This is a genomic window from Legionella brunensis (assembly GCF_001467025.1).
GTDB lineage: Bacteria > Pseudomonadota > Gammaproteobacteria > Legionellales > Legionellaceae > Tatlockia > Tatlockia brunensis.
This window is the reverse complement of the sequence record NZ_LNXV01000004.1, coordinates 324,607-382,277: the sequence shown is the minus strand read 5'-3', so window position 1 is coordinate 382,277 and position 57,671 is coordinate 324,607. Positions and strand designations below refer to the sequence as shown.

Below are 57,671 nucleotides of genomic sequence, written 5' to 3'. Positions count from 1 at the left end.
AACATCTAAAAATTCCATTTTGCCGCTTTATTTGTTATTTAAAGTCCTTATTGTCTACTGTAATGATAAAAAGGTAAATAATTCACTTTTCTACTATCCTAAGCTATAATAGTGCGGCGTTAGATAGGCTATCACAGGTGACCACAATAATTAAATTAATCAAAAAGCTGTTACGTAAATCCAGGACTAGTCATCCACCAGTGGATGTCAGCTACATTGTCCCCCGCACTCAGCATAACGTTTCAAAAACAGACATTAGTGTTAATGCGCTTAAAGTTTTAAACCGCCTAAATAGTGCCGGATTTCAAGCTTACTTAGTTGGTGGTAGCGTTCGAGATCTCTTATTGGGTAAAGCACCTAAAGACTTCGACATTGCAACCAATGCTACTCCAAATCAAATAAAAAAATTATTCCGTAACGCCCGTATTATAGGTCGGCGTTTCAAATTGGTTCATATTATTTTTCATCGTGACATTATTGAGGTAGCAACCTTTCGTGGAAACAGCGAAGCCGAGAACGAAACATTTGAAACTCAGTTGACAACTAATGAGCGAGGAATGCTTGTTCGAGACAATGTTTACGGGACACTTGATGAAGATGCCTGGCGTCGTGATTTTACAGTCAACTCGCTTTACTACAATATTGATGATGCTTCAATTGTAGATTTTACAGGGGGAGTTGAAGACGTCCACAATCGTCTATTGCGTATTATTGGCGATCCAGTCACCCGGTATCAAGAAGATCCCGTCCGAATGCTGCGTGCTATTCGCTTCAGTGCTAAATTACATTTTAAACTTGCTACTGAAACTGCTGCGCCTCTGCCTCAGTTGAGTCATTTAATTAGGCACGTATCAGGTTCGCGCCTGTTTGATGAAATGACGAAATTATATCAATGTGGGGAAGCTGAAACAGTGCAACGCTTACTTGTAGAGCATGGCTTGTTCCCTCATCTTTTTGAACAAACAGCAAATTTATTATCTGGCGACTATCCAGTAAATGCCTTACTCGGCATAGCATTGGAAAATACCGATACGCGTATTCGGGATAGTAAGCCAGTTACTCCAGCCTTTCTTTTTGCTGTTCTACTTTGGTTTCCCTTAAAAGCTCGCGCTGTTTTTCTCCAGGAAAAAGAGGGCATGGATCCCTTGCCCGCCTTGGAGAAAGCAATGTCTGAAGTTATCGTTGAGCAAAATAGAGTTATTACAATTCCCAAACGCTTTAGCCAAGTAATGCGAGAAATATGGTTATTACAATTCCGCTTCCCCAAGCGTTATGGTGGTCGAGCATTTAATTTATTACAACATCCAAGGTTCCGTGCTGCCTATGATTTTCTCGCCTTACGAGCTTTAGCTGGTGATGAATCCCTTGAGTTAGCACAATGGTGGACAGCCTTTCAAGACTCTAATGAAGCGGAACAGGTAACAATGGTTAAAGCGCTCGTTCCCCAGTCGTTGCCCCAGAAAACGCGAAAACGACGTAAACCTAAAACCACCACAGCTTCAGAATGAATCTTTGCTATCTAGGCCTAGGCAGCAATTTGAAATCGCCTGAGCGACAGTTAAGAATCGCACTAGCAGCTCTTCGTAAATTGCCATCCACAAATTTGCTTAAAGTAGCAACACTTTATCGGAGTCACGCTTGGGGAAGAAAGACCCAACCCTGTTTTTTCAATACCGTGGCCATTGTCCAAACAACCCTAACGCCATATGAACTACTTTCACATTGCCAAAAAATAGAACAGAAACAAGGACGAGTACGGCATGTTCATTGGGGAAGTAGAACCATAGACATCGATATTTTATTGTATGGTTCGTTAAAAATGCAGTCAAAAAAGCTTTCCCTACCTCATCCACGAATTCATTTAAGAGACTTTGTTTTTATACCCTTGCTCGAAATCTCCACTAAGCCAATAAAAATTGGCAGCCTGCTTTTAACTGAACTCATTCAGCAAAGTAACCATTGTGTGACCATTAAACCCAGCTTATAAAATTTAAGCTAAACTTATTATCAGTAAATCAAAAATTGAGGTATAAGTGCGAACTATCGTTGACAATGTACCCCCTCCTTTTGTCTTCTTGTTCATTGCCTTGATTTTTATAGGCGCGAGCTGGTTTATATTTTTCCTGAAAAAGAAATCAATCCAGGATACCAAGCCTCCTAGCGGTCTTTTGGCAGGTATTTTAAGTGGCTTTTATAGTATCTTTTTAGGCTTTATCATTTACCTTCTTTGGAGTGATTATCAAGATGCTAGATTAGTTGTTGTTGATGAGACTACCAAATTGTACGTTATATCAGAAAGTAGCAAAGATTTTCCCCCTCAAGTCAGCAAACAAATCAAAGAGGATTTAATCAATTATATTTCAATCGTAACTCATGAAGAGTGGCATGCAATGAGGACGGGCGATGAAAGTTTTAAGGCTCACAAAGCAATTGATAAAATTTACGATACCTTACTTAAATATCGTCCTGATAATAGCGTTTCTCTACTATTTTACGACAAAGCACTTACCTCCCTTAATGCTGCCATTGAAGACCGTAGTCATCGGATTAATATGCTAAATGTAGCTATCCCCGTAGCCTGGTATTTCGTAATCTTTTTTGGTGCCTTTGCGCTTCTTGTTATGAGCATTTTTTTATTAAAGGACACTTTTATTAACGTTATAATGCATTTACTTTTTTGTATTTTTTTAGCCTTTTATGTCACAGCAGTTATCGTCTTAAGCTTCCCCTTTTCAGGTATGATTTCAGTCTCGAATGAACCACTGAAAAAATTATTAGTGCATATTAATAGTGAATAAATCTCATATCGAGTTCACAGACCAGAGTTTCCTTTCACCTCAAACGAAGGAGCTACTTCCTTCTCTTCTGATTTTTGTGCCACACTAGCGAAAAAGGTACTATGGTTGCTAGCCATTGTTATTGTTTTTTCTTCTTTGTTAGCTTCCTCGAGGTTTGCATTTTTAGCAACAATAGATTGTAGTTTCTCTTTTTGCGCTTTACTCATAAAAGGTAGCAGCTACTCAAATTGATTAAAAAAAGTAAATTCCTGTCGATTATCAAGAGCTGCTTTCCTGCGTTCTTTACCATCTTGGGGTAGCGACCCCACCTGTGTCAGAATTTACAGTTTGACGTCTAAGTTTGTTCTAAAACCGTAAACTCTCCCACATCATCTATTTCTGGTTGATCAAAAGCAATATCGGTAAAATCAAATGTTTATGGGGTAAAAGGATATATGAGTTAATCGATTTCGTGTAATCAGTTTTAGTTGCCTGACGCATTGGCAAATTAACGGTATCAACAATAATTTAGATTAATCGCGTAAGAATCGTGTAATCGATTTTGAGTTGCCTGAAAAAGCGTTGAAGTCGTTTAACGGGAACTCACTTCCGCTTTCGATGCAAAAGCCACTGCTATTTCACTTAAATTGACCGTGCGAACTACAAATAACGCAAGTAACAGCCGTGTAAAACAATCTAATCTGGCCTTGTTCCAAGGAAGATTTTCACATAATGTTCTCTTCAATTCGCTGATTTTATTCATATAATCCTCTTTTTGGGCGAAAATAATTATATAAAATGTCTTAAAATCAGTGAGTTATTTCTTTTCTACGCTTCTTCTTTCAGAAATTGTCCTCTCCAAAGCAAATTGAATACAGGCCTTTGGAAATCCCTACTCTATTATTAATAAATAAACTGGTTTTGAAAGCGATCTATTTTCTTATATAATTCCATGCCAATAGTTAACAAGGATATTTACTATGCCGCAGTTTTTTAAAAAGAAATTGATACATCCAGTTGATGTAAGCCCTATAGTTCAACCAGTACAGGATTATATTGTTGAAGAAAAAGCTGTTGTTATTAAAGAATTAGAGAAAATTAAACAAAAGCTACACAATTTAACTGTTGAAATGACGAATGAGGAACTTGTAAGTGAATCTCAAAAAGATCCTAAGAATACAAAAAATTCTGATAAGAATCGTCATGATCAGCAGTTTAATGAGATATTGGAGTTAATGAGAGAGTTTTCTGTTACATTGAAAACATATAATGATGTAGTGGTGAAAAGAGTCAATAAAGTTTGTGAAGATTTACCCGCTAAGATTGGCTATATAAGAAGTCATCACACTATAGAAGCCTTAAGGTCTGTGCATGACTTTTTAACCGAATCACAAATGCATATAAATAATGCGGCTCGTCTTTTATTAGTAGATAATGCTAAAGAAATTGTTAGGCTACAAGAGGTTGAGCATAGCAGTTCCTCTTGTATCATAATTTAACAACCGCACCAAGATTTTGAGAGATTACCGTTAAATAAGCTCGCGCAGATGCTTCTGGCAATCGCTCGCCTCTTTCCCATTTTTTGAGAGTACGAACACTGAAACCAAACTCTTCTGAAAATTGCTGTCGGCTCATATGTAGTTTTTCCTAATTTCAGCAACATCTACCTGAGCCGGCACATTAACTTTATGAGTTTTATGGCCATTTTTTTGACCTTTTGCGTACTCCAGGGCCTTCATTGCACCCTGAATTAAACTTTTTCCTACATCACTCATGAGAAGTTCCTCCATAAGTATCCACAATATGTGCAATAATTGTTTTCAATAAATTTCGTTCTTGTTGCGAGAGTTTTGCTTTTTGATTTTTCCCATAAACTGTAAAGAGAAAAATTGGCATCTGCTGATTATGATAATAGTAAATTATCCTCACACCACCACTTTTCCCAGTATTAGCATCAGAAGCCCAGCGCTTTCCTCGCACCTCCCGTTCCTACGATCAAATCCCCTTTCTCTGCGATAAAATCAATAAATGACTTTCTACAGGCTTCATACATACAAATTACTGCTTGTTTAAAAATTCTGGAGTCTCTACTACTACCTGTCATGTTTTTGTTGTTTTCATAATTGTATAACAGCCCCAATGGAGTTATTTTTAAACCCCGTTGGTATGATTTTATTCTATGGTTATATAACTTATAATAAATTGCTCTCTAATTAGTGAAAGATCAACTACACTTATGCGTAACAGACTGTCGTTCAGTGAGGGAATCGTGTACACATCTATTTTACACGCAACGGATCTGAGTGAAAATCACTTTGACATTTGCAAGCAAGCCTCTGAAATTGCCCAGAAATTTGAAGCCAAGCTTTATTTACTCCATGTCATCGACCCACCAACCAGTTTGCAACTGGCCCAAAGTCTAGGATTTGCAGAGCTTGCCAATCCAGTCAAAGATGATGCTCAAACTGTGATGAGTATACTAGGAGAGGCACTTAATATTCCTTTAGAACAACAATTTGTTGAGGTAGGCCCCCTCAAAATACATATTCTAGAAAAAGTGAAAGCATTAAACTGTGGCTTAATTATTTTAGGAAGTCATACTCCAAGTGCGTTACCTGCTTTTCTTGGAAGTACCGCCTATGCCATGCTTCACCATGCACCTTGTGATGTATTAACCTTACGTACAACCCCACCCATCGAGCGTGTATAAAAGATTGAATTGAAAAGACCAGAACTTATTAAAGGAAAAGTTATCCCTGTGAAAAGCAGGGATAACCTTTATTGCTTGTGAAAAAATTGTGATGAATCCACAAATCTATAGAAAAGTTATTTTCTTTTCACTCGTTTCATCAGACGTTTTTTCTTTTTAATTTGTCGAGTTGTTAATTTATTTTTTTTATCTTTGAAAGGATTAACACCACCTTTAAACTCTAGCTTCAATGGTGTCCCTATTAAACCTAGATGAGTGACGAAAGCGTTTGTAATATAACGTTTGTAGCTATCAGGTAGAGACTCAAGTTGATTCCCATGAATCACAATAATTGGAGGATTATGTCCTCCTGCATGTGCATATCGCAGCTTGATGCGACGTCCTTGCACCATTGGTGGTGTATGTTGATTAACAACATCCTGTAGCAAACGAGTTAACTTAGGGGTTGAAAATGTCTGCATTGCAGAAGCATAAGCTTGCTCGATGTCTTTAAATAATAAGCCTACTCCACTACCATGCAAAGCCGAGATAAAGCGAATTTTAGCGAAATGAACAAAATGCAACCGACGCGATAGCTCCGCACGCACATGCTCTTTATGTTCTTCCTCTAAGCCATCCCATTTGTTAACTGCGATCACCAACGCTTTGCCCGCTTCAATGATGAAGCCAAGCAAATGCATATCTTGCTCTGTCAAGCCTTCCTTAGCATCTAATAACATCATGCAAACATGGGACTCTTTGATTGATTGCAAGGTTTTGATCACAGAAAATTTTTCAACCTTTTCCTCAACACGGGCACGCCTCCGAATCCCGGCTGTATCAATTAGAATGTAGGGTTTCTCATCCCTGGTAAAAGGGATAGAAATACTATCGCGAGTTGTTCCAGGCATATCATAAACAACCACTCGCTCTTCACCTAAAATGCGGTTAATTAATGTAGACTTTCCTACATTAGGTCTGCCAACAAAAGCTATCTTAATTGCTTTATTATCAGATTCTTCTTCAACTACTGGCTCAAACGTCGCTGTCAACGTACTGAGCAGTGTATGCATACCCCGTCCATGAGTGGCAGAAATAGGATGTATTTCACTAAATCCTAACGTCTGGAACTCAGAGCAGGCTACCTCTTCATCCAGCCCATCTGTTTTATTAACAACAAGATAAATAGATTTGTTTGTTTTTCGCAATTGCTGCGCAATGTTCTCATCTATTCCTGTTAGCCCCGCTCTACCATCCACTAAAAATAAAACTATATCAGCCTCTTCCAAGGCTACTGCAGATTGTTTAGACATCAACGCATCGACAGCCAAGTCATCGACACCAACACCACCCGTATCGATAACAATAAAGGGCTTCTCGTCAAAATATGCCTGTCCATACTGCCTGTCACGAGTCAAACCAGGGAAATCAGCGACCAAAGCATCTTGAGTACGCGTTAATCGATTAAATAAGGTTGATTTCCCCACATTAGGGCGCCCAACAAGAGCAATAACAGGAATCATTAAATTAACTCACAGAAAAACGGTTTAACTTGCCATTGTTAGTCATGACATAAATATTATTATTGGAAATAGACGGAGCAGTCATTATAGGGGCACTAAGCTGGGCTCGGGAAATCAAATCGCCGCTATTTTTTGCAAGCACATGTAAGAACCCTGTTTTATCGCCTACAATTACACGATTCCCCATTAAGACAGGCTCTGTAAGTCCGCGAGCTTTTAATGCTACTTGTTTCCAATTGACTTGACCATTTTGTCGATTGATAGCCCAAACAACATCATCACTATCTGTAAAATACAACGTATCACCATCAATAGTCATATTTTTATACACAGAGGCCGGTTTGCGCCATATAAATTGACCGTCGGTAAGAGATAAAGCCCCTACATATCCTTGATAGCTGGCAAGATAAGCCACATCGCCACGAATTATTGGATCAGCATCGATATCAACCAAGCGCTCAACATCGCTAGAACCACTCGCATATGCAATACTACGCTGCCAAACTAGATGACCAGTTTGTAGATCAACGGCATCCATTTTCCCATCAGAATAACCAACCAAAACCAACTTACCAGCAATGACTACAGGAGATGAGCTAGCTTTTAAAATCAGGCTCGGTGCACCATGCTCAGAAACCCAGAGCGTTTCTCCAGAAGCGATATTCAAAGCATATAAATTGCCGTCGATAGTTTTGGCAATAACTTTGCCATTTGCAATAATTGGTTTGGATAAAGCTTCACTAGAAACTTTTGCTTTCCATAACTCTCTACCATCGTTTTGTTTTAGCAACACGATAGTTGAGGAATCTGTACCTAACGCCACAGAATCTGCCGAAACGGTGGGACCGCTAACTATGCCATCTGTCAATTTTTTAGACCAAAGCAATTTCCCGCTTGACTTATCGACAGCCTGAACCAAACCATTTGCATCGGCTGTATAAATCACGTTGCCAACAATTTCAGGCTTTAATTTTAAATTGCCATTCATTTTTGCGTTAAGAGGAACTGACCATTTTTCCTGCAAAGCTACTTTAGATTTGATTGGTTTCAACTCACTTGGCGTAGGAGTATTGTCTTTACCCAGCATGTAGTTATCAATATGATTACATGATTGTAATAAAACAGAAACAGCGAGAACTAGGATTTTCTTATTCATATGCAACATCGACCTCTTAAGCAGCTTGGAGATTGCCGTCTTCTCTTCTCATAGATTGAGTGAGAGCAGCTAACTCATTAGTTTTCATTTCAAGAAAAAGATTCCCCATTCCATTGGTACGTACTTCCGTGATGGCTTCCTTATAAGAATTAATTGCTTGCTGATATTTACCAGTAGCTGCATAAATATCTCCTTTAAGCTCATTCACTACAGGCATATAGGTAGCATCATCAACTGTGCTTAGTGTGGCCAGAGCTTTATCATAAGCTTTTTCCGCCGCCAAGAGACGAGCAATTCGAATTTTAGCAACTTGCTTTAGAGCCATCATTTTTGAGTTATTTGCTACGTACTCCAAAGATTCTCGAGCTTTAGCATATTTATCATAATTTATGTAGAGCTTAGCTAGCGTCAAACGAGCAGCATCAGCATAAATGGTTTGTCCATAATCATTAATTAACTCGTTGGCATAAGAACGTACACTTTTATTATCCTGATTAGAAAATGCTACCATTAAATGCTCATAGGCATTGGATGCCTGCATACTTACTTTATATTGATGCCAAGTCCAATATTTATAACCAGCAACAATCAGCAACACCACCGAAAAAAGTACTGTAATAATAGTATTATTTTTTTGCCACCATTTTTTTATTGCTTCTAACTGTTCTTCTTCTGTCATATACACTGACATATTAATCTCCTACTACCGTCGCGGGCGTGTTACAAAAGTCTACTAAAAATCGCAGCTTTTGCCTCACTTTTAGCGAATTTGAAGACAAGCTCTAAGAGAGTCTTGTAAATACTTGACTAATTCCTGTTGAGGAATAGTTACTTGTTCTTCTTGCTTACGCAAGTTTTTTATACCTATCATATTAGTCTTTACTTCATCCTCTCCTAGAATTAGCGCAAATTCTGCTCCACTTTTATCTGCCTTTTTAAATTGGCTCTTAAAACCGCCACCTACGGTGTTAGTGATAATTTCCCAATCTGAATTAACATCTCGTAAGACTTCTGCAAGTGACAACGCTTGCTGCATAGCTTCATCACCCGTAGCAATAAGAAATACTGAGGGCCCTTTTGGGGAGTCTAACGATAGATTTAATGTTTCGAGCAGTAAAAGCAAACGTTCAGCACCCATCGCAAACCCAACTGCAGGCGTGGGATTTCCACCCAATTGTTCAACTAATATATCATACCGCCCACCTGCACAAATCGTTGCCTGACTACCCAGTTTATCGGTGACCCATTCAAAAACAGTATGACCATAATAATCTAAGCCACGAACTAAAAAAGGATTTATTGTATAAGGAATCCCAAGTTTGTTTAAACCATCACAAAGATCTTCAAATCGTTTTTCACTATCAGCACCCAATGAATCACTCAATTGCGGAGCATCTTTCAGCAAAGCTTGCATATCAGGATTTTTACTATCCAAAATCCTTAAAGGATTTCTATCTAAACGGCGCTTGCTATCCTCATCTAATTTATCGAAATGGGTTTTAAAAAAATCAACAAGCTTATTACGATAATTATGGCGCTCACTCAATTCACCTAAGCTATTAATTTGTAGCTGAACGTACTTATCAATTCCCAACAGCCCCCACAATCGTCGACATAAAGCTATTAATTCAAGCTCAATAGCAGCTCCACTGATACCAAGTGCTTCCACACCAAATTGATTAAACTGTCGATACCGACCCTTTTGAGGTTTTTCATGACGAAACATAGGCCCCATATACCAAAGCTTTTGCTGTTGATTATGTAGCAAGCCATGCTCTAGACAGGCACGTAAACAGCCTGCAGTCCCTTCAGGTCTCAAAGTTAAGCTATCACCGTTTAAATCGGTAAAGGTATACATTTCTTTTTCAACGATATCGGTAACTTCACCTATAGAACGCTTAAACAACTGTGTGCTTTCGACCAAAGGAAAACGAATTTCCTGGTATCCATACTGCAACATACAACGGATAAAACTTGTCTCTAATTGTCGCCAAAAAGGTGTATCTTGGGGCAAAATATCATTCATGCCCCGTACTGCTTGAATTCTATCAACCACCGTGAGTCTCCAAGGGGGTCAGTTGACCTGTACTGCTAGAAGATGAAAACATGGTTTGCATCTTTGAAAGATCTGTTAAGCGGATATCAGGATCACTTTTACTTGCTGTGACTTCGTTTGGCGTACTTTTTGTAGTTGCAAGTTCCTGCGTGTCCCTGTTTTTCTGCCACCATACCCCTACAGCAACTAGAGCGCCAATAGCTATTAGACCAGTTAGCCAGCGCACAAAGCGCTCTCCTTTATTTGATTCACGCTTGCTTTGCCATAGCGCTTTCTCCAATTTTCTTTCTGATGTGTGCATGCTATTAAAAGCTACTAGCAAAGGCTCTGGTGAAATACCAAGAAGTTTGGCATAAGCACGTAAATACCCTTTAATGAAGACAGGCTCAGGCATTTGTTGGTAATTATCAGATTCTAATAATTCGATAATTCTGACTCTTAAATGTAATTTACCGGCCACATATTCCTGACTATATCCTCTTTTTTCGCGTACTCGTGCTAATTGCACACCAGGTTTTTCATGGCTGTCATTTTGAACTTCATCCATTGCTACTGTTGTATTCATTTTTTGCTCCGGTATAGTCCGTGAAATTATTTAGTCGACTCAGACGTTTTTTATAATCAAGTTCTATGCTTGGTTTGCCTGCTTGATGAGCAGAATTAATTGCCATAGCAAGTAAAGTTGGATCATTTGAAGAAAGATCTGCATATTTCTGTAAGTACATTAATGCCTTACCGGCATGTTTTTGCTTAAGTTCGATTGTCGTTAATTCATATAATGATTGTTTTCTTCTTGGGTCTTGTTTTAAAGCCTTCACAAAATATCTTTTAGCTTTAGCATAATCAGGAATAGCAGCCACACACAATCCGGCATTTTCATATGCTGCGGCCGTATAAAGATAACGAACATCTTTTACAGCCCTTAAGAAATAACTTTCTGCCTCAGAATACTTACCAAGCCGACATAAAAAAGTACCGTAGTTATTCAACTGAGCACCACTATCAGGGGCTAAGGATAAAGCTTTATGGTAATAGAGCTTGGCTTGTTTGATATTGTCAGTTTTTTCCAGATAATATGCCATAGCAACATTTACATCAGCAGAATCAGGCGCCAAATCCAAAGCTGTTAACAATTTTCGTTTAGCTCTAGGCATATCACCTTGTTTTAAATAAGCCATTCCCAGTTGGGTATTATAGGCAGCAGCACTTGCCTTTTGTGAATTCTGAACAGTTTGGTCAGTCTTCGTTCCTATATTGTGTTGGCATGCTGATAACAATATCAAGCTTAAAAATGGTAAAAAGCGCAATAAATTCAACACATTCTTCACATGGCGCAAAAAAGATGGATTATTATAACCGTGACGTAGGAATTTAAAAAGAGTTATGTATTTTTTTCAACAGTTTCATTGGTGAGGTACTCTCGTTAGTATTCCCATTAAAAGAAAAATTGCGGGCAAAACCCCTTTAAATCAAAGCATTGGAAACACTCTGTTGGCAATGTTTTCCATCAGCCGCTTACTTTTCTGCAGCTTCTTTTGTCTCTTTTAAGGGCACAAAATGTAATTTTTGCCATCTTGCTGAACGGCTAGTGCGATCTTTTACATCACCAGCAAGCTGCCCACAAGCAGCATCAATATCATCGCCGCGAGTTTTCCTGGTAATCGTGTTGATTCCCTTCGCCACTAATCTATCACGAAAAGCATCTATGGTTGCTTGCGAAGAGCGCTCGTATTGCGTTAATGGAAAAGGATTGAATGGTATGAGATTAACTTTTGCAGGCACATCTCTTAGCAATTTTATAAGTTGTTCGGCATGTTCAAGTTGATCATTAACACCCTTTAGCATGACATATTCAAAAGTTACTCGTCGCTTCGGCTCATTCTTAAAATAGGTTTTACATAGAGCCATAAGCTGGGCTAAAGGATATTTTTTATTGATAGGGACAAGTTCATTGCGTAACTCATCATTGGGTGCATGCAGCGAAACGGCAAGCGCAACAGGGCTTACTTCACGTAGTTTTTGAAGCTCAGGTAGGACACCTGAAGTGCTCAATGTAACTCGTCGCTTTGATAATCCATAGGCAAAATCATCCATCATAATATCCATGGCTGCTACAACATTATCAAAGTTCAACAAAGGCTCTCCCATCCCCATCATCACAACGTTAGTGATTCGTTTATCATGAGCTCCTTGCTCTTGTGATAACTCTCTGACAGCCAACCAGACTTGTCCAATGATTTCTGAAGTGCTTAAATTCCGGTTAAATCCTTGCTTGGCAGTTGAGCAGAAGCTGCAGTTCAGTGCACAACCCACCTGAGAAGAAACACATAAAGTTCCCCTATTTTTTTCAGGTATAAACACTGTTTCAATGCAGTTACCACAGTCCAGTTTTAACAACCACTTATGGGTTCCATCAGCGGATTTTTGACAAGTTATAATTTCAGGTAGGCGAATTTCAGCCATCTGGGTAAGTTTTTCGCGTAGCACCTTACCCAGATTACTCATTTGAGAAAAGTCATGAAAACCGGCCTGATGAACCCATTGCATCACTTGCTGCGCACGATAGGGCTTGTCACCAATATCACTAAAAAAATTACGCATTTGTTGATAATTAAAGTTCAACAGGTTTATTTTCTGACTCATTTCTCAACCTCTACAACAAATTATCTTTTGCAAATTTCATGAGGCTCAAAGAAAAATGCTATTTCTTGGGCAGCTGTTTCGGCGCTGTCTGAACCATGAACAGCATTCGCATCAATGCTATCAGCAAAATCAGCACGAATAGTACCTGGGGCAGCCTCTTTAGGGTTAGTTGCCCCCATTAATTCACGATTTTTTGCAATAGCGTTTTCACCTTGCAGAACCTGAATCATCACAGGACCTGAAATCATGAATGAAACTAAATCGTTAAAAAAAGGACGAGCCTTGTGAACAGCGTAAAAACCCTCAGCTTCCTCACGAGAAAGGTGAGCCATTTTAGCAGCAACAACATTTAAGCCTGCCTTTTCGAAGCGAGAATAAATTTGCCCAATCACAGATTTAGCCACCGCATCAGGTTTGATAATTGATAACGTTAACTCGTTTGCCATAGCGCACTCCAATTACATAGATTAAAAGGGCAACATTATACACGATATAAGAGTTTGCTGGCTAATTAAATTCACTTTCCAATTCTCTCCACTTTTGAATCTACTGTCATTGCTACAAAAACCCTATAAATCTTCAACGAGCATTAGGTCTTTTTTACTTAACTTTGCTCACCAATCGCTGTATCAAAATAAAGCGATGCACGATTTTCCTCAGTTTGCGCCGGATCAGCACGATACTCAGGAAGTAATTTAACTAAGTCGTTGGTCTTTAAAATTAGATCATAAAATCTGGTACGAAACTCCCTCAAAGAAGCAGTCATTGCCGCTATTTTATCAATAAAATTTGTTAGAGTTTCTTCCGTTTGCATCATAAACTCTCGAAGCTTAGCTATTTGATCTACAAATATTTGTCTTAAATCACTGCTAAGATGTTGATTGATTATTTTTTCAACCCGTTCCCAACTCTCCCCCTTAAGACTTACCCCTGACTCTTTCGTGAAATCCTGCATAATCAATAAGATATTGATTGCTTGAACTATTGAAATTTCACCAATAAAAATTTGCTGAGCTTGCAACCCTACTTTAATTTTCTTGGCTGCAGCTAACAAAACTTTTTGCCATTCGTCCGCTAATTTAATAAGGCTACGCTGGCTTTCAGCAATGAGATTACTATGAGCTAGCTCTTGGTCATGAAACTCTGTACCTATTTTTACCAAAACTTGTCTCTCATTTTCGAGATCCTCACGAGTGCCTCCACCAGGAGACTCTTCGCTCTTAGTTGTTTCACCGGATAGTAAATAATCAATAAACAATTTTTGAGCATAAACTTGATAGTCATGGGCTTGCTGTAAAATTATCCCATTTAATACATTTTTTAGCGGTACACGCATTAGTTGGTGATAAAAAGTATTTGGACTTTTTATCGCACTAGCAAGATCTTCCTGCTGAAGTCGTATCTTATAGCGCTCTAAAATTCGCTCGGCTGTAATTAAACCATAGGTCGACAGCCACTCCGATAAATCATTTTCTACTTCTTCGCTCATTATTCACCCAATATGATTTTGCAACAGTCTGTGATATAACGCTCTATTTTTAAAGAGTATAGTGTAATTCATCATGCTAAGCCCACTTGCCAGCGATTTGCAAATTTTAATTGACTTTCTTCGTGTTCCCACACCTGTTGCCTGGTTGGATGCAGCCTCGCAAAACCTACCTACTCTTTTAATTGATCATGCTCATTGTGAGCGAAAAGCAGCAGCTACTGCCGTTAATTTCATTAGTAAATATCCGGAAAGACCAGAGCTTGTTGAAGTCATGTCACCATTGGCACGTGAAGAATTATTGCACTTCGAAAAAGTTATCAACCTAATGACCGAACGCCAAATTAGCTTTACTCCTTTACCGCCCTCAGATTACGCTCAAAAAATGCACAAACAGGTTACCAAAGGTGGTTGTATACAGCGATTATGCGATCAATTGATCGTAGGCGCTATTATAGAAGCACGCTCTTGTGAACGTTTTAATGCGCTCATCCCCGTACTTACCGATATGCAGTTAAAGAAATTCTATGCCTCTTTAGTAAAATCTGAAGCACGTCATTTTCAAGATTATTTGAATCTAGCCAAACTTTATGGCGGCAAAATTGATAAACGAGTGGAGTTTTTTTTACAGATTGAAAATGCGTTTATCAATTCAAAAGATAAGGTATTCCGCTTCCATAGCGGTATACCTCAATCAATTAGTTAAGGCCCTGTTGGACGAAAAGAATCATTTTCTTCTAACTTTAAAGCATGCATATCACTTAGATGGCTATGCAACCCTTTGGTAGGGTCTTTCTTCAAATTATCAAAAACAGTTTTATCGCTTAAGACTTGCCCAGTTGTCTTATGTGTTAAGCTGAAACGGCCTTCGGGATCATTAGGAATTCTTTGAAGTCGATAATTATTCTTATCAGCCCAACTAAACAAAGCCATATCAAACAGCCTTTGGTCTCTTCCACCAACAGGTTGACCATTAACTACTGCTTGGGATTTGATCTGCCCAGTATCATCCATAGCAACATGATAGCTAACTTGGGGTTTTACGTTTAACACATCTTTTTTTGTCTTATCCCAGAAGGGATTAGGGAGATCTGTATTACCAGTCCATTTAGCGAGTGCTTCCTGAAAAACTTTAAGATGATTGGCTATACGGTTCATCCCGGTTTCCCATTGGTAATAAGCCTCAGATTTTCCATCAAGAAGCTCTTGACAATTTTTATCAACCTGTTCCCACAGTTGAGCACTTTCTTTATTTGTTTTTTCGTTATACAGAGCTTTCTTTAAGTGTTTTTGGTTCGCTATTTGCGCTTCATTATTCTGTGTATTTAGCGCAGTCTGCTGTCGCATTACCGATTCACTAAAGGTCTTAGGTGGTTCTGGTGGTTTCTTTTTGAAAGGATTTACCATTGTGCTCTCCTTTATACGGGGCGAATAAAATTAAAGCCATTTGTATTATCATAACACAGTAGACTCGGACTTTCATCCCAGTCACTTAAAACATACTGTTGATATATACTATTATTATACTGATAATTTATTAAGCCTGGCTTATGCGTATGTCCGTGAACTAAAATATTTATATGCTGTTTTAGCATGTGCTGAAGCATAGACTCCACTACTACATCCATTTCTATGGCCGTTTTAGTCCTATTGGTTTGGCTATGCTGCCTTACTTTATTCACTATTTTGTTTCGTAATGAAAAAGGTAAGCATAAGAAAATCTTAGCAAACCAGCGATTCCTAGTTAGTCTTCTAAATCTTTGGTGTGCTTTATCTAAAGTACAGTATCGGTCCCCATGTGCTAACATAATAGATTTCTTTTGAAGCTCTACTGCAGCGTGTTTCGAAAGAGGTCTAATGTCAGAGTCGAATGTAAGAATAGCAGGCTCTGAAAGTATAGTCATGCCTGCTAAATCAGCAAATTTCTTGCCTAATAAAAAATCACGATTTCCGTGGAGGTAGTAAATAAGAACTTTTTGTTGAGCTAGCCAAGCTAGTCGCTGTGCGATTGTTTTACTCCAAGCATCGAGCCCATCATCTCCAGGCCAAGCATGAAAAAAATCGCCAAGAATATAAACAGCTTTTGTATGAGCAGCAGCCCAATCAATAAAAGCATTAAACCGAGCATTAATTTCAGCTTCCGCTGGGTGTAAGTGCAAATCTGAAATAAAAACAGCATCTAACATAGTGCTTCTATCTGAATGTGCTCATCTTGCAAATAAATCTGACAAGGTCCAGTATGGGATTCTATGGCATCACTTAAGCGATAAAATCCGGCAATCGAAACAAGTTCTGCTTCTAACGAATGACAAAAAATACGTGCTTGCTTATCTCCTGAGATGCCTGCCAAAGCCCGGCCTCTCAAAGCACCGTAAACATGAATATTGCCATCAGCAAGTAATTCAGCACCATGGCTTACAGAAGCAGTAATGACTAAATCGCCTCCCTTGCTCACTACTTGTTGTCCCGAACGTACAGGAGTAGTTAATAATTTTGTTTTAATAGGTTCAACATTTGCAGACTCTTGTACGGATTCCTCAAGAAGAGGTTTGTCATGAGCTGATGAAGCATTTAATACGGCTAATCCCTGGCATTGCGCCAAAGTAGCTAATAATGGACTTGCTCCTTGAATAGCAACCGGCAACAGATTATGTTCACGCATGCAGCGGCAAAAAGCTTGCAAATCAATATCCCCTTCTTCTACAGCACTACAGTCCAATACAACTGGTGTTTTGTCAAAAAGACGAGGCGCTTTTGCAATCACCTCAATGAGCTGCTGCTCAAAAAGAGCGCAATTTCGGCTTAATAATTGCAAAACTGTAAATGTATATAATCTACCCTTAAGCTTAAAAGCCTGTGATTTCAATAAATTATCAACCATAATCACGATATCCATCACCCTGTTTTTTGTTTATACTATCATGAGGGGATTAATAACAGAAGGATATAAACGTGGATAAAGTTTGGTTAGAACATTACCAAAAGGGCGTTCCTCACACTATTGATGCTAATGAATACGAATCTATAGTAGCTTTATTTGAAGAGTCTTGTCGTAAATATTCATCTCAAGTTGCCTATGTCAACTTAGGTAGCTCTATAACCTATGCAGAACTATATAAGAAAAGTACCCAATTTGCCATTTATCTGCAGCAATTAGGCTTAAAAAAAGGGGCACGTGTTGCCATTATGATGCCCAATGTATTGCAATACCCCATTGCTTTATTTGGAATTTTAAAGGCAGGATATGTTGTAGTTAACACCAATCCACTTTATACCAGCGATGAAGTTATTCATCAAATGAATGACTCTGGTGCAGAGGCTATTATTGTTCTTGCTAATTTCGCAAAAACAGTTGAGAAAGCATTACCTAACACGAAAATTAAACATGTGGTTATTACTCAAATTGGAGACGTTTTTCCATTTATCAAGAAAACTATTGTCAATGCAGTAGTCAAATATATAAAAAAAATGGTACCCAGTTATCATATTCCCCATGCCATTCCTTTTAATCAAGCTTTGCAACAAGGTGAGTCAGGTCACTTAGAGCCTGCTCAACTTGACCATCAATCCATTGCTTTTCTGCAATATACAGGAGGAACAACTGGCGTTGCCAAAGGGGCAATTTTAACCCATGGGAATATGGTTGCTAATGTATTACAGGCCTATTCATGGATAGCTCCCTTAGCAATAGACGGCGAAGATATCATCGTAACTGCACTTCCCCTGTACCATATTTTCTCGCTAACAGCGAACTGTTTAACATTTCTTAAAGCAGGTGCAAAAAATATTTTAATCACCAATCCTCGAGATATTCCCCATTTTATATCAGAAATTAAAAACAGTAATTTTACAGCCATTACCGGTGTCAATACTTTATTCAATGCACTTTTAAATAATCCTCGCTTTAACGAAATCAACTTTTCAAAACTTAAGCTTGCACTCTCAGGTGGGATGGCATTACAAAAAAGTGTTGCCTTAAGATGGAAAGACAAAACAAAAACTCGTGTGCTTGAAGCTTATGGACTCACAGAAACCAGCCCTGCAGTGACTATCAATCCGATGTATCTTGAGGAATATAATGGTAGTATCGGCCTGCCCCTACCCTCTACTGAAATTACTATTCGTGACACCATGGATAAAGAAGTTGCTCCTGGACAGGCTGGCGAGTTATGTGTCAAAGGCCCTCAAGTAATGGCTGGATACTGGCAGAGACCTGATGAAACTGCTTTGGTCTTTACTGCCGATGGCTTCTTAAAAACAGGTGATATTGCCCGTGTGGATGAAAATGGTTATGTCTATCTTGTTGACCGCAAAAAAGACATGATTGATGTTTCAGGTTTCAATGTCTACCCCAATGAAGTTGAACAGGTCATTAGCATGCATCCTGGAGTACTTGAGGTAGGTGTCGTAGGTGTGATCGATGAGGATTCAGGTGAACGAGTTAAAGCTTGTATCGTTAAGCGTGATCCAAATTTAACAGCTGAAGAAATTATTGCCTATTGTCGTGAACATCTAACCGCTTACAAAATCCCGAAAATTATCGAGTTTTATAGTGAGTTACCTAAAACTAATGTTGGTAAAGTGTTACGACGAGCTTTAAAAACGGAAGAAGTCTCAGCTGCTTAATTATTTTTCACGCAAAATCTAATGCCCCGCGGTTAAAATCGTGGGACATTAGGACAAACACTCAGTTCAAACTTGATATGCCTTTATTTCTGAGTGCAAAGTTGCTTCATGATACGAGCGGTTGCTCCCCAAACAAAATGTGAACTTGCAGTGTATTGACAACTTTTAATATGAAGACCATCACGAGTTACTACAATTTCTTGATAATGTTTAATGTTTTTTACTTCGTCCATAGGCAAATTGAAAACATCAATGACTTCATTGCTATCAGGAAAATAAGGAAGTAACGACTCCAAAGAAGCATACCATGGATAAATTAGAAAGCCTGTTAAAGTACGTTCCGGAGCCATAGCCATTGGAGATTTTACCCTTAATGAGGGTATTCCTAACTCTTCATGTAATTCTCTTAATGCAGTTGCATAAAGACTCTCATCGCCCTCTTGCCATCTCCCTCCAGGAAAACAAACCTCTCCCGGATGATGTCGTAATTTTAAGCTTCGTTGAGTTAAGATTAATGAATCATTTGAAAGATCATGCAGCACAAGAACGGAGGCTGTTCTTCGTAAAACAGTTTTATCTAGCGTTTCGAATCCCATTTAGAATCGCAGCAATTTTAGTATAACATTCACAGTATTCATCTTCCCAGTTGGAGTCAATAACTATCCCCCCTCCAGCTGCAAGATGTAACATTTCATTTCTGGCAATAACAGTACGTATTGCGATATTACTGTCAAAACGACCATGGCTAGAAAAATAAACAATACTTCCACAATAAACGCTACGGCTATAAAGCTCCTGCTCAGCAATGACACGCATGGACTCTAACTTAGGAGCACCAGTTATAGATCCTCCGGGAAAACAAGCTTTAAAGGCTTGTAATGGTAATACCTCTTCTCTACGAAGGGCCTCAATATGACTAACCAAATGATGCACTGCAGGAAAACTCTGAATTTCGCATAAGCTTTTGACCAAAACAGAACCCGGGCAAGCGATTTTCCCTAAATCATTTCGCAATAAATCAACAATCATGACATTTTCAGCCCGGTTTTTACTACTTGCAACCAAGCTCTCTTGTAATTGTTTATCAATCACCGGATCTGTTGCGCGCTTTTCGGAGCCTTTAATCGGTGATGTCAGCAATAAATTGTTATCAAGCATTAAAAATCGTTCTGGAGAAAAACTTAAGATATCGCCTTCTTCATGGTGTAAAAATGCAGAGTATGGAACAGGATTCTTATTACGGACCTGCTTATACATCTCCCAAGCATCCCCTTCATAGACAGCATTAAACGGCTGCGTATAATTTACTTGATAACACCGCCCATCCTGCAAATTTTTATAAATTGCTTTAAATGCATCATGATATTGTGATCTAGAAATAACGGGACTAAACACCGCCTTCAATTTGAACGTTTCATTCTCAGCTCCATTCAAATTCCAAAGTGCTAAAATTTCCTTAGTTATAGACATCGTTTCAGGACGTGTATTAGCCGAAAATAAAATTACCTTTTTCAAATGATGATCAGTAATGATAGCCCAGTCATAAAAACCAATATTCATTAAAGGCATTTCTTTTAAACTGGCATGTGGTGCAGAATGGATATTAGATAGTTTTGCTCCCAAATCATAAGAAAAATAACCTATAGCCCCCCCTTGAAAAGGTAAGTCGATGGTTTTAGTCGTCGTGGGCATCAATTCCTGCACTCGTTCAAAAACCATTTCTATACAAGAAGAATTTTGTTCAAGTTTAACTTGTTCGTATGGATAAGCACTTAAAATATCATAGCGTCCATGCTTCCTATCACTACTTTCTAGAAGAACAAAACTAGGAAGCTTAGCCAAATTTTGATAATTTTTAAGCAAGTTATCCGTATAATTCAGATTAAATATTGTAGAAACAGTCATAACAAACCCTTTTTGTACAAATTTTCAATAAAAAACCTTTACACAAGTGGCTCAACATTGTACAGTTGGCATCATTTTCCTCACCTTTGGAATTTTATGAAAATTTGTTTTAGCTCGATCACTTATACAAACGGCCATCCCTTCATTTGGGATTATAATCCAGAGACTCATAAAGCAGTCTGTACCCTAGAGTTAACGAGTGCTGATGAAGTCTATGAGAAATCCGACCTAATCGAATACCTTAAAAAGTTTAACGGCATTACTGTCAATAGTGAAGGAAATGTCGTCATTGAAGACATGAAGACATTTGTTAAAACAAATCAGATGAGATTTATTCACGAAATAAGCGATATAAAAAAATTACATTCCCCTACACGTACACCTTCATTTTTTAAATCTAAAGAAACAACGAATGATAGCGGGAAATCCAGTTCCCTAATAGATGAGGAGCACCCACAAGGGCTCCATGTAGAAACGTTTATTTCTCGCAAAACATCTCCAGGAGAATGGGGGAATACACTTAGTTGCTTAAACTACTTCAGTGAAAAAAATAAATCAGATGCAAGTACCCGTCAGGTTGATTTAATTCAATCCGAACTCGATCTAGTAAAAGGACTTCAATATCTAAAAAACGATAACATTTATCCTATAAAGAAGAAGCAAATGGAAATTATTTGCGTGCTCTTTAATGAAATTCTAAGTCCCCTTTACGAAGAAATAGCAGATAGCGAAGATCTTCCACCCAAATTTGCTGCCTATTTGCGCAATATGGTAGAAAAAGTCATGCTTAATGAACGCTTCAACTTAGGCCCAACTTCTTATGAAAAATTGCCGCAAGAAGAAAGGGAGAAATTATTTAACGATAGTCATGAGTTTGATTTTGCTGTTCAGCAAGAGCGTATTGCTCGTGTCAACATTATGCTAAGAGGCCTCATCTTTTTCATCGCTTCCGATATGAAGGCTCAGCAATTGACACAGGATATTGACATTGTGAAGCGATTGGAATTGTTAAAATATAAATTAGATACTAAAGCTCAGATATTTTTTGCTGAACAACTTAATCTTTTAAGAGAATTAACAGTCGAATCGGGACGACTTGAATATGAATTTGACCTTCGTATGAAAACAATGCAGGAGCAAATTTCCAATAAGGTAGTATCTATTGGTCACTTCTCTTCTTGTTACCAATTAATTCATGAAATCTATCAATTAAAATTGCAAGGTCATAAGAAAGAGACCTCTATCAGTGCTTTAACTGAAGAAACTGTGAAAGGACTTATTCTTGCAATTAGAGAAACTTGCTTAGGCAAATCTAACGCCAAAGGACATATTGGTATAGTCCAAAGTTGTGATAGCGATTTCTACCTAACTAAAGCCTTGATAGGAAAATTATCTAATCAATTAAGTGAACACTTAAGCTCTAAAAAAGTCAAAAAGAAGGATTTAGTTTCTGAAACAGTAAATTTTGTTATGGACTTTATTGAGAAGCAACTGGAAGAGCTTGCGCATTCGCATGAGCAAACTAAACAGGAAGACCCCAGGACAAATTTATACGTTATTTGATAGATTTGCCGATAGTCCCTAGTTTTTAGAAGCAATTGTGAGTATCCTATGGCGGCGTTGTTAACAAGGAGACAGCCGTGACAACAGTCGCCCATTTTGAAATACCTTTTATCCAGTTCATTAATGAACGGGGTGAACCTTCAAGCACTTTGCCTTCCTTTGCTACCAATAAAAATGTTTTGAAGGAATTATATAGTGTAATGGTTCGCACCAGGGCTTTTGATAAAAAAGCCATTGCCCTTCAGCGCACAGGTAAAATGGGAACTTATGCACCGATAAATGGCCAAGAAGCGATCTCAACAGCTATTGGTCATGCCATGCACAAAAAAGATGTGTTTGTACCCTACTATCGTGATTATGCAGCCCAATTTCAGCGTGGTGTAAAAATGTCTGAAATTTTAGCCTACTGGGGCGGTGATGAACGAGGCAGTCAGTTTGCTTGTAACTCAGAAGATTTACCTATTTGTGTTCCCATTGCCTCACAATGTTTACATGCAGCAGGTGTGGCTTTTGCTTTCCAATATCGCAATCAACCCCGCGTTGCTGTGGTTTGTCTTGGAGAAGGAGGCACTTCTGAAGGCGATTTTTATGAAGCAATGAATGTTGCCGGAACCTGGAAGTTACCCGTTGTATTTGTTGTCAATAACAATCAATGGGCTATTTCAGTGCCTTTATCAAAACAAACTGCCTCGCAAACAGTTGCGCAAAAAGCGATTGCTGCTGGATTTGACGGCATTCAAATTGATGGCAATGATATCTTAGCTTGCCGTCAAGTTATTGGTGATGCCATTGAAAAGGCTCGTCGAGGTGAAGGTCCCACATTGATTGAAGCATTAACTTATAGACTCTGCGATCACACAACTGCTGATGATGCGACTCGTTACCAACCCTGCGAAGAGGTTGAACAAGCCAAACTAAAAGAACCCATAAGTCGATTTAAGCATTACCTAGAACAGCAGCAGATGTGGGATGCAAACCAAGAAGAAGCTTTACTACAAGAGAGTCGTGAGGTTATTGAGCAAGCGGTTAATGAGTATATGAGTCAGCCTCCTCAACCAATTAGTAGTATATTTGATTATCATTTTGCTGAATTGCCTGACTATTTAATTGAACAACGTGCAATAGCCATGGAGGATACAGCTCATGCCTGATATAACTCTTGTTGAAGCAGTTACCCAAGCACTTGCTTATGAACTTGCTAATGACGAAAACGTTGTTGTCTTTGGTGAAGATGTTGGTAAAAATGGCGGTGTATTTCGTGCTACGATAGGTCTACAGGAGCGTTTTGGTGAACGTCGTGTATTCGACTCTCCACTAGCTGAATCAATGATTGCTGGCCTGGCTGTAGGGATGTCCTTACAAGGCATGAAACCTGTTGCGGAATTCCAATTTATGGGTTTTATTTATCCGGCAATGAATCAAATTATTTCTCATGCAGCACGAATGCGCAACAGAACACGAGGAAGATTGCATTGCCCTCTCGTATTTCGTGCCCCTTTCGGCGGTGGTATTCGCGCTCCCGAACATCACTCAGAAAGCACAGAGGCATTATTCGCTCATATTCCGGGATTACAGGTCGTTATTCCTTCCTCACCTAAAAGAGCTTATGGATTATTGTTAGCTGCTATTAGAAATCCTGACCCTGTTATTTTCCTTGAACCCAAGCGAATTTACAGACTAGTTAAACAACCCGTGGAAGATAATGGCCAAGCTTTACCCTTAGGTAAATGTTTTACTTTACAAGAAGGAGAAGATGTTACTTTAGTTAGTTGGGGAGCCAGTATGCACGAAACCTTGCAGGCAGCTAAACAACTAAAGGATGAGGGAATCTCTTGTGAAGTCATCGATGTTGCGACAATAAAACCTCTTGATATGGAAACCATCATGGCCTCTGTGGAGAAAACAGGACGCTGTGTGATTGTACATGAAGGTGCAAAAACTTGCGGCGTAGGTGCCGAAATTTCTGCACAACTGATGGAAAACTTGTTATCTGACTTATTGGCACCCGTTCAACGAGTAACAGGATACGATACAGTGATGCCCTATTTCCAATTGGAAAAAAATTATATCCCGAGTGTTTCCCGTATTAAAGACAGTGTCATGAGCATAATGGAGTGATGATGAATATATTCAATTTACCTGATTTGGGCGAAGGTTTGCCTGATGCTGAAATTCATGAATGGTTTGTAAAAGAAGGTGATACAGTCCAAGTTGATCAGCCTCTGGCTTCAATGGAAACTGCTAAAGCTGTTGTGGATGTACCCTGTCCTCAAAGTGGGACCATTGTCAAATTATTTGGTAAGCCTGGTGATGTTATTAAAACCGGAGAACCTTTAGTCGGCTTTGCAGAGACTGAGTCTGCACGCTCTGATAAAGGAACAGTAGTTGGTAACCTTGAAGAAAGCACAGACATTAGTGAAGATAATTTTGTAATCGGCGCAAGTCATTCAACGTCTCAACGAGTTAGAGCCACACCCGCTGTTCGATTACTTGCGAAAAGACTTGGTGTTGAAATCAAATCTCTGTCTGGCACAGGTGAGCATGGAGTTATTACCCGTGAAGATGTGCAAATGGCCGCAGACAAGAAAGCTCAATTACCTGAAGGTTATGAAGCATTACGTGGAGTGCGTCGAGCAATGTTAAGCAGCATGGTACAATCCCACCAAGAGGTTGTACCCGTTAGCATTTTTGATGAGGCAGACATTGAGTGTTGGTTACCACAAAACGACATTACTGTTCGCCTTATTAAGGCAATCGTTTCTGCCTGTAAAAAAGAACCAGCACTGAATTCCTGGTTTAATACAAGTCATAGTGCCCGCAAATGTTTTACAGAAGTTAACTTAGGCTTGGCAATGGATAGCACCGATGGTTTATTTGTACCAGTCATTCATGATGCAGCCAAGCACAGTGATGCACAATTGCGAGAGATGATTAACGGCTATAAAAAAGATGTGCAAAATCGTACAGTAGCTGCAGAAAACTTAAAAGGTGCAACGATTACTCTATCAAATTTTGGAAAATTTGCTGGTCGTTTTGCAAGTCCAATCATTGTGCCACCTATGGTTGCTATTTTGGCAGTAGGACGCTTATATGAAGGAGTTATTGCTAATCCAGGGGGCGAGATTGAAAAACATCGTTTATTACCCTTATCTTTAAGTTTTGATCATCGCGCGGTCACTGGTGGTGAAGCAACACGATTTTTAGGCGCTGTAATCGAGTCTTTACAGAAGCCCTAAAGTAGCTCTTATTACAAGATTAGACTATTTACTATTTAGTCTAATCTTGTGACAGATCTACAAATTTCTAGGCAGCAGGAGCAGCATCTGCGACCTTTGAAACAGCCACATCGAGTTCCTGAATATGCTGCAAACGTTTGGTATCACCAAAGAACGAAGCACGGCCTGTGAGTAACTTATGGACTCCTAGAGCGACTCCTACAGTAAGTAATGCAGCAACCATATTAACTACGAATGGCTTCCAGAACGCTCGATGTTTAGACATAATATCATCCTGACTATGTAAATTTTCTATAAAATCAGCATGAAAGGCAGCATACTCACCCGAAGATAATGCTTTATTAGACTGTTGGATGACCACCCTATCAACTTTTCCACGTAAAGTAGCTGCTAAATTGGTAGCGACTTCACCATCTTGACCGCCAATTTTTTCTCCGTGTCGCTCAAGACGCTCTATCTTAAGGTATAAATTAACAAACTCCTTATACAACAAAGGATAAGTGACTTCAGTCTGTTCAAGCCTTTCTAATACTTGTTCTTTCGTATAAATTGTCTCTGATTCCTCAGTAGTAGTATAGTTATCCTGGGCAACAGGTAATTTTTTATCTAAGACTTTAATATTGATAACTAATCGACTCAGTAAAGATTGCAAGGTAAGCCCTGAATAGTTACCTCTCTCTTGAGCAATGTACTCCAGAACTGATCGGCTATCTCCTGAGTTTGCATATTGTTGTAATTTTTCTGATAAATCCTTGATAAATTCTTTTCGCTTTAAAGCATCCTGATTACTAATAAATCTATCTTTAAAACTATATTTTTCCGCTCGCTTTGTTTCGTAATTGTGTAAGTCTTGCATAAATTGCTCTGACAACTCCTGTCTTGACACCATACGTGCTCGTTGTCCTTCTAAAACTACAACACTTGATTTATATTGTTTATTGAGCTCAGCAATTTTATTTTGCACAATCTCTAAAATGTTTAAGCTCTCTTTGCTCGCTGGTTGTAATTTCTCTAAAACAACTTTAAGGTCAGATAACTCAGAATTTCTTGACGCAGATAAATAAGTCTCTAATTTTTTCAGCTCTAAATCATGATGCTCATAATTAACCCGAGTCTCGTCAAATATAATTTTTAGATGTTGAGTTTTTAGGTCAAGCTCTTCTCGATAACCTTCTAAAATCGCTTGAGTCTTTTGCAGCAAGAGATCATACAAATTCGTGCGAGTTAGTTGCAACTCAGAATCAACCTCAGGAATTACTGAACAGCTATTTTCATCCTTCTTACTGAGTTTTGCTAAATTATTACGCAGTAAGCCAATCGTTGTGAATGCAGAGATAATTGACTCGCTTTGCAGATTAAACTTTTCTAACAGCTGTTTTAAGGATAAAACGCTATCAAAATGCGATTGAGGAAGAGATTCAAGAGCCTCTGCAATGGAATTAAACTCTTCATTAAAGCGTGCCACCTTCATTTTTACAATTCGCTCTCCTGCTGTTTCTTGAAGAAAACTAATCGCAGTAATGCTGGGCAAATAATTATCAACATTGGTTGAGCTTTCTATCAATTTCTTCAATTCGGCCAATTCTTGGATAAGAGTACTAAATTGATTTTCTGCCTCTGTGCATTTGTTATCTAAATCTTTCCTATCAGAATTTAGAAGCTCATTTAAATTTTGATTGCCTGAAATTAATTTTTCAATTTTTTCAAGAATGCCTATCTCTGCACTTAAATCAGTCATGTCTTTTTTAAGTAACTTAAGTGCGTCCATAAGGGTTGCAATAGCCTTTTTTATTTCATCTTTCCTTTCTTGAGTGTGCTTCTCAATACTTTTACCAAGAAGAACTATATCGGCAGTCGCTTGTTTAATATTGTTCAATTGAGATCTGTGCTCATTAAACAGTTTGTTACTACTTATTGTGGTTTGGTGCCAAGTAATTTGTTTTTGAACCAACGCCTCTTGAGTACTTAGCTGTCCAGATAAACTTTCTAGGTTCTCAGTTAAATTTTTCACATCTACATTTAATATTTTTGCTAAAATCACTAAGCCAAAATCTCTTTTAAATGCAGTTTTAATTATATCTAAAATCTTTTTTTCTTTAGACTTCTCTGTTTCTATTGCTTCAGCATATATACTTTTTAAAACATTTAATTCTTTAAGTTTATCGATTTCTTTTGCAAGAGGTTCACCTGCATATTGACCATCCATGACCAATTTACTTACAGCAAAGAGCGCCTTTAAAGTTAACTCTTTGGATTTTAATTGCAGAATGATTGTTTCTTGCTGAGAGCAAGATTTTTCTGCCTCTGAAATTAAAGTATTTATCCAAGTTTCTGCTCCCCCAGCTTGATTAGACTCTAAACTTGCCGTTGTAAATAATTTATCAAATTCATCGGGGGTAGAAGAGGTTAATTTTAATATAGTCTCTTTATGGTTTGTTAGATTCTCAAGAAGAGCTTTAACCATAGATGCTCGGCTGCTTATCTCTTGTTGGAGTGGGTCGTCTACCTCTAATGAACTGTCCGATGATGCTACAACAAAAGCCTCTTGTTCTTTCATCTCCAGATTGTGTAATTGCTCTTTTATTTTCTCTTCTTCGCTAAGTTTTTCTGCAAGTAGCTTTTTCTTTTCTGCGAGTAACAATAGCAAGGCCTCTCGGTTGGCTGACTTCATATTTTCTTGGAAAGCTTTAGCAGCTTTTTCTTTTTCCAAATGTCCAATTAATTCTCGTTCTTGAGTTTTTAGCAGTCTCTGAGCTTTTAAAATTGCATTTTCAACGGTTGTAATTTTTTCTTTGCTGCTTTTGTAACCAGCAACAATTGAAGAATAAAGTTGAGGTTTTAGAGACTCAGGACAATAAAAAGGTGGGTTTAAACCTTCAAGCAAAGGATTAAGCTTGCTATGTAGGGTTGATAAACTCTCAATAGCTTGCTGCATAGCAGCTAAACCTTCCTCCAGCCCTTCAAGACTACTAAAGTCATTAATTTTTAAAAGATCTACATTCGGAATAGTTTGCGTAAACTTTTCCAATTGTTGAGCGATGCTGTCATTTTTTCTTTGATGATATTGTAGTATAAGATTTCCTTTCTGAGCCTGTAAGTTCTCAGCAAGTAGACTTTGCACAGGCGATAGAACAAAAAGCTGTCTTCCTTCTAAAATGATTTTTTCAGGGAGTGGGAAATTTGTATAGCTTGAATCAACGACATCAGTTGAAGTTAGTTGTTGTGTCAAACTAGGATACAATTTTATTAATTCGCCAAAATTTGTATTTTTATACACTTGCAATTTAAGCGTAATTTCTTTATCGAAAACCTTCAAGCATTCTTCAAGCTGTCTTTCTTCGCTAATCTCTCCATTTACTTTATTCTCAATATTTTCTAGGCATTGCGTAACTTTAATTTCACTCTGTTCTTTTTCAAGCTCAATAAAACTTTGAATGAGTTTCATTTTGAGACGCTCATTGCGCACATGGGGTGTATTACTATAATCATTAAAATAAGTTACCAACTCAGACGAAAGCAATAATGCCAATTCCACATCTCTATACTCTCTATAAAGTTGTTCGAAGTTGTAAACGCCATCATCCATTTTATAGACATAATCACTGGTGCCACTTTTCACGTGGGACAATTTAGGATTACTAAGTGCAGCTGGATTTAGAAAAGAGATGAATTCCTCTAACGACGGTGATACTTCTTCTATAGCCATCATGAGTTGAACTACTAATTCATAGAACGCTGGATGAACAACTTTAAAACCTACCGTCAAATCCTTTTTCCCAAAACCTGTTGCGAGTAGCTCTTTTAAAGTTTTCTCCAACTTGTTCTTATCAAAACCATTGTTTAAATACAGGGTAATATCGTAGTCATCAATGAGCTTATCAATTTCCTCTAGATAGATATTTAAATTTTTACAAGGCATTACCTCTTGATCAAAATTTTCCAAATTTTGTCTGATAACCGCCTTTAGTTCTTGCTTAAATTTTTCTGCCACTACTGGAGAAGAATTTTTTTTAGTTTCTCTGACATTCTCATACGTGCGTTGTAATATATCTGCTAAATTCTTTTTTAACGATTTATAGATAATATAGCGAATAGAACCTAGGTCCATCTTAATTTTATCGATCTCACCATCTAAACTCCAAATGTCTTTATCTGTAAGTAGAGATAGTGCTCCAGGATCCTTACCTTTATCAAATTTAGGCGCAATCTTATGGAACAACTCTATTGCTTTTATAATAGCGGCTAGTTGTTTTTGTGTGAATTCTGTTTCGGGGCTTGGCTTTTCTTCAGAAGTTTGAGAGATGAGTTTTGATTGAAGCGATTCTACAATGGACTTAAGTCGTGCTGCAAATTTCCCAAGGCCACTTGCGTCGATTGTTGTGTAATCCCCTTGCTTTACTCTGCGCCCCATTATTTCCCCAACAATATCCAAACTGAAGATATAGTTTACTTAACTAATCTTAAGTAATTATTAAGATTTTACTTTAATTAAATGGACTCCTTTGTGCCGGACAATTTTTTAAAAGACAGTCTCTGTTGATTTAAAAAGAATCCAATTTGAAAAATTTTGGAACAATTTTGTATTGATTCTAGAATTAGTAAGCAAATCTCTACGATGATCTAAGCCCAAGCGAAAAAAGCTATGTTTTGGTCTTTTTTGATTGCGTAATTTTTTAAGCGGAATAGGCTTGATAGATGCTCTCCATTCGTGAATTCGATGGGCCCAAACAAATCCCAAAGCGAGTAAAACGAAGAGTTTTTCGATGCGTTTAGGCTCAATAATCCGGGTATCTTCAAACCGCCATCCCTTTGTTTTTAGTGCAGCAAAAAGCGTTTCGATCGCGAGAGTTTTTGCTTCCTGCTAAATAAAGAGATTAGCCAAAAACCTGAACTTTCATACCAAATATCTGTTGCTGATATGGTGCTAGATGGTTGAATAACTGAGCTGAAGTTTTAAATTTCCTCTTTCCAACACAAATGTCTACGTTACCTTTAATCCGTAAATAAAAGGGTATTTTCTCTGCTACAAGCCATGAAATGAATGTTTTGTTAGGAAATTCACGGTCACCAAGTACTTCTTGGATTGAGTCTTTACCAAAAATATTAATAAACGGCAAGCTCACTTAAATTAACACTCCTCACTACAAATAGTGCTAATAACATTTGCGCAAAACAATTAACTCGCTGATATATTCATATATGCTCCTTTTTCGTCGAAGCTGAGTATAAATCAGCGCGTTATTCTTAATCCCCCTAACTTTCTTTACCTATTTCATTCATTTTTTGTCCGGCACAAGATGGACGCGTAAGGTTTTTCTATACGTTAATTAATAACCAAAAATAATTGAATAATAATGGATTATTTTCTTGGCAATACGGGATTTAGCCTACAGGATATTGGCTTATCGCAAGCAACACGCTGAACCTCTTCAAACACTAAAAGTCACTTCAATAATTGGCCTTAGTTTCTTTATTATTTATGTCGATAAAGAACATGAGTTTTATCTTCATGCTCATCATGAATACTAATTTTGCCATCCGTAGGTTTTACTTCCAGTAGCGTTTTCACCAGTTTGTGTATGGAGAAAGTTTGATTCGAATAGGCCTCAAAACGGAAAAAATGCCTTTCTTTTTTTAGAAAATGCTCTTTTTCATTTAAGACATAGAGGGCTAACTCCTTCTTTTGTCCAGGGCTTAAATATTGAATCTGTTGTTCTAGAAGATCAGTATAAGCATTTTTACGAGCCTTAAGCTCAAGATTTTTTGGTAACTGTTCTTGAAGCCATTGGTCGATTTGAGCAGCACTTTTACCTATAAAGGCAAACTCAGGCTTTTGCAAGGTCTCCTTGGATATACACTTAATCGCATCCGGGTTCTGTTGTACGGCAGCGGAAACAATTTTCGGATCTCTTTTGAGCTCTTCTGACGCATAGATTAGACCTAAACCATCCTTCGTTACCACCTCAAGCATAAAAACAAGATTCTTTGTCAAAATAGCATCAGCGTATTCAAGCGCATGAACATTTTTCTCTGCCGCCTTAAGCATAAACTCAGGATCTTTTGTCAGCTCCTTATCAGCGAATTGAAGCGCCTGGACATTTTCTTCCATCGCAGCGAGCATAAATTCACGCTGATTTTTCAACGTCTCGTGGGCGTGTTCTAGTGCATCGGCATCTATTTTTACGACCTTAAGCATAAACTCCGAATTTTTTTTCAGAGTTTCATCGGCATACTTAAATGCAGGGGGATTTTTTTCTAAGACCTTGAGCATAAACTCAGGATTTTTTGTCAATGTCTCATCAGCGTATTTAAGGGCATCAGTATATCTTGATGCCATATCAAGCATATAATTAGGGTTTTGTTTAAGCTCTTCAGAAGCATAATATAACGCTTTTATATTTCTTGCTGCCGCAAAAAATATAAATTGACGATCACTTCTCAAGACTTCGTCTGCGTATATAAGCGCATCGATATTCTCTTTTGCTGCTTCAAGCATAAACCCAGGATCTTTTTTAAGCACCTCATCTGCGTAATGTAGCGCTTTTACATTTAATGCGCATAGTTCTAGCATAAATTCAGAACGTTTTTTATACTCACTATCGACATAACCAAGAGCCAGAAAATTCTGTTTAAATGCGGTCAATAAAACTTCGCGATCATCTTTGAAGACACCTACATATTGAAATACAAGGCCATTCGACGCGACTGCAGCTAGGACTAAATCTCTATCAACAATTTCTTTACTGGCAAGAGGAAGAGCTAAACCATTCTTTTTTACCACTTTGGTCATAAACGTGTAATCATTTAAGAATTTTTCGTTAAAAAATCCAACTACTAAAATGCTATTATCTATTAAACTAAGGAGAAACTCAGGATCATTTTGGAGCGACGCAGAAGCGAAGGTAAGCGCAAAAGCATGCTGCTTGACTGCAACCCTGACCACGTCTGGGTCATTTTTAAGTTCATCTGATGCATCATAGAGTGCTAAGGCATTTTTTTCTAACTCAGCAATTACTTCAATTTTAGAAGAATCTTTAGTTATCACTGCATTTCTCGCTTGTAAATATATATATTGAAAGCATACTACAATTACGTTAAGGAAAAATTATTAAACTAACTGCCATAAATGTGAATAAATTAAAAACTTGTAAGGAATTTAGAGAACACAATAATTACCTGTTCTTTCTGATAATGGGTAGCCATGAACTACTCAAAATGGATAATTAGCCTGCTGAAATTTTGATATGAGATATTTCTTTTTAGCTAATTTGATTTAATAAAGCGGCTAAACGACACCCCGCAAGTGCGATACGTTTCTCAGCAGTGACTCTTACCATCTGCTGATATTTTTTTGACGGTTTTTCACCTGCTCGAATTTGATAAGCATTATGGATAGCCAGTTGATGAGATTCTTGCGCCCAAAGTTGTGGATCAAGAGTCATCTCTTGTAAGTGGCAAGGCCAGCGTTTTTCTATTGCATAAGCTCTCTTATCAAGTTGCGTTGAACTATAGTGCTTACCTGTGTTTAGTAAACCACCACCTTTATCCCAGTAAGCATGCAAGTTAGTAGCAACTGGATTAGCTTTTAAAGGGAAAAGATTTCCCCCTAGATCACCACGAGGATGCTTAATACTAAATTGATTGGCAGCATGAAGAGGCTGATGAATATCACCAACAACATGAAGCAATATCCGTAAAGTAAACCCCTTTTCAAAATCATTGACCAAATTATCTTGCATTAACTCTTTGGCAGATGTAATTGCAGACACGGCATTAATTTCATCTGCTTCAATTAATTCTGTGCCATCAAATGAAAAAGGAATATCAATATAATGTTTAGCGCCCAGCCAAAGGTTGTTCCGATAACGCAAACTATCGAGCCAAACCGCGGCATTAATTAGATTTTGTGGCCTGTAGACCTTATCCAGGGCATGGTTGTAGTGATTAAGTACCTGCTTTGTGTGCGGAGTAAGATGATGATAAGCGATTTGGGCCACTAAGCGATGACCCAAAGAATTCCAACTATAACCCTTGCTGACTACGCATAAACCCAAAATCAAGCTAGAGATCAAAAAATTTAGTTTTTTTGTCACTTATTCTCATCCTAAATAAGGGGACCAGGCTGGTTCCTGAACATCACCCTGTCTCGCTGGCAGACGTGTTTTAATACGTCCATCAATTGAAACCACACCTAGAACACCTTGCTCACCCGAGCGAGTTGCATAAAGAATTAGACGACCATTCGGTGCTACTGAAGGCGACTCATCCATTGGCGCAAATGTTAACTGTGTAACCCGACCACCATCATCTTGTACAGCAATGTTGAAACTCTTATTCTCGCGATGCAACATAACTATATTCTTTTGATCAGGAGTATAGGAAGCTCTAGCATTATAATTCCCTTCATAAGTAACCCGGCTAACACTGCCATCAGCAAGTGATAAACGATATACCTGAGGTGATCCACCCCTTCCTGAGGTGAAAAGTAAGGAGCGGCCATCAGGAGAATAACGTGGCTCTGTATCAATAGCATCACCAAAAGTGAGCTGTTTCATACTTCCACTACTTAAATCAACGCTGTAAATTTTCGGAGAACCACCTTTTGATAACACAACGGCTAACTGACGCCCATCAACAGACCAGGCTGGAGCACCATTAATACCGGTAAAATCCGTCACTAGACGTCGTCGGCCTGTTGCTACATCCACAGTAAATATTTGGGCTTTTTTCTTCTCAAAAGACACATAAGCAATTTGTCGTCCATCAGGAGACCATGCAGGTGACATGATAGGTTCTGTTGAAACAAGCAAACTCTGCGGATTGTATCCATCAACATCAGCTACCTCCAAGAAATACTTGGCATTCTCACCACTGCGCTGTACTAAAATATAGGCGATTCGGGTTGAGAAAATACCCCGCTCTCCGGTTAATTTTTGATACACTTCATCGCTAATATGGTGTGCCAATGGACGTACTTCATTAGCACTAATTTGGTAGCTTTTTGATAATAAGACTCGACCTTGGGCGACTGCATCAACAAGTTCATAGCTAACTTCATAGCGATTATAACCGACACGTCGAATATTTCCTGATAAAACACTATCTGCACCAGCCTGACGCCAGGTAGCCACTGAAGGCTGTCCATAGCTTGAGGGAGGGGCGATAATTTTGAATTGACCAGAAAAGTGCAAGTCATTATCTACAATCGCTGAAATTTGTTGGCCTACTGTTTCTGAACCAAAGGAATTAATTCCAATAGGTAAAGCAGAGCTAATCCCTTGAGTAAGTTCAAGATCGACTGCAAAAACTGCAGTAGAAAATAATAAAAAAAGTGGTGTTATTAGATGTTTAATTAACACAAGTTACCCCCTAACATTCTCTGGTCGTACAGTTAGACTGATATCACGAAATATATCGAAAGTCTCTGGATCAGTAGGCACTGGAAGCGGCGATGCTTTATAAATAGCGGTTTGTGCTGAGCGATCTAAAACAGGATCACCACTACTGCGAGTTAGCGTTACTTCCAATACCGCGCCATCCGGGGCTAAACGAATCCTAAATTGACTCGATAAACTATTATTTACGTTTTCAGGTAATATCCATTGACGGCCGATTGCATTAACAATCATTGCCTTATATTTATCAACTTCACCTGCCAAACGAGCTCTTTTAGCGGCATCATCAGCCGCTTGTTGCGCTGCAGCTTGGCGTCTTTTTTCTGCCAACTCGGCCTTAGCTTTTTCTGCGCGAGCCAACTCTGCCTTTTCTTTGTCTGCTTTTTCCTTCTCAAGGCGAGCTAATTTGTCTTGAGCTTTCTTTGCCTTATCTTTTTCCTCTTTAAGTTTTTCCTCTGCCTGCTTTTTTTTCAATTGCGCTAATTTCTCGGCCTCTTCCTGCTGCTTCTTCTGCAATTGCTGCTGTTTGGCTTTTAACTCTTCAAGCCGCTTAGCTTCCAGCTCTTTCTGCAAAGCTAATTGCTTTAATCGCTTTTGCTCTTCCTCTATCTGCTTTTTCCGAGCAATAGCTACTTTTTCAGCCTCATCTTTTAATTTAGCCAATCGTTGCTGCTCTTTAACACGAGCTTGACGCGCCATTTCGGCTTGGCGTGTTAATGCTTGTTGCCTTGCTTGTTCAGCCTTCAGTTGATTACTTCGCTCTTCTTTTAAACGATTTACCGTCTCCATGAGCTCTTGATTATCAATACTAACTGCTTTAACTACTTCTTTAGGTGGCTGCGTTGATTCTATTGGTAAAGCCTTGCTTGGCTCATTTCTAGCCATGGTCATTACAGGTCGCTGGCTGGTCGATTCGACCAGTAATAACAATGCTAAAAATATATGTAAGCCAATAGCCATATAAAAAGCTTTGCGATAACTCTGATCATTAATCATCCCTGATTCTCCTGCGACAAATCAGATGAATCAGTTAATAACCCTACTTGTTCAGCACCAGCCTGTTTTAATAGACTCATTGCCCCCACTACCTTACCGTATGCAACACCTTGATCTCCTTTTACTAACACATTGATAGGTTGATTATTTTGGCGCGCCAGCTCTAATTCAGCAGCAACACGAACCATTAATGCTTTAGGTTCTATTGGGTTGTCGGGAGCAGCATTAATGTTAAGAAAATAATCACCCTGTTGATTAACAGAAACTATAATTGGTTCGCGTTCAGTAGGCTTTAATGTCTGGCTTGCGGCTTTGGGCAAATCGACAGTGACACCTTGAGTTAGCATAGGTGCTGTAATCATGAAGATCACCAACAAAACCAGCATAACGTCGATATAAGGCACTACATTGATTTCAGCAATAGGATTTGATGCTGCTCTTGCTTTTTTTCTCAACATAACAATTATCCTCTTACAGGCACTGCTGTCTGCTGCTCAATAAGAGAGACTAATTCTTCCTGAAACAAGTCATAACGATCAAGCAAATTATTAGCACGCGTTGAATAACGATTGAATGCAATAACTGCCGGAATAGCTGTAAAGAGACCGAGAGCTGTCGCCACTAACGCTTCAGAAATGCCTGGAGCCACCATAGCAATCGTTGCTTGCTGCGCATGACCTAGAGCTTGGAAAGACGTCATGATCCCCCAAACAGTACCAAATAAACCCACATAAGGAGCAATAGAACCTACTGATGCAAAAAAAGGAAGATGCTGTTCAAGTAGGGTCGCTTCTTTGGCATGCTTAATTTGCATTGCCCGCTGAATTGGCTCAATAAGAATACCTCCAAGCTTACGCGAACGAACATACTCTTTAAAGCCTGCATGGAAAATGGCTGCTAATCCTTGTCTAGTATCTACATTGCTATCAACATCTGCATATAATTTACTCAAATCACTACTTGCCCAAAAGCGTCGCGTAAAGGCATCGCATTCTTCCTTTTTCAGCTTGAAATACCAAGCTCTTTGCAATATCAGAGTCCATGATATGATGGATGCACTAAGTAAAATTAACATTACCGTCTTAACAACCAGACCGGCTTGCATAAAATAACCCAATACACTGGCATGGCTACCCACGTTTTCCTCCAACTATATTTTATAACTTTAAAATAAATTTTCCGGTATGCGCTTAGGTTGCATGGAACAATCTACACATACTAGCTTAATAAAACCTTCGCATAACAACTGATTATCCTGATTATAAAGGCATTGTTCAAACACTACACTACAAGACTTTTTACTCCCTATTTTTGATACCACAGTCAAACTATCATCAAGCTTTGCAGGGAATAGGTAGCGCAGCTTTATGTCATTAATTGCAAAATGGCAATCATACGTTGCAAGTGTGGTTAAAGACAAGCCAGCATTACGAATCATTTCAGTTCTTGCACGCTCAAAAAAGCGCAGATAATTCGCATGGTAAACAATCCCCATGAGGTCAGTATCTTCCACATAAACTCTAATGTTGAAATGATGTAAATCAGTTAAACTCATTTGTTATTCCTGCTTAACGATTGGAATCCCAAAATGTTGATAGGCTAATTGAGAAGCAACTCGCCCACGGGGAGTTCGCATTAAGAATCCTTGCTGAATCAAATAAGGTTCAAGCACATCTTCTATAGTCCCTTTCTCCTCACCAATGGCTGCAGCAATACTATCTACCCCAACAGGGCCGCCAGAAAAGCGCTCAATCACTGCCAATATTAACTTTCTGTCCATCATATCAAAACCATGTTGATCGACATCAAGCATTTCCAGAGCCCGCTTTGCAATATCTAATGTAATAATACCTTCACCTTTAATTTCGGCATAATCTCTTACTCGGCGTAAAAGGCGGTTTGCAATTCTTGGTGTTCCTCGTGAGCGCATGGCTATTTCTCTAGCGCCTTCACTTTCAGTCTTAACGCCAAGTAATTTTGCTGAGCGTGATACAATATGGCACAAAGCGTCAATCGAATAAAACTCCAGGCGTTGTACAATCCCAAAGCGGTCTCGCAGGGGTGAAGTCAATAAACCAGCTCTTGTCGTTGCGCCAATAAGAGTAAAAGGAGGCAGCTCTAATTTAATTGAGCGGGCAGCAGGCCCCTCTCCTATCATGATATCTAATTTGTAATCTTCCATAGCCGGATAAAGAATTTCCTCAATAACCGGACTTAAGCGATGAATTTCATCGATGAATAACACATCATTTTCTTGCAAATTGGTTAAAATAGCAGCAATATCACCAGCGCGCTCAAGAACTGGTCCTGAAGTCTGTCTTAAATTAACAGACATTTCGTGAGCGATAATATTCGCTAAAGTTGTCTTTCCAAGACCTGGTGGACCAAAAATAAGCACATGGTCGAGCGCATCTCTACGATTCTTAGCCGCATCAATGAAAATTCGCATTTGAGAGCACACCGCATCCTGACCAATATATTCATCAAGACTCAAGGGTCGGATGGCACGATCAAACGCTTCTTCTGAAACCGCCGAATTGGCACTTATCAAACGATCACTTTCAAGCATAAAGGTCTGGGTTTTGCCATGATTTGTGCATTCTAACACAGCTTTTCTTTGCAAGCTTCATTTGATTTAACGTGGTAAGAACCTCAGAAAATCTGATTTAGGAGCGAACCGAAACTTAAGAATCAAAATTTATTCGTTCTTTCAACAAATGGCGAACACGATGAATGCGAGAACGTACTGTATTTAAAGGACAGTGCAAATGTTTAGCTATGGCTTTATAACTCAATCCTTTAGTTACATACAAATGAAAACAGCGCTGTAGCTCTTCTGGCATGTTTAATAAAATTGCATTAATCTGCTGCCCAAGTTGCAGACCAAACACATAGGATTCGGGTGAGTAATTACTAGTTTCGATTGTAGCAAGGCAAATACTTTCCTGAAACTCCATCTTTATTGCTCTAAAATGGTTTATTATTGTATTTTGTGTGATTCTATATAACCAAGTAGTAAAACTTGAATGCTGTTTAAACGATGGCAAGTAGCGAAAAACTTTTAGGCAAACTTCTTGCGCTAAATCATTGACCATTGAAAAATCATCAACTTGAGAATGAATTTGCAGAAAAATCTTTGTGCGATATCTAATAATTAAGTGATTAACGGCGAAAGAATCTCCTGTGAGTGCCAGCTTAATTAGTTGACTATCCGTTAAGTTCTTACAATCCATAAGTTTCTCAATCAGATACCCTACTTCTTATGTCGACACACTTACCGATTGCTTTAATTTTGATCAAAATTTTCATGTATTTTCAAATCCCTGAAAGTACTATTTGAGATTTGATCTGCGAATATAACAAAAACTTTTCGCTTATTTGCTTTCCGTAATTCTAAAAGAAAAAATAAGCCTGTATTAATAACAATTCGCACCTTTTCATAATGTAAGGGTGTAGATGCATTACGTTCGTACAATTGCCATTCTTTATTGTGATAAGTTAACTTTAAATATTTAGCATAAGGGATTGGATTATAGAAAATACGTATCAGCTGAAAAACTAATGGGATAGTCAACAAAAGTTTTAACCATACTTGCCATGTACTATGGAATAATAAAAGAAAAGCAGAGCTGTAAATTAACGTTGCAACACGTAAAAAATTAAACGATTTACCGAAACTTATCGTGTAGTTTGATGAACTCAACAATATCGACTAAATCCTTATCAGTGGGCTGCTCATACCCCATTAACCAACTATAAAGTTCAGGATCGATGCAACCTAATAACTTATCAAAGGCATCTAGCTGTTCTTCCGTCAGAACATTTAAATGACTCTCAGCAAAACGTGTTAGAATCAAGTCTAATTCAAGCATGCCTCGTCTACAGTGCCACATGAGTTTGGCTTTTCTTGAAATATCAATCATTACGTTACCTAATTGTCAGCCGAGGCGATGTTACACTAAACTTCACAACTATCGCAAACTATAAGATATTAAAATGACTTCTAATAATTATTTAATTAACCATCGACCCTATACTTATACTTTATCTTTGTCTAGTGAGTTTATCTTTCAGAATGATAAAAACTACCTCTTCGAATTAGCTAATCTTGGGATTTTGTCTATCGTAGGTGAAGGTGCACAAGAATTTTTGCAAGGACAACTCACCTGTGACCTACGTCAAGTAACCATTAACAGCATGCGTCAAGGTGCTCAATGCAATTTAAAAGGGCGAATCCTGACATTGCTAGATGTCATATATTGGCATCACTTCCAACTCATTTTGCCTAGCGATTTATTTTCGGAAACGCAAAACTCGCTTACCAAAACCGCTATGCTTTCCAGAGTCAAGATAGAGCCCAATCATTCTTGTCAAATTTTTGGTTTTTATTTGAATAATCCTCGAGATATTCTACCCTTCGATATAGAACTCCCTGCAGAGCAGTTTTCTGTAAAACAAACGGAAGAGTTTGTAAGTTATTGTCTTGGAGATAATCTCTATATTCTTGTTGCTAAGAAAGAAAAAGCAGAAGCGCTTGTAAATCCATTCCGACAAACTGCTCAATATCGGGGTTCTTTAGCTTGGCATTATTTACAGCTTAGCAATAAACAACTACAGATCTATCCAGAAACAAGAGGCTTGTTCTTACCCCACCGCCTGGATCTACATTTATCAAATCATATAAGTTTTGAGAAGGGTTGCTACAAGGGACAAGAAATCATTGCACGAACTCATTATAAAGCAAAACTTAAGCATGGTTTGCGCTTATTTACTATTGAATCTAAAGAACCCTTATTTGCAGGTAAGAAATTGTTCGACTTATCAGGAAAAAAAGAAGTGGGCGAACTGATAGATTTCTGTCCGCTTGGAAATGATCATTCTTTAATCGCAGTCAGTATTCTTTTAGAATACCCTCCTCAAATTCGCATTGAAGACCAATTGAATGATTTATCTTTAGTGACTGCCTAGAGAGTATAAGTAACTCCTTATAAGGAGTTACTTCATTGTACTAAGGGAGCATGCGGCGCAAAACCTCATCTTTATCATAAAAATGGTGTTTTAGCGCACCAGAAATATGCAGAGTAGCTAACACGATAAGAATCCACGCAATCACTGAATGAACATCAGCCATGAAATGAGCCAAGGGCTCATTGGGTTCTATACCGGGTATTGGCAAAAGGAACAAGCCAAAAAATGACGGTATCCTATTAGCAGCAACAGACATTATCCAACCGCTCAAAGGCATTAAAATTAAGAAAATATAAAAACTGTACTGCACGAGACGAGAAAATAATTTTTCCCACAATGGAACTGACTCAGGCAAAGGTAATCTTCCTTTGAAAGCTACCATAATAGTGCGAAAAATCATAAGAAATAAAATTGTAAGCCCCACTGACTTATGAATCAGATAAGCAATAGGCTGATATTGTTCTGGTATATCATCAAGAAAAAAGCCTACGCACAACATGATAATAACCAACAAGGCAACCAACCAATGAACAAATTTAAAACCTTTTGAGTACTCCTTAGCAAAATTTTTTGTCATCGAAAGTCCTTCACTCCAGTATAGTCGAAACAGCATTGTACCGCTGCCGCAAATACAATCAAGCTTATTGAAGTAACAACGAGTTGAAAAAATTTGAAAAGCAAAATTACCTAATTTGCATTCGTTTAGAACCGGCAAAAATTACAAATCAAATCCTGCAAAATAAGCCGCAGGATTTGATTAAGGCATATCAGGCGACTTCCGCTGATGACATCTGTACAGTTGTTTGAGTTAAGTCAAGCAACTCTCTTATAGCTACAAAGAACATAGTATAGTTAAGTGTACTGCTCGAACGTAAATCAGACAGCACATGACGCCATCGTTCAATGAGGCCGATATGATTTTCAGACCAAACGCCTAAGCATTTCATAAAATTTTTCTCTTTATCTGAAAGATTAATAATACCGGCAGTTAACTGTCTTTGTTGCCAATCCAGATCATCACGCAAAGCTTCCCTAGACAAAGATTCCCAATGATTCTCGGTAGTATGAGAGATGACTTGTGTACGAATCCAATTCAACTCTAAAAACTCTCCAATACCAAAATAAACTTCTGCAATCTTTGAAACGCTAATTTCTGTTTGATGACTGACTTCTATCACATCCAGAGCTGAGAATAGTGCCCTGGTAAGCGTTAGCTCATGGGCAAGACCACCAGGTATCCCTAACTCTATATACTCATTGAAATGCCTATCGTATTGAACACGATTACCTTCCCCAAGGATATTGGGGAATGCTTTTTTAAACTCATGCACTCCAGGGCCATAATACTTCACAGCCTTACTAATATTTAAACGCATCCGTTGACTACGCAAAAACCATCGAGTAACGCGTCTAAGTAAGCGCACGTATAGCATCATTAATTCGTTTTGCTTTTCTGCGGTAATGGTAGTACCTAAAGCGGCAATCTCAGCCCAGATTGTTTCAAGATTAAGGACACTTCTTGCAATCATATAAGCACGTACAATAGCAGAAACAGGTGCTCCAGTTTCATCATGCAAACGATAGACAAAAGTGAAACCCATTTCGTTGACAATAAGATTACTTAAACGAGTTGCAATAATTTCACGTTTTAACGGATGAGTTTGCATCTGCTTACTAAAACGCTCTTGTAGTTGTTTGGGAAAACAACTAATTAAGGTGTCTTTCAAATAAGGATCTTCTGGGACATTAGAAGCCAGGATTTGTTCTTTTAAGATTGTTTTTGTATAACAAAGTAAAACAGCAATTCCTGGACGAGTTAACCCCCTACCTGTTAACTTGCCTTCCATCAACGCTTTTTCAGTAGGTAAGAACTCCAAATCTCTATCTAATTTACCAGTGCGCTCCAATTCATTGATATAACGGCTATGAAGTTCAACTGATCCACCAGCCTGCATCGCAGTTAAACTGATAGCTCGAGGTTGAGCAAAATTATCTCTTAAGACCAATGTAGAAACTTCATTTGTCATTTCACTTAATAGCTCATTGCGTTGCTTTTCAGTTAAATCACCTGCAGCAACGATACCATCAAGAAGAATTTTGATGTTAACTTCTTTATCCGAACAGTTAACACCAGCAGAGTTATCGATAAAATCAGTGTAGATGAGGCCACCATTGATGGCATATTCGACACGTGCCAATTGAGTTAGACCAAGATTACCACCTTCTCCAACAACTTTGCAGCGTAGCTGCTTGGCATTAATGCGAATTGTATCATTTGTTCTATCACCAACATCAGCATGACTCTCTGTTTGCGCCTTCACAAAGGTTCCTATTCCGGCACTCCACAACAAATCTACTTTCGCCCTTAAAAGAACGCGAATTAATTCATTGGGCTCAATGGCGGCCTGTTTAATTCCAAATACTTCCTTCATTTCCTTGGTAACCGTGATGGATTTCGCACTACGATTAAATACACCACCGCCCTTAGAAATTAATTTCTTATCATAATCTGTCCAACTTGAACGTGGCAGGTTGAATAAGCGCTCACGCTCTTTAAAGCTCGCTTCAGGGGAAGGATCCGGATCTACAAAAATATGAACATGATTAAATGCTCCTAGCAATTTAATATGTCTAGACAACAACATGCCGTTACCAAAAACGTCTCCGGCCATATCACCAATACCAACCACAGTAAAATCACTTGTTTGAATGTCGCGGTCCATTTCATAGAAATGACGTTTTACAGACTCCCAAGCTCCTTTTGCTGTAATACCCATTTTTTTATGGTCATAACCAACCGAGCCTCCTGAAGCAAATGCGTCTCCGAGCCAAAAGCCATACTCAAGCGAAATTTCATTGGCAATATCGGAGAAAGTAGCCGTCCCCTTATCGGCAGCAACAACCAGATAAGGATCATCGTCATCATAACAAACAACATGAGATGGTTTGACTACCGCACCTTGGCTATAGTTATCAGTAATATCGAGCAACCCGCGTATAAAAAGCCTGTAACAGCGAATTCCTTCAGCGAGGATTTCCTCTCTCGTACCATTAACAGGCATGTGTTTAGGGACAAATCCACCTTTGGCTCCGCTGGGAACAATTACAGCATTTTTAACTTGTTGCGCTTTCATTAAGCCTAATATTTCTGTTCGGAAATCCTCGCGGCGATCTGACCAGCGCAAGCCTCCCCGTGCAACACGGCCCCCACGCAAATGGACACCTTCAAATTTTGGTGAATAGACAAAAATTTCAAACATGGGGTAAGGCTTAGGCACACCAGGGATTTCTTTACTATTCAATTTAATAGAAATATAGCTTTTATAATTCCCCTTCTTATCAGTTTGATAATAATTGGTTCGCAATGTTGAGCGGATTGTCTGAACGTATTGTCTAATGATCTTGTCTTCATCAAGATTAGCGACATCATCCAGTGCTGTAAAAATTTCATTAGCGATGCGGTTGCAATCTTCTTCTTTGTGCCCTTTGATATCCGGATTAAAACGTGCTTCAAATAACTGTACTAATTTTTCAGCGATATGTGCATTATTGTTTAAAGCAGACTCGATATATTCCTGACTGAAAGTAAAACCAATTTGCTTAAAATATTTCGCATAGGTTCTTAAAACAGCCACTTGACGCCAATCTATTTCTGCGCCCAATATTAGCTGATTAAACCCATCATTTTCTGCTTCGCCAAACCAGACAGCTGCAAAAGCATTCTGAAACAGATCTTTAATATCATCAATTTCAAATTGGGTTCCCCGCGTGTATTGAAGGGCAAAGTCATTAATCCAGGTTTCTTTCCCATCTTCAAACTTTAATAGATAAGGCCTTTCGCTAATTGCTCGCATGCCTAATCTTTCAATAATTGGTAGAACGTCCGATAAAGGTATAGTATTGTCATGTTGATAAATTTTTAAACGAAAACTTTCCGTCTTCTCATCCATCAATTTATAAAAATTCATTACTAATGGATTTTTATCAGAGAGTGTTTCTATGTGCTTTATATCATAAACAGCTGTTCTTGGTGAAAAATTCGATGTGTAAGCAATAGGAAACGCGTTCTTGTAGCGAGCGTACAATTGATTTGCACTTTCTTCGCCAAAAGCTTCGAAGAGAAAATGTTGCAAATCATCTGTCCAAGTTCGCCCTACTTCAATTAACCGCTGTTCAATCTCTTTAAAATCCCATTGAGTGGTGTCTTGAGGATTGGTTCGTATCATGAAGTGAATACGGGCCAATACGGACTCAGAAAACCAGGTGGAGAAACTAATTTCATGAGAGTTAAAACTTTCAGCAAGTATTTTTTGCATCGCTTGCCGTAATTCTGTATTAAAGCGCTCTTTTGGCACATATACCAGGCAGGAAATAAAACGACGATAAACATCAGCACGTGCAAACATCCGGATACGTCGACGCTCTTGCATATAATATATGCCCATTGCAATTTCTAGCAATTCGTCTTCTGACGCCTGGATTAAATCATCACGTGGCAGAGTTTCAAGTATATTAAGCAGCACTTTACCTGCATGACCACGAGGACTTACATTTGAATTCTTCATAATTTGCGCAACCTTATGGCGCAAAAAAGGAATATGTTTAGGATTCGTGTTATAGGCTGCGGAAGTGTATAAACCAATGATACGACGCTCACCAATAACATGTCCTTTTTTATCAAAACGCTTGATGCCAATATAGTCGGTATAGGCACGTCTATGCACCGTCGCTTCTGTGTTCGTTTTAGACATTACCAAAATACGAGAGGATAAGGTGTGCTCCCTGGCTTCTGGTGTCATTGCCGAAATACTACGTGCACTTGATTTACTCATGCTTTGCTGCAGAACACCTAACCCTGTTTCTGGTAAGGGCTGCAAAATAGTTTCCTGACCTTTTTGAATCAACTCATAATCGCGTACACCTAAAAAGGTAAAATGATGATCTTCTATCCAATTTAAAAACGCTTTTGTTTCTTCAGCTTCATCCGGATCAAGCACAGAGGTGACTTCGTCGAGCTCCGCAATTGCTTCACGAACCTTTTTACGCATGGGAATCCAATCTTTCACAACAACTCGATTATCTTCTAGCACACGCTCAAAATTGCTATGTAAATCCTCAAGAATAGAAGGGTCGGTTTGTCTATCAATTTCAATAAAAATGGCAGCTTCAGTGGATACGCCTTCAATATCGTCATCATCCTCTTTTTTCCGAGGGAAAATAGCAGTAACTTGATGCTTTTTATCTCTTTGTAATCGCAATCCCCCCATATGCATAATGAGATGAGAGACTAATCCAAGACGATTAATTACCATACGCAATGAATCCACCAAGAATGGCATATCATCAGTAATGATTTCTACAACAGTATGCGTTGTTTGCCATCCATGACGCTCGAAATCAGGATTATAAATGCGGATTTTTGTTTCATCAGGAGCACGCTGTTGAATAAGAGACCAAAAATTAACTGCAGCACCATAGAGGTCTTCAATATCCGACTCTTTTAAATCTTCGAGTGCTACCGTGCCATAAAATTGGCGAACAAATTCGGAGCAAAAAGAAGCTTGATCTTCTTCCATTTTTTCCAGTAATCGCTCAACTACAGCATCGACAATTAAATCTTTACCCTCTTCAAATTTATAAGACATTCATTCACCTCATTTAGGCATGAAAATAAAAAATTGCCGCGAATTATATACTTCTATTAGACAACTTACACGCCAGTGTTACATTTATTTAATCAAACAATCATTTTTTAGAGCTTATCATTGCGAATTTTTAAATCTTTGCAACTCATTCAATATATACTCGGGTTCCAATAGTAACCCACTCAGCCAGTTCAATAACATCAACATTTCGCATACGGATGCAGCCATGGGAGGCTGGTTTTCCTAACTCTATAGTATCTGGAGTTCCATGAATATAGATATAGCGTCGTAGGCTATCGACCTCCCCACCTCGATTTCGTCCCTCCTCCAAACCATCAAGCTGGAGAATACGAGTTAATATCCAATCTCGCTTTGGATATTTGGAAGCCAGCATTGAACTATACAGTTCTCCTGTGGGCTCCCGAGATACAAATACTGTGTTAATAGGGACATCAAGACCAATGCGCGAGTAAATCTGATGCCACCCTCGAGGAGTACAGCCACTACCATTTTGCTCACCCAAACCATTTTCTCCTGTTGAAATAGGATAAATTTTATAGGCAGTGTCATTTTCAAAACAATGCATTCTTTGCTGACTAGCAGAAATATAAATAAATTGGTTAATGGTTTGCATTGTCATTAATTGCAATCGTTTTTGTATTCACAAACTCTAAAATTCCTTCTCTTGATAATTCTCGCCCAAATCCAGATCGTTTTATACCACCAAAAGGCAATCTTGGATCCGAGGCAACAAAAGCATTTACAAAACACGCTCCGGCATCAATATCGTATCTGGCTATGTGTTCCCCTCTTGCCAAATCTTGGGTAAATACCGCAGCCCCCAAACCATATTGGGTTTCATTGGCTAAACGTATAGCATCTGCTTCATCCTGAGCTTTAGTAATAGCAATAACAGGACCAAATAGCTCCTCATCAAAAGCAGCCATACCTTTTTTCACATCGACTAATAGTGTAGGTGGGTAATAAAAGCCTTTACGCTTTGGCATCTCTCCCCCCTCAATTAATTTAGCGCCCGATTCTACACTCCTCTGTACTTGCTCATGAAGTGCTTTTCGCAAGTCATCGCGTGCCATAGGTCCCATATTAGTTTTTTCATCCAATGGATCCCCCATATGGTAATTAGCCATTAGCTCTTTAATTTTTTCAACGAGAGGATTATAGATTGGTTCAACAGCGATAACACGTTTTGCTGCGATGCAAACTTGTCCGGCATTATTTAAACGCGAAGTCACTACAGCTTTCGCCGTTAAATCAAGATCGGCATCGTGTAAAACCACATAAGGGTCGCTTCCGCCCAACTCCAACACTGCTTTCTTTAAATGTTGTGCAGCGTTTGAAGCAACTGTCGCCCCTGCTTTTTCACTACCTGTAAGAGTTACTGCAACAATCTTCTCATTCGAAATAACTTTTGCGGCTAAATCATTATCCAAAATAAAATGTTGGAATAAATGCTCAGGAAAACCTGCCTCAATAAATAATTCTGCAATTTTGTTACCGGTACCTGTAGAAATCGGCGCATGCTTTAAGATTGCCGCATTACCAGCCATCAATGCAGGAACCGCAAAACGAAATACCTGCCAAAAAGGGAAATTCCAAGGCATAATTGCAAACACAACCCCTAAAGGTTGATAGCACACCATTGCTTTTTTCATTTCAGTCTGCACAGTGCGCGCCTGGAGATAGCCCTCTGCATTTTCAGCATAGTGCTCACAAACCCAAGCACATTTTTCAATCTCGGCTCTTCCTGCGCTAATGGGCTTGCCCATTTCTTGTGTCATTAATAGTGCCAGTTCATCTTTTTTTTCTCTTAATAACTTAGCCATTCTCAACATCGCTTGCTTGCGCTGGGAAAATGGCGTTTTTCTCCAGACACAAAAGCTTAAATGAGCAGCATCAATATAAGAATTTAATTGTTGCTCACTAAAAGTCTTATACTCTTGTAAAACCTCTTCCGTGGCAGGATTTATAGTACGAATAATCATCGCTATTACTCCAAGTATTTTTTTCAGTGTAGCTTATGAAGGTCAGGACGCAAACTATACTTTCATTGAATTTTCATAGGCAGGCTTATCTTAGTGTTTATGCTTGTTTGTTCCAATTCCTGTTCTCAAGCATTAAAGTTCACAATTAATACAAAAAGATTTAACTAAAAACAAGTTCTCCTCTAGGTTCTGACAAATTCACGAATTCAACATAGAGTTTCTTGCACACCGCTTTTGATTGTTGTTACTATTTTGCTAATTTCCGTTGTATTGACACTGCCAATAAAGAACAAATAAAAAAATAAAAGCAGTGCGATAGAGTAACTACCTACTGATTAGGATAAACAATGACAAATAAAAAACTAGGCTACCACCCCGCTCATTATTTGGTTGCCTGGGCTGTGCATGCTTTTACAGCAAGTGCCGCGTGTTTTGGGGTTCTTACTCTTGTCAAAATTTATCAGCATGACTACGTGCAAGCTTTATGGTTCATGGCTATTACCGTGGTTATTGATGCTGTCGATGGTACTTTGGCAAGATTAGTGCGTGTTAAATCTGTTTTACCCAACGTTGATGGTACACTACTTGATAACATCGTGGATTATTTAAACTATGTAATTACACCGTGTTTCTTTCTTTATGTAAAACCTGATATGTTACCTAGCAGTTACTTATTAGTTCTGATCATAGCAATAACAACCACCTCTTCTTATCAATTTTGTCAAATTGATGCAAAAACTCCTGATCACTTTTTTAAAGGGTTCCCATGTTATTGGAACATTGCTGTGTTCTATATGTTTATTTTTAACACCTCAATGTACACCAATGCATGGATATTATCGATTTTATGTTTGTTAATTTTTGTTCCCATTAAATATGTATATCCTTCTCGTCTTGATTACCTAACCAAATATCGTTTTGTGAAAGTAATAATGCATACCTTTTCGCTGATTTATGGTCTAAGTTCCGCGCTTGTTCTTTGGAACTATCCACATATTGAATATATTTGGCTATTTTTATCAGTTAGTTATGTAGTGATGTACTTAAGCCTTAGTATGTATAGAACCTATTCGCCCATGACTCATTCTGAAATTACTACAAAAGTGAATTAATAAGTTGATTCACTTTTAAAGCAGTTATCATTAAAATACGCACTTCTAAATTTTATATGAGGATTTTCATGTCATTTTGTAAAGCAATCATGTCAGTAGTAATGATTACTATGTTTTGGGGTATAGCCACTGCTGCGACACCTACAGCTTTTCCTCATGGTTGTGAGGTAAGCGGCTTCGGTTTTAGTGAGAATCATTTGATTGTTAACGACAATGGCCAACAATCTTTTTATTTAATTCAAAATCGTAGTAACCAACCCGTTGAATTACAACGTATTGAAACACGTGAAGAGTTTATGAGCCCCTCTTTAGCTATGAAGCTAGATCCTTTGAATTGGGCTGCTTTTGCATCAGACATCGCAAACTTACATTTTCAGTGCTTTATTAAAGAGAATGAAACCGTAAAAGCCCTGGATTGCCGTGATGTTTTGGAGGTTTGTCAGTACCCACGTGTTAAGTTTGCTTTAAGCAATATGGGAAACTATTGGGTATCAACAAATAAATCTCAGAATGATGTCATTACTGAGGCAACCAAGAAAGGAATTTACTTACGTTGGTGACTAGGTGAATATAAAACGACAGAATGAACTCTTTCTCGTAGTAGGTATAATCGGCTCTTTTATTTTACTTTTGGGGCTGACAAATACTCCTGCACAGAAATATTATGTAATTGGTTCCGCCCTATTATTACTAACATCTATTCATTTTAGACTGATCTATTTCATAGCGCTTGAAATTATTCTTCTTGCAGGTCATGGTGCTATTCTTTTGGGAATTGGCACTACCCTCCAGTTAGCTTTGCCTATTCTGCTTTGTATCCAGCTATTATCTTTTTATTTTATGAGTGGGCAATTAAATAATATTTTTCTTCTTATTGGTATCACCGGTATTGCTGTGCTTTCCGTTGGCTTCTCCTACGAGAATCAATGGATATTCTTTATAGGAAGTTTTTCAATAGCTATTTACGCGTTTTATACCGCCTATAAAGGCAAAGCAATTACTTTATTATGGGCTATTCTAAATTCACTTTTTGCTTTAATTGCAATTTTGAAATTGATCTTTTCATAAGGTTGGGAATTTATGGCTAAAACACCTTCGAACATGGTGCCCTTAGGGACATCCGCTCAACAATTTTCTTTATTAAATGTCATGACTGGCTCCAAAATAAGCTTAAATAACGCATGGGACAGTAAAGCCACAGTCATTATGTTTATTTGTAACCACTGTCCCTATGTCAAACATGTAAGCAGTGAATTAACACAATTAGCGCATGACTACATGCCTAAAGGAGTAAGTTTTCTTGCTATCAATTCAAATGATGTTGAAGCTTACCCTGCAGACTCACCTGAGAATATGAAAAAAACTGCCCTTGAACAAAATTATCCATTTCCTTATCTCTACGATGAAACTCAGGAGGTTGCAAAGGCTTACCAGGCTGCCTGCACACCCGATTTCTATGTTTTTGATTCAAATCTTGCATTAGTTTACCGTGGACAATTAGATGACTCTAGACCAGGCAATGACATCGAGGTAACAGGTAACCATTTGCGTAGCGCCCTAGATAGCTTACTTGCCAATAAACCTATTACTATTGAACAAAAGCCAAGTTTGGGATGCAACATTAAATGGAAAAATTAGTTCAATATAAGTTAACTTTTTATGTTCCGGAAAGTCACCTCGAAATTGTCAAACAAGCTTTATTTGATGCAGGTGCTGGAAGACAAGGGAATTATGAGCATTGTTGCTGGCAATGCTTAGGTCAAGGACAATTTAGCCCCCTTAGTGGGGCAAAACCCGCTATTGGAACACTTGGTACATTAACATTCGTCCCCGAATACAAAGTGGAAATGATCTGTTCTAGCCAATATATTGTCAAAGTAATTCAAGAGCTCAAAGCAAACCATCCCTACGAGGAACCTGCATTTGAAGTAGTCCGCATGGAATTTTTTTAACAATTCGAAAAAATAAGGGCTTTTGCATCATCTTTAGAGAGACAACCTCCTTATTCTGCACGCAAAAAAGCGCACAAAATAAGGAAGAATCAGAGTATTTTATTATTTGGCAGAAACAATTTGAATTTGTAAATTTGCAATTACATCGCTATGAACATGAACTTCCACAACATAATCACCAATTGAATGAATTGGACCTTCAGGCATAACAATTTCACGCTTACTTACTTCAATTGATTTGGCTTTCAAAGCATCGCAAATTTCATTCGCACCAACAGAGCCATAAAGCTTACCTTCGTCACTAGCCATTGCAGAAATAATAACTGTCACATCATTTAATTTTGCAGCACGTTGTTCAGCATTTGCCAATGCTTGCTGTGCTTTTTTCTCAAGCTCTGAGCGACGTTGCTCAAAACGCTTGATATTATCTTCGGTAGCAAATACAGCTTTGCTTTGAGGGATCAGGTAGTTGCGACCATAACCCGCTTTCACATTCACTTTATCACCCAAGTTTCCTAAATTTCTAATTTTTTCTAGTAAAATAACTTCCATCTCTTAACCCCCTTAATCTGTTTTTCCGCCTGTTTTAACAAGCAAATATAATCTAAAATTAAACAAACTATCTAAAGCACCTAAAAGGACATAAATGGGCAACATAACAAAAGGCAATAATATTAAAGGAAGTAGTAATAAGAATAATGTTCCAATTCCTTTTTTCCCTTTTGTTAAAATATTAAAACCTATGCTTATTCCTGCACTAGCATAATACACAACTAATAGTGGCAAACAACTAATTGCTAAAGGGAAATGTTGATAAGCCCCTATTGCCGAAGCTAGCAGTATAATTACCCCCCAAGGGCTGGCACGAAAACCAAGCATTTCTTGCCGATATCCACCAGGATAGAATAAATTAGCCTGGGTAGAACGCGCCAACATAAGCGAGGCAACTGCTGACAGAATAATACTGACTGCCTGAACTCCTACAATATAGTTGGCAATCACTATTGGATTCACTACATCCTGGTTGCTGAGCAAACCCGCAACAGCATCATCACTCTCCAGCCCTTTTAGCACAGTTTGGATAAGTTGATATTGCTGATTAATAAACTCAGGGGCCAACCAATGCACCAAGACAATACCAGTTAAAGCCTGCAGAACTATAAAAGCCACTGCGATCCGCCAACTCATGGTTTCACGCAAAATCCCCGCTGTTAGGTAACAGGGTAAAAAAGCTATCACAGCCTCCATAAAACTGGCAGACCATGATGAGGATAACAGCGATAAGAGAAGCATTGACACAACTCCTACCACTACTCCTTTAAACCCAGCCCCCCATCCTTTGCGCAAAGTTATCAATGCAACAACAGCAACCGATAACCAAGCCGCGAAGGGTATTAAGGCTAAAATTGCGATGTATACCAATGCATGAAGGTCATTTTCCAATAAGAAATGACCTTGCTTACGCAATAACTCGCCCAGACGTGTCATTTTTATCGGTGGCTGTCACAATAAGGCAATAAACCCAAAAACCGTGCTCGTTGTATAGCTTGCGCCAATTGACGTTGAGGACGAGTGGGAGTACCGGTGATACGACTTGGTACGATCTTGCCTGTTTCAGTAACATATTCTTTTAATAAATTGATATCTTTATAATCAATTTCATTAGAACCTTCTGCGCTGAAACGCATTTTTTTACGTCGAAAATATGCAGTTGACATGAATTATATCTCCTTAAGCTGCTCTTTCATCTTTCTCTTTTTTCATTAACACGGATTGACCAGTAATCGCGTGCTTTCTCTTGATAATTAAATTTCTTAAAATTGCGTCATTAAATTTAAACGCATTCTTTAATTCATCAAGTGCAGCTTGATTGCATTCAATATTCATTAATATGTAATGCGCTTTGTGAACTTCTTTAATGGTGTAGGCAAGTTGTCTACGTCCCCAATCTTCTTTGCGGTGAATTTTACCTTCATGCTTAGTAATAATCCCTTCATAACGCTCAACCATTGCTGGTACTTGTTCGCTTTGATCAGGATGCACAAGAAACACTACTTCATAATGTCTCACTGAGATTTCTCCTTATGGATATAGCCTTCTTCAATGAAAATAAAGTAAGGCAAGGTTAAAAAAACGCACAATCTTAACTGATTTTCTACTTGGTAGCAAATTTACTTCTTTTGAGTAATTCGAAAGGTTGGAAGAATCAATAAAATTTTTAATTTAACTAAATTAACATCAAAATCTTCTTTGCATTGCCATATCAAAGCACAACTATCATGAGAGTTACAGCTCGTTTACTAAAATTTAACCATTTTTCCCTGTAATTTTAAAAATCCAGGTAAAATAAAGCATGAATTTTCGTTTAACCATTATGAATGGTCTCTAAGAAAATAAAAAAAACTCCTCGTAGATACCTGATAAAATTTGATGAATCAACGAGGAGTTAACTTGCATAAAATTCTTAATTCTTTTCTTGAAAATCATAAACTTAAATATTAAATCATTGCTTTTGACAAGACCATGAGATATAAAGTGTTAAAAAGTAACGAGGCTTTTATGAATATTATGACTATTCCTTTTGAGGAACCACTCATTGTTAACATCAACGGAACTGTTGTTCAGGTAGTCGCATTCAAAACCTTGGAGCATGGCAATATTAAATTTGGTGTAAATGCCCCCCGTTCGGTCGAAGTTCACCGTGAAGAGATTTATCATGCCATTAAGCAAAAACAACAAAATAGCGATATTGAATAACCAGCATTTATAATGCAACTTAAAGCCCAATCCTGCTCATTACTTGCTGCTCTTAGCCTTGGTATACTAGCTACAGTAGCTATGGCTATAAACTATTTTTTCTTTAAATTTCCAGGCAATAATTATTTCCCACCTGATGTTTTTTTAATAGCAGTTATGCTTTTCTTGGCATTTATAGGAAGTTATTTGCAATTTGGTAAGGAAAGCATGGCTGTCAAAATGACTAGAGAACTAATTTACTATTTCCTAGTTATGTGTGTTATCGCGTTTGCTACCAATGCTATCCAATACACCCCTTTTACCCCGATTGATGATTTATTAGTTTCTCTAGAAGCCTCCATACATATTAATATCGTGGACATCGTTACTTGGACTGTCAGTCACCCACGGTTTACACAAATACTTGTACATATTTATGACAGCTTACCTTATCAAATGAGTTTTTTACCTGTCGCAACAATTTTTATGCGGAAATTTTCTTACCTGCGTGAATATTATTGCTTACTTCTTGTTAGCGCACTTCTAGGTTTTAGCTTTTATTATTTTTATCCTACGCTAGCTCCAGCAACAACCCTTCAGAACCCTATTTTTAGTCCAGAACAGTATGCAACAGGAATTAAATTTAAAGAAATTCATCAGCATATTTCTCCTTCAACCATAGAAGGTGGGATGATAGCGTTTCCTTCTTTTCATGCAATTTGGGCCTGGCTTTGTCTCTACTTGGTTCGATGGTGGCGTCTGCTTTTCTTTTTACTGTTGCCTGTAAATATATTATTAATCGCCTCCTGTGTTTTATTGGGTTGGCACTATCCAATTGACCTATTGGGAAGCTTTATTATCTTACTACTTACTCATTATTTTTGCTTTCATTGCGTAAAAAAAAACTAGCCTATTTTCTTAGGAACTCCACTAGGAGACTTTAATTCCATTTGTAGCAAGCGACTATTAACTTTATCAACCATACCCAGTTGCTTTAACTGCTCATAAGCCAGCGTATTTAAATCACGATTTTTTTGCTCGCTCAATACAGGATGCACTTGAATATATAAAGCGTCCTTGGAGTAACCCAACTTTATAGGCTCATTAAGTACACGCACAGGAGTACCAACGTTTACAACATTAAATAAGTATTCAATATCCTCAGGCATCATTCTCATGCAACCCGCACTTACTCTTGCTCCAACTCCATCACGTCTGTTCGTTCCATGGATTAAATACGTCGGCCATCCTAAACGTAATACATGCCTTCCAAGAGGATTTCCATCTCCTGCAGGAAATGTATCCGGGAGCAGCATCCCCTGCTTTGCTGCCTCTGCCTGGACATTAGTCGTTGGATGCCAAATAGGATCTCTTTCTTTTGCGATAACTTTGGTTAATCCCAAAGGAGTTGTCCATCCTTTTCGTCCAATACCCACTGGCATGGTTATTACCACATTCTCATGGGGAGAAAAATAATACAGTCGATATTCTGCCAGGTTGATTACCACCCCTTCACGAGGGGCATGTGGTAAAATAAATTGCGATGGAATAAGCAAAGTTATATTTGAGGATAAAGAACTTGTGGGATTAACTTGTGGGTTAGCCCTAACCATTTCGTTATACCCTATATCAAAACGAATACCCACATCACTTAGTGTTTCTCCCATTTCAGGATGGGCATACTGAATTTCACCAATTACCTCACCCTGGGTTGGCAGTACAAAACTTATGGACCAGAGGGACGTGGAAACTGTAACTCCCAAACCAAGCGATAGAATACGTAGACAATTGAATATTCTCATGAACAATTATCCTTAAGGGATAAAAAAACGGCAAGGGAAATACCTTGCCGCAAGTATAGAATTATATTCACTCATGACAAAAGCTGGTTATAAACTAGCGTCCGCTTTAAAACGATCACCATATTGTGCTTCCAACTTTGCAAAAAGTTCATTTAACTTATCATGCCCAAAATGCTTGGCATAGTTCATAGGTCCGCCGCGGAAAGGTGCGAAACCGGTTGCAAAAATCATCCCACCGTCAAGCAAATCACTATCGGCAACAACTCCCTCACGCAAACAAGTCGCCGCCTCATTTACCATTCGTAAAATTAGACGATTGGCAATATCTTTAGCAGGCTTATTACTAGTTACTTTTTGCTTCACAGGCTTGCCATTTTTATAACGGTAGAAACCTTGACCTGTTTTACGGCCAAGCTTACCCTCTTTAACCATATCACGTAGTCTTTGAGGGACTGTGCCTCCAAAATGTGAAGTGAGGTTTTCTGCCACTGCTAGGCAAACATCCATACCTACAGTATCAGCTAATTCGACAGGCCCCATGATCATGCCAAATTCTTTAGCAGCTTTGTCAATTTCCTCACCAGTATACCCCTCCTCAAGCAACTGCACACATTCCATGAGGTAAGGCATCAAGACACGATTGATTAAAAATCCTGGACTTGATTTTACAGGCAGCGGTAAACGGCCAATCTGACCGACAAAGGCACACGCATCGTTGACAATTTCTTTTGTAGTTTTGGAGCTACTTACTATTTCAACTAGTTCCATTTTAGCGACTGGATTAAAGAAGTGAATACCAACGAGACGTTTTGGATTAGCCATGACCTGACTGATTTCATCGAGAGGTATACTAGAAGTATTGGTAGCAATAATGGCATTCTTCTTAGCCTGGGCTTCGATTTGTTGCATAATTGCTTGCTTGACTTCTAGATTTTCAAAAACGGCTTCAATAATTACATCAGCGCGAGCAATGCCATGTCCTTCTGGATCTGCAACCAATCTATCCATGGCAGCTTGTATAAGGCGAGGTTTACGCAATTTCTTCTTATATAGGGCATAAGCTCGGCCAATAGCAGGCGCAATTTGTAAATGGGACTTATCTTGCAAAGTAACATGCATACCACGCAGAGCACACCAAGCTGCAATATCACCGCCCATTACACCAGCACCAATCACATGCACGTGTTGTGCTTTGAAATCGCTACCTTTGGCAAAAGCCTTCATCCTTTCGCGCAATAAAAAAGCACGTATTAAATTTCGTGCCGTCTCACCTTGACTAACTAGCTGCTCAACAGAGTCCGCCTCTTTAAGATAACCACGCTCACCTACTCCTCCCTCCTTCTCCCATAGATCAATCACAGCATAGGGAGCGGGATAATGCTGCTTCGATACTCGTTTGGAA

General features: G+C 38.5%; 62 protein-coding genes (2 of these 62 only partly in view). 19 read left to right on the top strand and 43 right to left on the bottom strand.

The features are described 5' to 3' along the window. Window positions 1–18, bottom strand: partial view of a TerC family protein gene (locus Lbru_RS03360; RefSeq protein WP_058440758.1) — the 5' portion only. Its footprint begins 705 nt before the window's first position; only the first 18 of its 723 coding nucleotides appear in the window; its start codon is at window positions 16–18; its stop codon lies beyond the left edge, outside the window. A 128-nt stretch (window positions 19–146) separates the two neighbouring features. On the opposite strand from Lbru_RS03360, the gene pcnB reads away from it, so the two are divergent. Genes pcnB through Lbru_RS03345 form a run of 3 tightly spaced genes read left to right on the top strand, consistent with a single transcriptional unit; the run spans window position 147 to window position 2,798 of the window. Next, window positions 147–1,508 (top strand): polynucleotide adenylyltransferase PcnB, encoded by a 1,362-nt coding sequence (pcnB, locus tag Lbru_RS03355; RefSeq protein WP_420795303.1) that lies wholly within the window; start codon window positions 147–149, stop codon window positions 1,506–1,508. Next, complete coding sequence (folK, locus tag Lbru_RS03350) at window positions 1,505–1,987, top strand: 2-amino-4-hydroxy-6-hydroxymethyldihydropteridine diphosphokinase (protein WP_058440757.1); 483 nt, start codon at window positions 1,505–1,507, stop codon at window positions 1,985–1,987. The genes pcnB and folK overlap by 4 nt, the downstream gene beginning before the upstream one ends. Window positions 1,988–2,033: 46 nt before the next feature. Next, window positions 2,034–2,798 (top strand): bestrophin-like domain, encoded by a 765-nt coding sequence (locus tag Lbru_RS03345; protein WP_058440756.1) that lies wholly within the window; start codon window positions 2,034–2,036, stop codon window positions 2,796–2,798. A gap of 14 nt (window positions 2,799–2,812) precedes the next feature. Here Lbru_RS03345 and Lbru_RS03340 read toward each other — a convergent pair whose 3' ends face one another. Continuing rightward, a complete protein-coding gene (locus tag Lbru_RS03340) occupies window positions 2,813–3,004 on the bottom strand; it encodes a hypothetical protein (protein ID WP_058440755.1) in 192 nt (63 codons plus the stop codon). Window positions 3,005–3,369: 365 nt separating this feature from the next. After that, complete coding sequence (locus Lbru_RS17700; protein WP_157061481.1) at window positions 3,370–3,540, bottom strand: hypothetical protein; 171 nt, start codon at window positions 3,538–3,540, stop codon at window positions 3,370–3,372. Between the two features lie 217 nt (window positions 3,541–3,757). On the opposite strand from Lbru_RS17700, the gene Lbru_RS03335 reads away from it, so the two are divergent. Further along, window positions 3,758–4,276 carry a hypothetical protein gene (locus Lbru_RS03335; RefSeq protein WP_058440754.1) on the top strand — a complete coding sequence of 173 codons (519 nt, stop codon included), beginning with the start codon at window positions 3,758–3,760 and terminating at the stop codon, window positions 4,274–4,276. Here Lbru_RS03335 and Lbru_RS17600 read toward each other — a convergent pair. Genes Lbru_RS17600 through Lbru_RS17590 form a run of 3 tightly spaced genes read right to left on the bottom strand, consistent with a single transcriptional unit; the run spans window position 4,266 to window position 4,757 of the window. Further along, window positions 4,266–4,412: a helix-turn-helix domain-containing protein gene (locus Lbru_RS17600; RefSeq protein WP_202967531.1), complete on the bottom strand. Its 147-nt coding sequence runs from the start codon at window positions 4,410–4,412 to the stop codon at window positions 4,266–4,268. The two genes, Lbru_RS03335 and Lbru_RS17600, sit on opposite strands and share 11 nt — an antisense overlap. Next, the gene (locus Lbru_RS17595; RefSeq protein ID WP_202967530.1) at window positions 4,409–4,552 is read right to left on the bottom strand and encodes a hypothetical protein; all 144 of its coding nucleotides are present in this window, start codon (window positions 4,550–4,552) and stop codon (window positions 4,409–4,411) included. The genes Lbru_RS17600 and Lbru_RS17595 overlap by 4 nt, the downstream gene beginning before the upstream one ends. Beyond that, window positions 4,545–4,757 (bottom strand): type II toxin-antitoxin system RelE/ParE family toxin, encoded by a 213-nt coding sequence (locus Lbru_RS17590; RefSeq protein ID WP_058440753.1) that lies wholly within the window; start codon window positions 4,755–4,757, stop codon window positions 4,545–4,547. The genes Lbru_RS17595 and Lbru_RS17590 overlap by 8 nt, the downstream gene beginning before the upstream one ends. A 289-nt stretch (window positions 4,758–5,046) precedes the next feature. Here Lbru_RS17590 and Lbru_RS03320 point away from each other — a divergent pair, with 289 nt between their 5' ends. Beyond that, entirely contained in the window at window positions 5,047–5,487 is a 441-nt protein-coding gene (locus Lbru_RS03320; RefSeq protein WP_058440752.1) for a universal stress protein, read from the top strand. Window positions 5,488–5,603: 116 nt separating this feature from the next. Here the strand turns inward: Lbru_RS03320 and der are convergent, their stop codons facing one another. The 9 genes from der to Lbru_RS03275 all read right to left on the bottom strand — a co-directional run bounded on the left by der (window position 5,604) and on the right by Lbru_RS03275 (window position 14,333). Continuing rightward, complete coding sequence (der, locus tag Lbru_RS03315) at window positions 5,604–6,989, bottom strand: ribosome biogenesis GTPase Der (protein ID WP_058440751.1); 1,386 nt, start codon at window positions 6,987–6,989, stop codon at window positions 5,604–5,606. 4 nt (window positions 6,990–6,993) lie between these two features. After that, window positions 6,994–8,145 (bottom strand): outer membrane protein assembly factor BamB, encoded by a 1,152-nt coding sequence (gene bamB, locus Lbru_RS03310; protein ID WP_058440868.1) that lies wholly within the window; start codon window positions 8,143–8,145, stop codon window positions 6,994–6,996. Between the two features lie 16 nt (window positions 8,146–8,161). Beyond that, window positions 8,162–8,836 (bottom strand): YfgM family protein, encoded by a 675-nt coding sequence (locus tag Lbru_RS03305; protein WP_058440750.1) that lies wholly within the window; start codon window positions 8,834–8,836, stop codon window positions 8,162–8,164. A gap of 69 nt (window positions 8,837–8,905) precedes the next feature. Next, entirely contained in the window at window positions 8,906–10,201 is a 1,296-nt protein-coding gene (gene hisS, locus Lbru_RS03300; RefSeq protein WP_058440749.1) for a histidine--tRNA ligase, read from the bottom strand. After that, entirely contained in the window at window positions 10,194–10,766 is a 573-nt protein-coding gene (locus Lbru_RS03295; RefSeq protein ID WP_058440748.1) for a helix-turn-helix domain-containing protein, read from the bottom strand. The genes hisS and Lbru_RS03295 overlap by 8 nt, the downstream gene beginning before the upstream one ends. Next, entirely contained in the window at window positions 10,741–11,520 is a 780-nt protein-coding gene (gene pilW / locus Lbru_RS03290) for a type IV pilus biogenesis/stability protein PilW (protein WP_058440747.1), read from the bottom strand. The genes Lbru_RS03295 and pilW overlap by 26 nt, the downstream gene beginning before the upstream one ends. A 196-nt stretch (window positions 11,521–11,716) precedes the next feature. After that, complete coding sequence (gene rlmN / locus Lbru_RS03285) at window positions 11,717–12,844, bottom strand: dual-specificity RNA methyltransferase RlmN (protein ID WP_058440746.1); 1,128 nt, start codon at window positions 12,842–12,844, stop codon at window positions 11,717–11,719. Between the two features lie 20 nt (window positions 12,845–12,864). Beyond that, entirely contained in the window at window positions 12,865–13,290 is a 426-nt protein-coding gene (ndk, locus tag Lbru_RS03280) for a nucleoside-diphosphate kinase (protein WP_058440745.1), read from the bottom strand. Window positions 13,291–13,448: 158 nt separating this feature from the next. Next, window positions 13,449–14,333, bottom strand: a complete 885-nt coding sequence (locus Lbru_RS03275; protein ID WP_058440744.1) for a hypothetical protein — start codon at window positions 14,331–14,333, stop codon at window positions 13,449–13,451. 73 nt (window positions 14,334–14,406) lie between these two features. Between Lbru_RS03275 and Lbru_RS03270 the strand changes: the two genes are divergently transcribed. Then, window positions 14,407–15,036, top strand: a complete 630-nt coding sequence (locus tag Lbru_RS03270; protein WP_058440743.1) for a MiaE family protein — start codon at window positions 14,407–14,409, stop codon at window positions 15,034–15,036. Here the strand turns inward: Lbru_RS03270 and Lbru_RS03265 are convergent. Genes Lbru_RS03265 through minC form a run of 3 tightly spaced genes read right to left on the bottom strand, consistent with a single transcriptional unit; the run spans window position 15,033 to window position 17,211 of the window. Beyond that, a complete protein-coding gene (locus tag Lbru_RS03265) occupies window positions 15,033–15,737 on the bottom strand; it encodes a hypothetical protein (protein ID WP_058440742.1) in 705 nt (234 codons plus the stop codon). The two genes, Lbru_RS03270 and Lbru_RS03265, sit on opposite strands and share 4 nt — an antisense overlap. Before the next feature lie 11 nt (window positions 15,738–15,748). After that, a complete protein-coding gene (locus Lbru_RS03260) occupies window positions 15,749–16,516 on the bottom strand; it encodes a UDP-2,3-diacylglucosamine diphosphatase (protein WP_058440741.1) in 768 nt (255 codons plus the stop codon). Further along, the gene (gene minC / locus Lbru_RS03255) at window positions 16,510–17,211 is read right to left on the bottom strand and encodes a septum site-determining protein MinC (protein ID WP_058440740.1); all 702 of its coding nucleotides are present in this window, start codon (window positions 17,209–17,211) and stop codon (window positions 16,510–16,512) included. The genes Lbru_RS03260 and minC overlap by 7 nt, the downstream gene beginning before the upstream one ends. A gap of 71 nt (window positions 17,212–17,282) precedes the next feature. On the opposite strand from minC, the gene Lbru_RS03250 reads away from it, so the two are divergent. After that, window positions 17,283–18,956, top strand: coding sequence for an AMP-binding protein (locus Lbru_RS03250; protein WP_058440739.1), 1,674 nt, complete (start codon window positions 17,283–17,285; stop codon window positions 18,954–18,956). A gap of 83 nt (window positions 18,957–19,039) precedes the next feature. Here Lbru_RS03250 and Lbru_RS03245 read toward each other — a convergent pair whose 3' ends face one another. Together Lbru_RS03245 and pabB are read right to left on the bottom strand one after the other, a co-directional pair. Beyond that, window positions 19,040–19,552, bottom strand: coding sequence for an NUDIX hydrolase (locus tag Lbru_RS03245; RefSeq protein WP_065235413.1), 513 nt, complete (start codon window positions 19,550–19,552; stop codon window positions 19,040–19,042). Beyond that, window positions 19,530–20,861, bottom strand: coding sequence for an aminodeoxychorismate synthase component I (pabB, locus tag Lbru_RS03240; RefSeq protein ID WP_058440738.1), 1,332 nt, complete (start codon window positions 20,859–20,861; stop codon window positions 19,530–19,532). The genes Lbru_RS03245 and pabB overlap by 23 nt, the downstream gene beginning before the upstream one ends. A 96-nt stretch (window positions 20,862–20,957) precedes the next feature. Here pabB and Lbru_RS03235 point away from each other — a divergent pair, with 96 nt between their 5' ends. From Lbru_RS03235 to Lbru_RS03220, 4 genes are all read left to right on the top strand, one after another. After that, window positions 20,958–22,424, top strand: coding sequence for a hypothetical protein (locus Lbru_RS03235; protein ID WP_058440737.1), 1,467 nt, complete (start codon window positions 20,958–20,960; stop codon window positions 22,422–22,424). A gap of 77 nt (window positions 22,425–22,501) precedes the next feature. Further along, on the top strand, window positions 22,502–23,575 hold the full coding sequence (gene pdhA / locus Lbru_RS03230) for a pyruvate dehydrogenase (acetyl-transferring) E1 component subunit alpha (protein WP_058440736.1): 1,074 nt from the start codon (window positions 22,502–22,504) through the stop codon (window positions 23,573–23,575). Continuing rightward, complete coding sequence (locus tag Lbru_RS03225) at window positions 23,568–24,542, top strand: alpha-ketoacid dehydrogenase subunit beta (protein WP_058440735.1); 975 nt, start codon at window positions 23,568–23,570, stop codon at window positions 24,540–24,542. The genes pdhA and Lbru_RS03225 overlap by 8 nt, the downstream gene beginning before the upstream one ends. A gap of 2 nt (window positions 24,543–24,544) precedes the next feature. Then, a complete protein-coding gene (locus Lbru_RS03220; protein ID WP_058440734.1) occupies window positions 24,545–25,660 on the top strand; it encodes a dihydrolipoamide acetyltransferase family protein in 1,116 nt (371 codons plus the stop codon). Between the two features lie 67 nt (window positions 25,661–25,727). Here the strand turns inward: Lbru_RS03220 and Lbru_RS03215 are convergent, their stop codons facing one another. The 13 genes from Lbru_RS03215 to Lbru_RS03155 form a co-directional block, all read right to left on the bottom strand. Then, entirely contained in the window at window positions 25,728–30,071 is a 4,344-nt protein-coding gene (locus tag Lbru_RS03215) for a coiled-coil domain-containing protein (protein ID WP_058440733.1), read from the bottom strand. A 463-nt stretch (window positions 30,072–30,534) separates the two neighbouring features. Then, entirely contained in the window at window positions 30,535–30,783 is a 249-nt protein-coding gene (locus Lbru_RS17695; RefSeq protein WP_058440732.1) for a hypothetical protein, read from the bottom strand. A 350-nt stretch (window positions 30,784–31,133) separates the two neighbouring features. Continuing rightward, window positions 31,134–32,705 (bottom strand): DUF4116 domain-containing protein, encoded by a 1,572-nt coding sequence (locus tag Lbru_RS03205; protein ID WP_058440731.1) that lies wholly within the window; start codon window positions 32,703–32,705, stop codon window positions 31,134–31,136. 214 nt (window positions 32,706–32,919) lie between these two features. After that, window positions 32,920–33,753: a S1/P1 nuclease gene (locus Lbru_RS03200; RefSeq protein WP_058440730.1), complete on the bottom strand. Its 834-nt coding sequence runs from the start codon at window positions 33,751–33,753 to the stop codon at window positions 32,920–32,922. A gap of 6 nt (window positions 33,754–33,759) precedes the next feature. After that, a complete protein-coding gene (gene tolB / locus Lbru_RS03195; RefSeq protein ID WP_420795302.1) occupies window positions 33,760–35,013 on the bottom strand; it encodes a Tol-Pal system beta propeller repeat protein TolB in 1,254 nt (417 codons plus the stop codon). Window positions 35,014–35,022: 9 nt separating this feature from the next. After that, the gene (gene tolA, locus Lbru_RS03190) at window positions 35,023–36,051 is read right to left on the bottom strand and encodes a cell envelope integrity protein TolA (RefSeq protein ID WP_058440728.1); all 1,029 of its coding nucleotides are present in this window, start codon (window positions 36,049–36,051) and stop codon (window positions 35,023–35,025) included. After that, window positions 36,048–36,509 (bottom strand): protein TolR, encoded by a 462-nt coding sequence (gene tolR / locus Lbru_RS03185; protein ID WP_058440727.1) that lies wholly within the window; start codon window positions 36,507–36,509, stop codon window positions 36,048–36,050. The genes tolA and tolR overlap by 4 nt, the downstream gene beginning before the upstream one ends. 5 nt (window positions 36,510–36,514) lie before the next feature. After that, window positions 36,515–37,189 (bottom strand): protein TolQ, encoded by a 675-nt coding sequence (tolQ, locus tag Lbru_RS03180; RefSeq protein ID WP_058440726.1) that lies wholly within the window; start codon window positions 37,187–37,189, stop codon window positions 36,515–36,517. 27 nt (window positions 37,190–37,216) lie between these two features. Then, on the bottom strand, window positions 37,217–37,606 hold the full coding sequence (locus Lbru_RS03175; RefSeq protein WP_058440725.1) for a YbgC/FadM family acyl-CoA thioesterase: 390 nt from the start codon (window positions 37,604–37,606) through the stop codon (window positions 37,217–37,219). Between the two features lie 3 nt (window positions 37,607–37,609). Beyond that, window positions 37,610–38,620, bottom strand: coding sequence for a Holliday junction branch migration DNA helicase RuvB (gene ruvB / locus Lbru_RS03170; RefSeq protein WP_058440866.1), 1,011 nt, complete (start codon window positions 38,618–38,620; stop codon window positions 37,610–37,612). A 115-nt stretch (window positions 38,621–38,735) separates the two neighbouring features. Beyond that, a complete protein-coding gene (locus Lbru_RS03165) occupies window positions 38,736–39,284 on the bottom strand; it encodes an RNA polymerase sigma factor (protein WP_058440724.1) in 549 nt (182 codons plus the stop codon). Window positions 39,285–39,337: 53 nt separating this feature from the next. Further along, on the bottom strand, window positions 39,338–39,754 hold the full coding sequence (locus Lbru_RS17985; RefSeq protein ID WP_420795301.1) for a protein YgfX: 417 nt from the start codon (window positions 39,752–39,754) through the stop codon (window positions 39,338–39,340). Next, the gene (locus tag Lbru_RS03155; protein ID WP_193786909.1) at window positions 39,720–39,971 is read right to left on the bottom strand and encodes an FAD assembly factor SdhE; all 252 of its coding nucleotides are present in this window, start codon (window positions 39,969–39,971) and stop codon (window positions 39,720–39,722) included. Before Lbru_RS03155 ends, Lbru_RS17985 begins: the two co-directional genes overlap by 35 nt. Before the next feature lie 76 nt (window positions 39,972–40,047). Between Lbru_RS03155 and ygfZ the strand changes: the two genes are divergently transcribed. Further along, window positions 40,048–41,019 carry a CAF17-like 4Fe-4S cluster assembly/insertion protein YgfZ gene (ygfZ, locus tag Lbru_RS03150; RefSeq protein ID WP_058440721.1) on the top strand — a complete coding sequence of 324 codons (972 nt, stop codon included), beginning with the start codon at window positions 40,048–40,050 and terminating at the stop codon, window positions 41,017–41,019. Window positions 41,020–41,059: 40 nt separating this feature from the next. Here ygfZ and Lbru_RS03145 read toward each other — a convergent pair whose 3' ends face one another. The 4 genes from Lbru_RS03145 to Lbru_RS03130 all read right to left on the bottom strand — a co-directional run bounded on the left by Lbru_RS03145 (window position 41,060) and on the right by Lbru_RS03130 (window position 48,667). Further along, on the bottom strand, window positions 41,060–41,596 hold the full coding sequence (locus Lbru_RS03145) for a cytochrome b (protein WP_058440720.1): 537 nt from the start codon (window positions 41,594–41,596) through the stop codon (window positions 41,060–41,062). Window positions 41,597–41,786: 190 nt separating this feature from the next. Beyond that, entirely contained in the window at window positions 41,787–46,664 is a 4,878-nt protein-coding gene (locus Lbru_RS03140; RefSeq protein WP_058440719.1) for an NAD-glutamate dehydrogenase, read from the bottom strand. Window positions 46,665–46,809: 145 nt separating this feature from the next. Beyond that, window positions 46,810–47,304, bottom strand: a complete 495-nt coding sequence (locus tag Lbru_RS03135) for a L,D-transpeptidase (RefSeq protein ID WP_238583811.1) — start codon at window positions 47,302–47,304, stop codon at window positions 46,810–46,812. Continuing rightward, window positions 47,285–48,667, bottom strand: a complete 1,383-nt coding sequence (locus Lbru_RS03130; RefSeq protein ID WP_058440717.1) for an NAD-dependent succinate-semialdehyde dehydrogenase — start codon at window positions 48,665–48,667, stop codon at window positions 47,285–47,287. The genes Lbru_RS03135 and Lbru_RS03130 overlap by 20 nt, the downstream gene beginning before the upstream one ends. Window positions 48,668–49,014: 347 nt before the next feature. On the opposite strand from Lbru_RS03130, the gene pcsA reads away from it, so the two are divergent. The 5 genes from pcsA to Lbru_RS03105 all read left to right on the top strand — a co-directional run bounded on the left by pcsA (window position 49,015) and on the right by Lbru_RS03105 (window position 51,731). Next, on the top strand, window positions 49,015–49,779 hold the full coding sequence (pcsA, locus tag Lbru_RS03125) for a phosphatidylcholine synthase (protein WP_058440716.1): 765 nt from the start codon (window positions 49,015–49,017) through the stop codon (window positions 49,777–49,779). Between the two features lie 68 nt (window positions 49,780–49,847). Continuing rightward, window positions 49,848–50,339, top strand: a complete 492-nt coding sequence (locus Lbru_RS03120; protein WP_058440715.1) for a hypothetical protein — start codon at window positions 49,848–49,850, stop codon at window positions 50,337–50,339. 4 nt (window positions 50,340–50,343) lie between these two features. Further along, window positions 50,344–50,847 (top strand): hypothetical protein, encoded by a 504-nt coding sequence (locus Lbru_RS03115; protein WP_058440714.1) that lies wholly within the window; start codon window positions 50,344–50,346, stop codon window positions 50,845–50,847. A 12-nt stretch (window positions 50,848–50,859) separates the two neighbouring features. Next, window positions 50,860–51,417, top strand: a complete 558-nt coding sequence (locus Lbru_RS03110; protein ID WP_058440713.1) for a thioredoxin family protein — start codon at window positions 50,860–50,862, stop codon at window positions 51,415–51,417. Next, entirely contained in the window at window positions 51,405–51,731 is a 327-nt protein-coding gene (locus tag Lbru_RS03105; RefSeq protein WP_058440712.1) for a YqfO family protein, read from the top strand. The genes Lbru_RS03110 and Lbru_RS03105 overlap by 13 nt, the downstream gene beginning before the upstream one ends. Before the next feature lie 102 nt (window positions 51,732–51,833). On the opposite strand, the gene rplI is transcribed toward Lbru_RS03105, so the two are convergent. Genes rplI through rpsF form a run of 4 tightly spaced genes read right to left on the bottom strand, consistent with a single transcriptional unit; the run spans window position 51,834 to window position 53,801 of the window. Beyond that, on the bottom strand, window positions 51,834–52,283 hold the full coding sequence (gene rplI, locus Lbru_RS03100; protein ID WP_058440711.1) for a 50S ribosomal protein L9: 450 nt from the start codon (window positions 52,281–52,283) through the stop codon (window positions 51,834–51,836). A 12-nt stretch (window positions 52,284–52,295) separates the two neighbouring features. Beyond that, the gene (locus tag Lbru_RS03095) at window positions 52,296–53,219 is read right to left on the bottom strand and encodes a hypothetical protein (protein ID WP_058440710.1); all 924 of its coding nucleotides are present in this window, start codon (window positions 53,217–53,219) and stop codon (window positions 52,296–52,298) included. Between the two features lie 2 nt (window positions 53,220–53,221). Then, window positions 53,222–53,449 carry a 30S ribosomal protein S18 gene (rpsR, locus tag Lbru_RS03090; RefSeq protein ID WP_058440709.1) on the bottom strand — a complete coding sequence of 76 codons (228 nt, stop codon included), beginning with the start codon at window positions 53,447–53,449 and terminating at the stop codon, window positions 53,222–53,224. 13 nt (window positions 53,450–53,462) lie between these two features. Beyond that, complete coding sequence (rpsF, locus tag Lbru_RS03085; RefSeq protein ID WP_058440708.1) at window positions 53,463–53,801, bottom strand: 30S ribosomal protein S6; 339 nt, start codon at window positions 53,799–53,801, stop codon at window positions 53,463–53,465. Between the two features lie 489 nt (window positions 53,802–54,290). Between rpsF and Lbru_RS03080 the strand changes: the two genes are divergently transcribed. Both Lbru_RS03080 and Lbru_RS03075 read left to right on the top strand, forming a co-directional pair. Then, entirely contained in the window at window positions 54,291–54,488 is a 198-nt protein-coding gene (locus Lbru_RS03080) for a carbon storage regulator (protein WP_058440865.1), read from the top strand. 12 nt (window positions 54,489–54,500) lie between these two features. Beyond that, window positions 54,501–55,376, top strand: coding sequence for a phosphatase PAP2 family protein (locus tag Lbru_RS03075; RefSeq protein WP_083500805.1), 876 nt, complete (start codon window positions 54,501–54,503; stop codon window positions 55,374–55,376). Here Lbru_RS03075 and Lbru_RS03070 read toward each other — a convergent pair. Both Lbru_RS03070 and Lbru_RS03065 read right to left on the bottom strand, forming a co-directional pair. Continuing rightward, a complete protein-coding gene (locus Lbru_RS03070; RefSeq protein WP_058440706.1) occupies window positions 55,373–56,269 on the bottom strand; it encodes a L,D-transpeptidase family protein in 897 nt (298 codons plus the stop codon). The genes Lbru_RS03075 and Lbru_RS03070 overlap by 4 nt on opposite strands. Before the next feature lie 87 nt (window positions 56,270–56,356). Beyond that, on the bottom strand, window positions 56,357–57,671 hold the 3' portion of the coding sequence (locus Lbru_RS03065; protein ID WP_058440705.1) for a 3-hydroxyacyl-CoA dehydrogenase NAD-binding domain-containing protein. Its footprint extends 707 nt past the window's final position; 1,315 of the gene's 2,022 nt are visible here — the last part of the coding sequence; the start codon falls outside the window, past its right edge — the gene reads right to left on this strand; its stop codon occupies window positions 56,357–56,359.

Excerpts from the sequence above, each read along its gene's own strand:
- Lbru_RS17595 (WP_202967530.1), bottom strand. The coding sequence starts at position 4,552 with ATGAGTGATGTAGGAAAAAGTTTAATTCAGGGTGCAATGAAGGCCCTG.
- ruvB (WP_058440866.1), bottom strand. The coding sequence starts at position 38,620 with ATGCTTGAAAGTGATCGTTTGATAAGTGCCAATTCGGCGGTTTCAGAA.
- Lbru_RS03135 (WP_238583811.1), bottom strand. The coding sequence starts at position 47,304 with ATGACAATGCAAACCATTAACCAATTTATTTATATTTCTGCTAGTCAG.
- minC (WP_058440740.1), bottom strand. The coding sequence starts at position 17,211 with ATGGTTGATAATTTATTGAAATCACAGGCTTTTAAGCTTAAGGGTAGA.
- ygfZ (WP_058440721.1), top strand. The coding sequence starts at position 40,048 with ATGACTTCTAATAATTATTTAATTAACCATCGACCCTATACTTATACT.
- pcsA (WP_058440716.1), top strand. The coding sequence starts at position 49,015 with ATGACAAATAAAAAACTAGGCTACCACCCCGCTCATTATTTGGTTGCC.
- Lbru_RS03095 (WP_058440710.1), bottom strand. The coding sequence starts at position 53,219 with ATGACACGTCTGGGCGAGTTATTGCGTAAGCAAGGTCATTTCTTATTG.
- Lbru_RS03215 (WP_058440733.1), bottom strand. The coding sequence starts at position 30,071 with ATGGGGCGCAGAGTAAAGCAAGGGGATTACACAACAATCGACGCAAGT.
- Lbru_RS03105 (WP_058440712.1), top strand. The coding sequence starts at position 51,405 with ATGGAAAAATTAGTTCAATATAAGTTAACTTTTTATGTTCCGGAAAGT.
- der (WP_058440751.1), bottom strand. The coding sequence starts at position 6,989 with ATGATTCCTGTTATTGCTCTTGTTGGGCGCCCTAATGTGGGGAAATCA.
- Lbru_RS03235 (WP_058440737.1), top strand. The coding sequence starts at position 20,958 with ATGAAAATTTGTTTTAGCTCGATCACTTATACAAACGGCCATCCCTTC.
- Lbru_RS03305 (WP_058440750.1), bottom strand. The coding sequence starts at position 8,836 with ATGTCAGTGTATATGACAGAAGAAGAACAGTTAGAAGCAATAAAAAAA.
- Lbru_RS03110 (WP_058440713.1), top strand. The coding sequence starts at position 50,860 with ATGGCTAAAACACCTTCGAACATGGTGCCCTTAGGGACATCCGCTCAA.
- Lbru_RS03340 (WP_058440755.1), bottom strand. The coding sequence starts at position 3,004 with ATGAGTAAAGCGCAAAAAGAGAAACTACAATCTATTGTTGCTAAAAAT.
- Lbru_RS03260 (WP_058440741.1), bottom strand. The coding sequence starts at position 16,516 with ATGTTAGATGCTGTTTTTATTTCAGATTTGCACTTACACCCAGCGGAA.
- bamB (WP_058440868.1), bottom strand. The coding sequence starts at position 8,145 with ATGAATAAGAAAATCCTAGTTCTCGCTGTTTCTGTTTTATTACAATCA.
- Lbru_RS03165 (WP_058440724.1), bottom strand. The coding sequence starts at position 39,284 with ATGGATTGTAAGAACTTAACGGATAGTCAACTAATTAAGCTGGCACTC.
- Lbru_RS03120 (WP_058440715.1), top strand. The coding sequence starts at position 49,848 with ATGTCATTTTGTAAAGCAATCATGTCAGTAGTAATGATTACTATGTTT.
- Lbru_RS03265 (WP_058440742.1), bottom strand. The coding sequence starts at position 15,737 with ATGGTAAATCCTTTCAAAAAGAAACCACCAGAACCACCTAAGACCTTT.
- tolA (WP_058440728.1), bottom strand. The coding sequence starts at position 36,051 with ATGATTAATGATCAGAGTTATCGCAAAGCTTTTTATATGGCTATTGGC.
- tolR (WP_058440727.1), bottom strand. The coding sequence starts at position 36,509 with ATGTTGAGAAAAAAAGCAAGAGCAGCATCAAATCCTATTGCTGAAATC.
- Lbru_RS17600 (WP_202967531.1), bottom strand. The coding sequence starts at position 4,412 with ATGAGCCGACAGCAATTTTCAGAAGAGTTTGGTTTCAGTGTTCGTACT.
- Lbru_RS03220 (WP_058440734.1), top strand. The coding sequence starts at position 24,545 with ATGAATATATTCAATTTACCTGATTTGGGCGAAGGTTTGCCTGATGCT.
- Lbru_RS17700 (WP_157061481.1), bottom strand. The coding sequence starts at position 3,540 with ATGAATAAAATCAGCGAATTGAAGAGAACATTATGTGAAAATCTTCCT.
- folK (WP_058440757.1), top strand. The coding sequence starts at position 1,505 with ATGAATCTTTGCTATCTAGGCCTAGGCAGCAATTTGAAATCGCCTGAG.
- Lbru_RS03140 (WP_058440719.1), bottom strand. The coding sequence starts at position 46,664 with ATGTCTTATAAATTTGAAGAGGGTAAAGATTTAATTGTCGATGCTGTA.
- Lbru_RS03225 (WP_058440735.1), top strand. The coding sequence starts at position 23,568 with ATGCCTGATATAACTCTTGTTGAAGCAGTTACCCAAGCACTTGCTTAT.
- Lbru_RS03070 (WP_058440706.1), bottom strand. The coding sequence starts at position 56,269 with ATGAGAATATTCAATTGTCTACGTATTCTATCGCTTGGTTTGGGAGTT.
- rlmN (WP_058440746.1), bottom strand. The coding sequence starts at position 12,844 with ATGAGTCAGAAAATAAACCTGTTGAACTTTAATTATCAACAAATGCGT.
- Lbru_RS03270 (WP_058440743.1), top strand. The coding sequence starts at position 14,407 with ATGCTAAGCCCACTTGCCAGCGATTTGCAAATTTTAATTGACTTTCTT.
- Lbru_RS03130 (WP_058440717.1), bottom strand. The coding sequence starts at position 48,667 with ATGATTATTCGTACTATAAATCCTGCCACGGAAGAGGTTTTACAAGAG.
- Lbru_RS03080 (WP_058440865.1), top strand. The coding sequence starts at position 54,291 with ATGAATATTATGACTATTCCTTTTGAGGAACCACTCATTGTTAACATC.
- rpsR (WP_058440709.1), bottom strand. The coding sequence starts at position 53,449 with ATGTCAACTGCATATTTTCGACGTAAAAAAATGCGTTTCAGCGCAGAA.
- Lbru_RS03275 (WP_058440744.1), bottom strand. The coding sequence starts at position 14,333 with ATGAGCGAAGAAGTAGAAAATGATTTATCGGAGTGGCTGTCGACCTAT.
- Lbru_RS03145 (WP_058440720.1), bottom strand. The coding sequence starts at position 41,596 with ATGACAAAAAATTTTGCTAAGGAGTACTCAAAAGGTTTTAAATTTGTT.
- ndk (WP_058440745.1), bottom strand. The coding sequence starts at position 13,290 with ATGGCAAACGAGTTAACGTTATCAATTATCAAACCTGATGCGGTGGCT.
- Lbru_RS03335 (WP_058440754.1), top strand. The coding sequence starts at position 3,758 with ATGCCGCAGTTTTTTAAAAAGAAATTGATACATCCAGTTGATGTAAGC.
- Lbru_RS03075 (WP_083500805.1), top strand. The coding sequence starts at position 54,501 with ATGCAACTTAAAGCCCAATCCTGCTCATTACTTGCTGCTCTTAGCCTT.
- Lbru_RS03175 (WP_058440725.1), bottom strand. The coding sequence starts at position 37,606 with ATGAGTTTAACTGATTTACATCATTTCAACATTAGAGTTTATGTGGAA.
- rplI (WP_058440711.1), bottom strand. The coding sequence starts at position 52,283 with ATGGAAGTTATTTTACTAGAAAAAATTAGAAATTTAGGAAACTTGGGT.
- Lbru_RS03295 (WP_058440748.1), bottom strand. The coding sequence starts at position 10,766 with ATGAATACAACAGTAGCAATGGATGAAGTTCAAAATGACAGCCATGAA.
- pabB (WP_058440738.1), bottom strand. The coding sequence starts at position 20,861 with ATGACTGTTTCTACAATATTTAATCTGAATTATACGGATAACTTGCTT.
- Lbru_RS03245 (WP_065235413.1), bottom strand. The coding sequence starts at position 19,552 with ATGGGATTCGAAACGCTAGATAAAACTGTTTTACGAAGAACAGCCTCC.